56 protein-coding genes (1 of these 56 cut by a window edge) are annotated in these 56,590 nt (G+C 65.4%); 32 read left to right on the top strand and 24 right to left on the bottom strand.

Annotation, left to right across the window (positions count from 1 at the left end; genetic code table 11):
• The 8 genes from NN5_RS06455 to NN5_RS06425 all read left to right on the top strand — a co-directional run.
• Positions 1–12 carry the final stretch of a helix-turn-helix transcriptional regulator gene (locus NN5_RS06455; protein ID WP_084384774.1) on the top strand. 558 nt of this gene lie to the left of the window's left edge, so the window shows 12 of its 570 coding nt (coding positions 559–570); the start codon falls outside the window, past its left edge; the stop codon is at positions 10–12.
• Positions 13–87: 75 nt separating this feature from the next.
• Positions 88–420 carry a hypothetical protein gene (locus NN5_RS06450; RefSeq protein ID WP_067733139.1) on the top strand — a complete coding sequence of 111 codons (333 nt, stop codon included), beginning with the start codon at positions 88–90 and terminating at the stop codon, positions 418–420.
• A gap of 33 nt (positions 421–453) precedes the next feature.
• Positions 454–978: a hypothetical protein gene (locus tag NN5_RS06445; protein ID WP_245656284.1), complete on the top strand. Its 525-nt coding sequence runs from the start codon at positions 454–456 to the stop codon at positions 976–978.
• Complete coding sequence (locus NN5_RS06440; RefSeq protein WP_245656283.1) at positions 885–1,514, top strand: JAB domain-containing protein; 630 nt, start codon at positions 885–887, stop codon at positions 1,512–1,514. Before NN5_RS06445 ends, NN5_RS06440 begins: the two co-directional genes overlap by 94 nt.
• Before the next feature lie 120 nt (positions 1,515–1,634).
• Positions 1,635–3,269, top strand: coding sequence for an alpha-D-glucose phosphate-specific phosphoglucomutase (locus tag NN5_RS06435; RefSeq protein WP_067733137.1), 1,635 nt, complete (start codon positions 1,635–1,637; stop codon positions 3,267–3,269).
• A 176-nt stretch (positions 3,270–3,445) separates the two neighbouring features.
• Positions 3,446–4,762, top strand: a complete 1,317-nt coding sequence (locus NN5_RS25675) for a choice-of-anchor tandem repeat GloVer-containing protein (RefSeq protein WP_157081040.1) — start codon at positions 3,446–3,448, stop codon at positions 4,760–4,762.
• Positions 4,763–5,002: 240 nt separating this feature from the next.
• Positions 5,003–5,770, top strand: a complete 768-nt coding sequence (locus NN5_RS06430; RefSeq protein ID WP_217998612.1) for an ion channel — start codon at positions 5,003–5,005, stop codon at positions 5,768–5,770.
• Positions 5,771–6,083: 313 nt separating this feature from the next.
• On the top strand, positions 6,084–7,466 hold the full coding sequence (locus NN5_RS06425) for an MFS transporter (RefSeq protein ID WP_067733136.1): 1,383 nt from the start codon (positions 6,084–6,086) through the stop codon (positions 7,464–7,466).
• Between the two features lie 3 nt (positions 7,467–7,469).
• Here the strand turns inward: NN5_RS06425 and malQ are convergent, their stop codons facing one another.
• Positions 7,470–9,458, bottom strand: a complete 1,989-nt coding sequence (gene malQ, locus NN5_RS06420; protein ID WP_245656282.1) for a 4-alpha-glucanotransferase — start codon at positions 9,456–9,458, stop codon at positions 7,470–7,472.
• Between the two features lie 269 nt (positions 9,459–9,727).
• Here malQ and NN5_RS06415 point away from each other — a divergent pair, with 269 nt between their 5' ends.
• Both NN5_RS06415 and NN5_RS06410 read left to right on the top strand, forming a co-directional pair.
• A complete protein-coding gene (locus tag NN5_RS06415; RefSeq protein WP_067733135.1) occupies positions 9,728–10,570 on the top strand; it encodes an arylamine N-acetyltransferase family protein in 843 nt (280 codons plus the stop codon).
• Between the two features lie 174 nt (positions 10,571–10,744).
• Positions 10,745–11,173, top strand: a complete 429-nt coding sequence (locus NN5_RS06410; protein ID WP_067733134.1) for a CZB domain-containing protein — start codon at positions 10,745–10,747, stop codon at positions 11,171–11,173.
• Between the two features lie 54 nt (positions 11,174–11,227).
• On the opposite strand, the gene moaB is transcribed toward NN5_RS06410, so the two are convergent.
• The 3 genes from moaB to NN5_RS06395 form a co-directional block, all read right to left on the bottom strand.
• The gene (moaB, locus tag NN5_RS06405; protein WP_067733133.1) at positions 11,228–11,755 is read right to left on the bottom strand and encodes a molybdenum cofactor biosynthesis protein B; all 528 of its coding nucleotides are present in this window, start codon (positions 11,753–11,755) and stop codon (positions 11,228–11,230) included.
• The gene (locus NN5_RS06400) at positions 11,745–13,526 is read right to left on the bottom strand and encodes a lytic transglycosylase domain-containing protein (protein ID WP_245656280.1); all 1,782 of its coding nucleotides are present in this window, start codon (positions 13,524–13,526) and stop codon (positions 11,745–11,747) included. The genes moaB and NN5_RS06400 overlap by 11 nt, the downstream gene beginning before the upstream one ends.
• A gap of 82 nt (positions 13,527–13,608) precedes the next feature.
• Positions 13,609–14,361: a uracil-DNA glycosylase family protein gene (locus NN5_RS06395; RefSeq protein WP_067733132.1), complete on the bottom strand. Its 753-nt coding sequence runs from the start codon at positions 14,359–14,361 to the stop codon at positions 13,609–13,611.
• Positions 14,362–14,460: 99 nt separating this feature from the next.
• On the opposite strand from NN5_RS06395, the gene NN5_RS06390 reads away from it, so the two are divergent.
• The 3 genes from NN5_RS06390 to NN5_RS06380 all read left to right on the top strand — a co-directional run bounded on the left by NN5_RS06390 (position 14,461) and on the right by NN5_RS06380 (position 17,821).
• Entirely contained in the window at positions 14,461–16,110 is a 1,650-nt protein-coding gene (locus NN5_RS06390) for an electron transfer flavoprotein-ubiquinone oxidoreductase (RefSeq protein WP_067733131.1), read from the top strand.
• Between the two features lie 157 nt (positions 16,111–16,267).
• Complete coding sequence (locus NN5_RS06385) at positions 16,268–17,080, top strand: 4-(cytidine 5'-diphospho)-2-C-methyl-D-erythritol kinase (protein ID WP_174523879.1); 813 nt, start codon at positions 16,268–16,270, stop codon at positions 17,078–17,080.
• A 15-nt stretch (positions 17,081–17,095) separates the two neighbouring features.
• Positions 17,096–17,821, top strand: a complete 726-nt coding sequence (locus NN5_RS06380) for an N-formylglutamate amidohydrolase (protein ID WP_067733166.1) — start codon at positions 17,096–17,098, stop codon at positions 17,819–17,821.
• A gap of 4 nt (positions 17,822–17,825) precedes the next feature.
• Here NN5_RS06380 and NN5_RS06375 read toward each other — a convergent pair whose 3' ends face one another.
• Positions 17,826–18,257 (bottom strand): DUF3806 domain-containing protein, encoded by a 432-nt coding sequence (locus NN5_RS06375; RefSeq protein WP_067733129.1) that lies wholly within the window; start codon positions 18,255–18,257, stop codon positions 17,826–17,828.
• 319 nt (positions 18,258–18,576) lie between these two features.
• Here NN5_RS06375 and NN5_RS06370 point away from each other — a divergent pair, with 319 nt between their 5' ends.
• The 7 genes from NN5_RS06370 to NN5_RS06340 all read left to right on the top strand — a co-directional run bounded on the left by NN5_RS06370 (position 18,577) and on the right by NN5_RS06340 (position 25,860).
• On the top strand, positions 18,577–19,269 hold the full coding sequence (locus NN5_RS06370) for a calcium-binding protein (protein ID WP_169800955.1): 693 nt from the start codon (positions 18,577–18,579) through the stop codon (positions 19,267–19,269).
• A 148-nt stretch (positions 19,270–19,417) separates the two neighbouring features.
• Positions 19,418–21,274, top strand: coding sequence for a dihydroxy-acid dehydratase (gene ilvD, locus NN5_RS06365; RefSeq protein WP_067733127.1), 1,857 nt, complete (start codon positions 19,418–19,420; stop codon positions 21,272–21,274).
• Positions 21,275–21,435: 161 nt separating this feature from the next.
• Positions 21,436–21,771 (top strand): hypothetical protein, encoded by a 336-nt coding sequence (locus NN5_RS06360; RefSeq protein WP_067733126.1) that lies wholly within the window; start codon positions 21,436–21,438, stop codon positions 21,769–21,771.
• Entirely contained in the window at positions 21,758–23,170 is a 1,413-nt protein-coding gene (locus NN5_RS06355; RefSeq protein ID WP_067733125.1) for an NAD(P)H-hydrate epimerase, read from the top strand. Before NN5_RS06360 ends, NN5_RS06355 begins: the two co-directional genes overlap by 14 nt.
• 205 nt (positions 23,171–23,375) lie before the next feature.
• Complete coding sequence (locus tag NN5_RS06350) at positions 23,376–24,647, top strand: class I SAM-dependent RNA methyltransferase (protein WP_067733164.1); 1,272 nt, start codon at positions 23,376–23,378, stop codon at positions 24,645–24,647.
• Positions 24,644–25,105, top strand: a complete 462-nt coding sequence (locus NN5_RS06345) for a GreA/GreB family elongation factor (protein WP_067733124.1) — start codon at positions 24,644–24,646, stop codon at positions 25,103–25,105. The genes NN5_RS06350 and NN5_RS06345 overlap by 4 nt, the downstream gene beginning before the upstream one ends.
• 521 nt (positions 25,106–25,626) lie before the next feature.
• Positions 25,627–25,860, top strand: coding sequence for a hypothetical protein (locus NN5_RS06340; RefSeq protein ID WP_067733123.1), 234 nt, complete (start codon positions 25,627–25,629; stop codon positions 25,858–25,860).
• A gap of 96 nt (positions 25,861–25,956) precedes the next feature.
• On the opposite strand, the gene NN5_RS06335 is transcribed toward NN5_RS06340, so the two are convergent.
• Genes NN5_RS06335 through NN5_RS06315 form a run of 5 tightly spaced genes read right to left on the bottom strand, consistent with a single transcriptional unit; the run spans position 25,957 to position 29,607 of the window.
• Positions 25,957–26,214, bottom strand: coding sequence for a hypothetical protein (locus tag NN5_RS06335; protein WP_067733122.1), 258 nt, complete (start codon positions 26,212–26,214; stop codon positions 25,957–25,959).
• Between the two features lie 7 nt (positions 26,215–26,221).
• Entirely contained in the window at positions 26,222–26,650 is a 429-nt protein-coding gene (locus NN5_RS06330) for an MAPEG family protein (RefSeq protein ID WP_067733121.1), read from the bottom strand.
• A gap of 52 nt (positions 26,651–26,702) precedes the next feature.
• Complete coding sequence (locus NN5_RS06325) at positions 26,703–27,680, bottom strand: threonine ammonia-lyase (RefSeq protein ID WP_067733120.1); 978 nt, start codon at positions 27,678–27,680, stop codon at positions 26,703–26,705.
• A gap of 33 nt (positions 27,681–27,713) precedes the next feature.
• A complete protein-coding gene (locus NN5_RS06320) occupies positions 27,714–28,358 on the bottom strand; it encodes a class I SAM-dependent methyltransferase (protein WP_067733119.1) in 645 nt (214 codons plus the stop codon).
• A gap of 4 nt (positions 28,359–28,362) precedes the next feature.
• Positions 28,363–29,607 (bottom strand): BtaA family protein, encoded by a 1,245-nt coding sequence (locus NN5_RS06315; RefSeq protein WP_067733118.1) that lies wholly within the window; start codon positions 29,605–29,607, stop codon positions 28,363–28,365.
• A 172-nt stretch (positions 29,608–29,779) separates the two neighbouring features.
• Here NN5_RS06315 and NN5_RS06310 point away from each other — a divergent pair, with 172 nt between their 5' ends.
• The 4 genes from NN5_RS06310 (at position 29,780) to NN5_RS06295 (ending at position 34,317) form a co-directional block, all read left to right on the top strand.
• Positions 29,780–30,991, top strand: coding sequence for a saccharopine dehydrogenase family protein (locus tag NN5_RS06310; protein ID WP_067733117.1), 1,212 nt, complete (start codon positions 29,780–29,782; stop codon positions 30,989–30,991).
• Positions 30,992–31,077: 86 nt separating this feature from the next.
• Complete coding sequence (locus tag NN5_RS06305) at positions 31,078–31,434, top strand: endonuclease domain-containing protein (RefSeq protein WP_084384769.1); 357 nt, start codon at positions 31,078–31,080, stop codon at positions 31,432–31,434.
• A gap of 81 nt (positions 31,435–31,515) precedes the next feature.
• Positions 31,516–32,718: a carboxynorspermidine decarboxylase gene (locus tag NN5_RS06300; protein WP_067733115.1), complete on the top strand. Its 1,203-nt coding sequence runs from the start codon at positions 31,516–31,518 to the stop codon at positions 32,716–32,718.
• A 372-nt stretch (positions 32,719–33,090) separates the two neighbouring features.
• Positions 33,091–34,317, top strand: a complete 1,227-nt coding sequence (locus NN5_RS06295; RefSeq protein WP_067733162.1) for a type III PLP-dependent enzyme — start codon at positions 33,091–33,093, stop codon at positions 34,315–34,317.
• A 94-nt stretch (positions 34,318–34,411) separates the two neighbouring features.
• Here the strand turns inward: NN5_RS06295 and NN5_RS06290 are convergent, their stop codons facing one another.
• From NN5_RS06290 to murI, 5 genes are all read right to left on the bottom strand, one after another.
• Positions 34,412–36,220 (bottom strand): hypothetical protein, encoded by a 1,809-nt coding sequence (locus tag NN5_RS06290; RefSeq protein WP_067733114.1) that lies wholly within the window; start codon positions 36,218–36,220, stop codon positions 34,412–34,414.
• A gap of 118 nt (positions 36,221–36,338) precedes the next feature.
• Positions 36,339–37,439, bottom strand: coding sequence for an NADH:flavin oxidoreductase/NADH oxidase (locus NN5_RS06285; protein WP_067733113.1), 1,101 nt, complete (start codon positions 37,437–37,439; stop codon positions 36,339–36,341).
• Positions 37,440–37,592: 153 nt separating this feature from the next.
• Positions 37,593–38,807 carry a 5-aminolevulinate synthase gene (hemA, locus tag NN5_RS06280; RefSeq protein WP_067733112.1) on the bottom strand — a complete coding sequence of 405 codons (1,215 nt, stop codon included), beginning with the start codon at positions 38,805–38,807 and terminating at the stop codon, positions 37,593–37,595.
• A 109-nt stretch (positions 38,808–38,916) separates the two neighbouring features.
• Positions 38,917–39,732, bottom strand: coding sequence for a hypothetical protein (locus NN5_RS06275; protein WP_067733111.1), 816 nt, complete (start codon positions 39,730–39,732; stop codon positions 38,917–38,919).
• Positions 39,729–40,601: a glutamate racemase gene (gene murI / locus NN5_RS06270; RefSeq protein WP_084384768.1), complete on the bottom strand. Its 873-nt coding sequence runs from the start codon at positions 40,599–40,601 to the stop codon at positions 39,729–39,731. The genes NN5_RS06275 and murI overlap by 4 nt, the downstream gene beginning before the upstream one ends.
• Before the next feature lie 110 nt (positions 40,602–40,711).
• Between murI and plsY the strand changes: the two genes are divergently transcribed.
• The 6 genes from plsY (at position 40,712) to NN5_RS06240 (ending at position 46,478) form a co-directional block, all read left to right on the top strand.
• Positions 40,712–41,302, top strand: a complete 591-nt coding sequence (gene plsY / locus NN5_RS06265) for a glycerol-3-phosphate 1-O-acyltransferase PlsY (protein WP_067733110.1) — start codon at positions 40,712–40,714, stop codon at positions 41,300–41,302.
• Positions 41,299–42,426 carry a DNA-processing protein DprA gene (gene dprA / locus NN5_RS06260; RefSeq protein ID WP_067733109.1) on the top strand — a complete coding sequence of 376 codons (1,128 nt, stop codon included), beginning with the start codon at positions 41,299–41,301 and terminating at the stop codon, positions 42,424–42,426. Before plsY ends, dprA begins: the two co-directional genes overlap by 4 nt.
• Positions 42,423–42,878: a DUF4260 domain-containing protein gene (locus tag NN5_RS06255; protein WP_067733108.1), complete on the top strand. Its 456-nt coding sequence runs from the start codon at positions 42,423–42,425 to the stop codon at positions 42,876–42,878. Before dprA ends, NN5_RS06255 begins: the two co-directional genes overlap by 4 nt.
• Positions 42,879–42,970: 92 nt before the next feature.
• Positions 42,971–45,586, top strand: a complete 2,616-nt coding sequence (gene topA / locus NN5_RS06250) for a type I DNA topoisomerase (protein WP_067733107.1) — start codon at positions 42,971–42,973, stop codon at positions 45,584–45,586.
• 98 nt (positions 45,587–45,684) lie between these two features.
• Complete coding sequence (locus NN5_RS06245; RefSeq protein WP_067733106.1) at positions 45,685–46,281, top strand: hypothetical protein; 597 nt, start codon at positions 45,685–45,687, stop codon at positions 46,279–46,281.
• Positions 46,282–46,298: 17 nt separating this feature from the next.
• A complete protein-coding gene (locus NN5_RS06240; RefSeq protein ID WP_067733105.1) occupies positions 46,299–46,478 on the top strand; it encodes a hypothetical protein in 180 nt (59 codons plus the stop codon).
• A gap of 3 nt (positions 46,479–46,481) precedes the next feature.
• Here the strand turns inward: NN5_RS06240 and NN5_RS06235 are convergent, their stop codons facing one another.
• The gene (locus NN5_RS06235) at positions 46,482–48,017 is read right to left on the bottom strand and encodes a glycosyltransferase family protein (RefSeq protein ID WP_067733104.1); all 1,536 of its coding nucleotides are present in this window, start codon (positions 48,015–48,017) and stop codon (positions 46,482–46,484) included.
• A 220-nt stretch (positions 48,018–48,237) separates the two neighbouring features.
• On the opposite strand from NN5_RS06235, the gene def reads away from it, so the two are divergent.
• Together def and NN5_RS06225 are read left to right on the top strand one after the other, a co-directional pair.
• Complete coding sequence (gene def / locus NN5_RS06230) at positions 48,238–48,807, top strand: peptide deformylase (RefSeq protein ID WP_067733160.1); 570 nt, start codon at positions 48,238–48,240, stop codon at positions 48,805–48,807.
• A gap of 60 nt (positions 48,808–48,867) precedes the next feature.
• Positions 48,868–50,481 (top strand): DNA recombination protein RmuC, encoded by a 1,614-nt coding sequence (locus NN5_RS06225; protein ID WP_067733103.1) that lies wholly within the window; start codon positions 48,868–48,870, stop codon positions 50,479–50,481.
• A gap of 133 nt (positions 50,482–50,614) precedes the next feature.
• On the opposite strand, the gene NN5_RS06220 is transcribed toward NN5_RS06225, so the two are convergent.
• Genes NN5_RS06220 through NN5_RS06185 form a run of 8 tightly spaced genes read right to left on the bottom strand, consistent with a single transcriptional unit; the run spans position 50,615 to position 56,408 of the window.
• Complete coding sequence (locus NN5_RS06220; RefSeq protein WP_084384767.1) at positions 50,615–51,034, bottom strand: META domain-containing protein; 420 nt, start codon at positions 51,032–51,034, stop codon at positions 50,615–50,617.
• 53 nt (positions 51,035–51,087) lie between these two features.
• The gene (locus NN5_RS06215) at positions 51,088–51,894 is read right to left on the bottom strand and encodes a TrmH family RNA methyltransferase (RefSeq protein WP_067733102.1); all 807 of its coding nucleotides are present in this window, start codon (positions 51,892–51,894) and stop codon (positions 51,088–51,090) included.
• Positions 51,895–51,899: 5 nt separating this feature from the next.
• On the bottom strand, positions 51,900–52,178 hold the full coding sequence (locus NN5_RS06210; RefSeq protein WP_067733101.1) for an HPr family phosphocarrier protein: 279 nt from the start codon (positions 52,176–52,178) through the stop codon (positions 51,900–51,902).
• On the bottom strand, positions 52,175–52,579 hold the full coding sequence (locus NN5_RS06205; RefSeq protein WP_067733100.1) for a PTS sugar transporter subunit IIA: 405 nt from the start codon (positions 52,577–52,579) through the stop codon (positions 52,175–52,177). The genes NN5_RS06210 and NN5_RS06205 overlap by 4 nt, the downstream gene beginning before the upstream one ends.
• 48 nt (positions 52,580–52,627) lie before the next feature.
• Positions 52,628–53,572, bottom strand: coding sequence for an RNase adapter RapZ (gene rapZ / locus NN5_RS06200; RefSeq protein WP_067733099.1), 945 nt, complete (start codon positions 53,570–53,572; stop codon positions 52,628–52,630).
• Between the two features lie 46 nt (positions 53,573–53,618).
• Positions 53,619–54,047 carry an HPr kinase/phosphorylase gene (locus NN5_RS06195; RefSeq protein WP_157081039.1) on the bottom strand — a complete coding sequence of 143 codons (429 nt, stop codon included), beginning with the start codon at positions 54,045–54,047 and terminating at the stop codon, positions 53,619–53,621.
• A gap of 5 nt (positions 54,048–54,052) precedes the next feature.
• On the bottom strand, positions 54,053–55,645 hold the full coding sequence (locus tag NN5_RS06190; protein ID WP_067733158.1) for a sensor histidine kinase: 1,593 nt from the start codon (positions 55,643–55,645) through the stop codon (positions 54,053–54,055).
• Positions 55,638–56,408, bottom strand: coding sequence for a response regulator transcription factor (locus tag NN5_RS06185; RefSeq protein WP_067733097.1), 771 nt, complete (start codon positions 56,406–56,408; stop codon positions 55,638–55,640). The genes NN5_RS06190 and NN5_RS06185 overlap by 8 nt, the downstream gene beginning before the upstream one ends.
• Positions 56,409–56,590: the final 182 nt, after the last annotated feature.

Below are 56,590 nucleotides of genomic sequence, written 5' to 3'. Positions count from 1 at the left end.
AATCTGTTCTGACCGGCGCGGGCGGACCTCCTGACATGAACGTTTCAGGCGCATCGAACGGGCCGGTGCGGCAGTTGGAGAGTAGTCATGCCGATCACGATTTCCGCCGCCGCGGCCCGTATCTCGCGCCATCTTCCCGAAGCCGAACTTTCGCTCGACACCGCGCTGCTCGCCTCGACGCGGCTGATGGAATCGATGCTGCTGGCCCGCAGCGCGGAAGGGGTGCAGACTTTCACCGGCCAGAGCGCGCTGATGCGCCTCGCCCGGAGCCAGCGATCGCTGATCGACAGCCAGAACGACATGATCCGCGTGCACCGCGAACTGCTCAAGACCGGGCAGGAAGTGAAGGCCGTGGGCGATTCCGGCGATTGCCCCAATTCCGCTTCCGCCACGACCGAGCCGCTGCGTCTTCAGGCCTGATTTTCCGTCAGCCGGGCCCGGGGCCGCACCGGCATGGAACCTGCCATGCTTGAGTGGCTCTGGGCCTGGAAGAGCGAGTTGCAGCACGCTTATGTCCTTATCCTGTTTCTTGCCGCCCTGCGCTGGGGCGGCGGACCGGAACGCATTCTGGCAAGCAGTTTCGCGGTCGAGGCGGTGGTCCATCCGCTGTATCACTGGCTCGCGCAGGGATCGGTGTTCTGGCATCACGTCGATCTCGGGCATCTGGCCATCGACTGTGTTTTCTTCGCGATCTTCATCCCGGTCGCGCTGCAGGCAAACCGGGTCTACACGCTGTGGATAGGGAGCGCGCAGATCATCGCTATGTCGGCGCACGTCTACAGGTTCTCGCTTACCGAGATCAACCGGATGGCCTACGACATCATGGCGGTCAGTCCCTCCTACATCCAGCTCACGGCGCTAACACTGGGGCTGGCGTTTCACATGTGGCGGCGGAAGAAGCTGGGCAGCTATCCGTCCTGGCGGAGCTCCTTCACCCCTACGCCGGCAGCGACGCCGAGGCCATTGCCCGGCGGCTGATCCGGCATTTCGGATCGCTGCGCACGATTTGGTCGGCTTCGGTCGAGGCGCTCGACCGGGCGCTGGTGAAGGCGGATGAGAAGCACGTGGCCGTCGGCGCGGCGATCGTCGCGGCCCGCCACCTTGCCGAAGCCGCCGCACGCGAGGCGCTGGTGGGCGAGGCGGTCGATACCCGCGCGCCCGAATTCCGCCACTACCTCGTCCGCCGCCTCGGCCTGCGGCGCGAGGAATGCGTGATGATCCTCTACTTCACCGGAGAAGGGCTGTTCATCGCCGAGGATTTCTACAGCGGCGGCCAGCGCGGCGAGGCGGCGATCCCCTTGCGCCGCACGGTGCGCCGCGCCTTCGATCTCGACGCGCGGCGGCTGGTGCTGGCGCACAACCACCCGTCCGGCAGCGCGCTGCCCAGCGAGACCGACATCGCCGCGACGGCGCACTTGCGCAGCGTGGTGGAAGCGCTGGAGATCGGGCTCGACGATCATTGCATCGTCGCGGGCAATGTGGTGGCCAGTATGCGCGCCATGGGGTTCATCTGAACGCGGCGCCCCTTCGTTTTTTCGCATCCGCACAATCGAATATTTGACATCGCCGGTCCGACACGAAACTGTCCGAAACGCAATCTAGGCGCGTCGTGCGGCAGTATTGGAGATCATCGCTTGAGCCAGATCGTTTCGGTTCCCACCCAGCCCTTCGAAGGACAGGCACCCGGTACTTCGGGCCTTCGCAAGAAAGTGAAGGTGTTCGCGCAGCCGAACTATGCCGAGAACTTCATCCAGTCCGTTTTCGACGTGGTCTCGCCCGATCTCGGCGCGGTTCTGGTGATCGGCGGCGACGGCCGTTTTCACAACCGCACCGTGATCCAGCAGGCGATCCGCATGGCGGCGGCCAATGGCTATGGCAAAGTGCTGGTGGGCAAGGGCGGCATTCTCTCCACCCCGGCGGCGAGCCACGTGATCCGCAAGTACAAGGCGAGCGGCGGCCTGATCCTTTCGGCCAGCCACAACCCCGGCGGCCCGGACGAGGACTTCGGCATCAAGTACAATATCGCCAACGGCGGCCCGGCCCCGGAAAGTGTGACCGGCGCCATTCTCGCGCGCACGAAGGAAATCGATATCTGGCTCACGGTCGAGACGGCCGACATCGATCTCGACACGCTGGGCGAGGTGCAGGTGGGCGAGATGACCGTTTCGGTGATCGATCCGGTCGCCGACTATGCGGACCTGATGGAGGACCTGTTCGACTTCGCCGCCATCCGCGCGGCCGCCGCGGACGGTTTCACCATGCGCTTCGATGCGATGAGCGCCGTGACCGGCCCCTACGCCATAGAGATCCTCGAAAAGCGGCTGGGCTTTGCCAAAGGAACGGTGGTCAACGGCACGCCGCTGGAGGATTTCGGCGGCCACCATCCGGACCCGAACCTGATCCACGCGAAAGATCTCTACGACCTGATGATGGGCGAGGGCGCCCCCGACCTCGGCGCCGCGTCGGACGGGGACGGCGACCGCAACCTCATCATCGGACGCGGGCGCTTCATCACTCCGTCGGACTCGCTGGCGATGCTGGCGGCCAACATCGAATGCGCGCCGGCCTACAAGGGCCGCCTTGCCGGCATTGCCCGCTCGATGCCCACCAGCGCGGCGGCCGACCGCGTGGCCGAAGCGCTCGGCGTGCCGTGCTTCGAGACGCCCACCGGCTGGAAGTTCTTCGGCAACCTGCTCGATGCCGGCATGGCGACGATCTGCGGCGAGGAAAGCGCGGGCACCGGCTCGGACCATGTGCGCGAGAAGGACGGGCTCTGGGCGGTGCTGCTCTGGCTCAACATCCTTGCCGCGCGCAAGATCAGCGTGGACGCCCTGGCGCGCGAGCACTGGGCCAGGTTCGGCCGCAACTACTATGCGCGCCATGACTACGAAGGCATTGCGACCGAAGGCGCCCAGGCGCTGATGGCGGGTCTCAAGGACCAGCTCGGCACGCTGCCGGGCCAGAGCTTCGGCCCGCTGACGGTCGCGGTGGCGGACAGCTTTTCCTACACCGATCCGGTCGACGGTTCGGTCAGTTCCAATCAGGGCATTCGCGTCCTGTTCGAAGGCGGCAGCCGCGTGGTCTTCCGCCTGTCCGGCACCGGCACCCAAGGCGCGACGCTGCGCGTCTACCTTGAAAATTACACCGGGCCGCAGGGCGATCTCGATGCCGAAACCGGCGTCATGCTCAGCCCCCAGATCGCGGCGGCGGAAGCGATTGCCGGGATCGCGCAGCATACCGGGCGAACGGCGCCGGATGTGATTACCTGAGCTTGGCCTTCAACGCTGAATGGACGGCCGCTATCGGGAAGTGCCGATAGCGGATCGAACGGCAGGGAAGGTGGAGCGAGCGGACGTCGCGATTTACAATGCGCTGTCACTGTAATGCGGAATTATTTACAAGATAATTTTGTATATTTTCTATCGATTTAGGATTCGCTCTCAGTATGAAAGCTATTCGAGTTTCGCTAATCGCGCTAAGTCTTGCTTCATGCGGTGGTGGCAGTTCATCAGGAACTTCAGGGAGTATAGCGCCCACTCCGACGCCAACTCCCACACAATCCTCGACGCCGTCTCCTACGCCAACACCCACATCTGAACTCAGCATTCTTCATGTTTTCAGTTTGTTTGCAGGCGACAGTGCTCAACCCAACGGCCCGATGATGCAAGCGAACGATGGAAATTTGTACGGTGTCACCAAGGCTGGTGGGGCAAACATTTGCCGCACACTTGCGGACCCCCTGCCGTGTGGAACAATATTTAAGCTAAATTTAGCCGGTAAAGCCAGCATTCTCTATAATTTTGGAGAGAATTCCTCTGATGGATACTTTCCCGTTCGCCCTCCAATTCAGGGTGATGACGGCGCCCTTTATGGGCTTACGTCAAGCGGGGGGACTGTTGGGGGAGGGGGTACTGCATATCGAATTACTCTCGATGGAGCCTATACACAACTCTACTCTTTCGGAATTGGTGTGAACGATGGATATAATCCAAGAGGCTCCCTACTTCTTGCTAGCGACGGAAACTACTACGGCGCAACAGACGAAGGCGGCACAGCAGGACGTGGCACAATCTTCAGGATGACGCCTGGTGGAGTTGTGACTTTTCTTTATTCTTTCACTGATACCGCTGTTGATGGATGGCAACCCAATGGCTCATTGGTCCAAGGGGCGGACGGTGCGCTCTACGGCTTGACTGTCAATGGGGGGCAATACAACGCAGGTACGATTTTTAAGATTACCTTAGATGGCCAGTTTACTAACTTGCACCATTTTGGAGCCACGTCAGACGATGCCATTGCGCCCCTAGGTGGGCTTCTACTCGCGAGCGATGGTAATTTTTACGGTACCACGGTGAATGGCGGCGGTCAGTCGCAGGGAACAATCTTTAAAATGACTTCTGCTGGAGTCGTTACTATAATCTACAAATTCGGTAATCAAGGTTCGAACAGACTTGTTGACGGCGATGGTCCGAATGCTCAGCTTTTTGAGGGAAATGACGGCTTATTATACGGCACTACAAACAGCGGTGGTGCGAATGCATGCTCAAATTGCGGCATCCTATTTCGCATTACAAAGGCGGGTAATAAGGAAACACTTTTTTCCTTTGGTCCGCTATTAGAAAACCCGGCTGATCCTGACGGTGGTGTGATCCAAGCATCGGATGGTGCCTTTTACGGAATACTTGAGGATAATGCCGGCGTAGGGGCTGTTGGCGCATATTCTGGATCTGGCGCTGTGTTTCGATATGGCCCGCCTCAATAACTTTACAAATGCAATGTCTCCAATTGAGTCGCTTCCTGCCGTTCCTGGCAATGTCCGCGTCTCCGGAAAGTCCGCTTTTAGCGGAAAATGATGCATAGCAGGCGCCGAGGGCCACGATCGAATGTGTCCACGCGGCCTGGAGGCTGATCGAAAATGCCCGCAAAGGCATCCCGTATGCAAAATCTTGGACATTTCCACTGATCTGGGGGAACACAGGCGCGCAGCAGGGAGGGGGCCCGGGTGAGCATTAGCAGCAGTCTGTCACGGCTCTATGAAGACGGCGGCGCCACGTCCCGTGGCTATGGCTACTTCCTGCTGGTGTTCGACGGCGCGATGGTTCTCTACGTGATCATCTCGTCGTTCTTCGTCGGCTCGGCGGTGGTCGAGATCGTCGATTTCTTGCTGGGCATCTTCGTGGTGTTCGATTTCGCCGCGCGGATCATCGTCAGCCGGAACCGGCTGCGGACGGCCTTCGGCTTCTGGGGGCTGGCGGACATGATCGTGATCCTGTCGCTGCTCGCACCGATTGCCGGGGAGGGGTTTGCCTTCCTGCGCGTGGTGCGCACCTTCCGTCTGCTGCGCTCTTACCACTTGCTGCGGCAGTTGCGGACGGACTTCGTCTTTTTCCGCCGTCACGAGGCGACGGTCTTTGCCGGCATCAATCTGGCGCTTTTCATCTTCGTGACCACGGCGCTGGTGTTCGAGACCCAGCATGGCTCGAACCCCGACATCAAGGACTATGCCGACGCGCTCTATTTCACGGTCACGACGCTGACCACGACCGGGTTTGGCGACGTCACCCTGTCGGGGCCGAGCGGCCGGTTTCTTTCGGTGGTGATCATGATCTTCGGCGTCTCGCTGTTCGTCCGGCTGATCCAGGTGCTGTTCCGGCCGCCGAAGCTGGAATACGAGTGCCCGGAATGCGGGCTGTTCCTGCACGAGACGGATGCCATCCACTGCAAGCATTGCGGGCATGTGCTGCATATCCGCACTGAAGGGGCGAGCTAGGGTCTGGGCGGGCGCAATCTTTTTCCCCTCCTCTTCAGAGGAGGGGCGCGAGACTTGGGTCTGCGCAGCAGGCCTTAGTCGCAGCGGGCCTTAGTCGCAGCAGGGTCGTGCTGCGGCTCAGCGCGGCGCTTGCGCGCAAGCACCACCCCCAACCCCCTCCTCTGAAGAGGAGGGGGCTTTTCGTCGCATTTTTGTCATAGATGATCTGCGGACGCCGGGGCTGGAAAAAGAGGTCGCGGGCGCGGGGAAATGCGGTTAGGCAGGCGCGGCACAGGGGCTCCGCCACATCGTGGCAAACGGAGAGTCGCACCTGATGTCCCAAGCCATCAATGATAATTCACGCCGGGAATCCGTCGCGGATACGCTCAATTCCGCCCGGTTCAGTGCCTTCCACCTGAAGGCGATCTTTGCCTCCTCGATGGGGTTTTTTACCTCCGCCTACGATCTCTTCGTGATCGGCTCCGCGCTGGTGCTGATCCGGGCCGAATGGGGGCTGAGCGCGCACGAGGTGGGGCTGATCGCCTCGATCTCGCTGATCGCCACGTTCCTGGGCGCTTATGTCTTCGGGGTGCTGGCGGACAGGCTGGGCCGCAAGACCGTCTATGGGCTGGAAGCGGTGCTGATGACCGTGGGGGCGTTGCTCTCGGCCTTTGCTCCCAACGTGGCGGTGCTCCTGGTGGCGCGGGTGATCCTGGGTTTCGGGATCGGCGGCGACTATCCGATGTCCGCCGTGCTGATGAGCGAATATGCCAATGTCCGCACGCGCGGGCGGCTGACTTCGCTGGTGTTCTCCGCGCAGGCGGCCGGGCTGGTGGCCGGGCCGACCGTGGCGCTGACGCTGATGGCGGCAGGCATCCCGCATGATCTCGCCTGGCGGCTGATGCTGGGGCTGGGCGCGATTCCCGCGCTGGCGGTGATCGTGATCCGCCGCTCGCTGCCCGAATCCCCGCGCTGGCTGGCCCGTGTGAAAGGCGACGGGGTGAGCGCGGCGCTGGAACTGGCGCGGCTGAGCGGCGGCCATGCAGTGGCGCAGCAGCCCGAAGCCGCGATCGTCAGGCAGCCGCTGTCGAAATACTGGCGCACGCTGCTCGGCACCGCGGGCACCTGGTTCGTGTTCGACTATGCCTATTACGGTAACACGATCTCCACGCCGATGATCATGCACCAGCTCGCGCCGCACGCCGATCCGATGCAGAGCACCGCGCTCAGCCTGATCGTCTTTGCCGTGGCGGCGGTGCCCGGCTATCTGCTGGCCGCGCTCAAGATCGACGAGATCGGGCACAAGCGGCTGCAGATGATCGGCTTCCTGATGATGGGGCTGATGTTCCTGCTGCTCGGCGCCTTTCCGATCCTGTCGCAGTCGCTGCTGATTTTCCTGACGCTTTACGGGTTGTCCTACTTCTTCGCCGAGTTCGGCCCCAACACCACGACCTTCGTGATCGCGGGCGAGGTTTTCCCGGTGAACTTGCGCACCACCGGCCATGGCATTTCGGCGGGCACGGCCAAGCTGGGCGCATGGCTGGGGGCGTTCTTCTTCCCGGTGCTGATCGAGCGCGTGGGCCTGCACGATACGCTGATGACCACGTTCGTGTTCTCGATGATCGGGCTGGTGCTGACGGCGGTGTGCCTGGAGGAACCGTCGGGCCGCTCACTCGAAGAGATCTCGGGCGAGGACGCGCTGCTGGCGGCGGCCTGAGGCCTATTCCTTCCGCGCCTCGTCCAGCGCCTCGATCCGGGCAGCGTTGCCCGGTTCCTCCAGCAACTGCTCCAGCGGCGCGGCGAGGCGGCGGCGCCAGTTGGGGTGTTCGGTGACGGTGCCGGGCAGGTTGGGCTGCTCGCGCGCGGCGAGGATATCCTCCAGCGGCGCGATGGCGAGCTGCGAGGCGGAATGGCCGATGTGGCGCAGCGCGGCCATGGCCACCGGCTCCGGATGGTCCGGCTCGGGCCGGGGAATCGTGTTGTGGGTGAGCGTGGCCCAGAGCAGGCCCCGGTCCCACTCGCGCCGCTCCGCTTCCTGTTCGGGGCTGGAACCTTCGGGCAGGCGGCCGAGCTTTTCGGCCCATTCGAGATCGCGCCCGGTCCACCAGCCCGCGACTGTCGCGGTGTCGTGAGTGCCGGTCATCGCCACGCTGGCGGGCGCATAGTCCTGCCCGCCGATGAAGCCTTCGTCGGCGGCGCGCTCGAACCACAGCACGCGCATCCCCAGCATCTTCTTTGCGGCGATCGGTTCGGCAAAGCCGTGGGGCATGGTGCCGAGATCCTCGGCGACGATCAGCGCCCGGGCCCGGTGCGCTTCGAGCGCGACGAGGCGGATCAGGTCCATGAAGGGGTAGGAGAGGTAAGCGCCCGCGCTCGATTCCTCGCCCGCGGGCACGACCCATAGGCGGGAGAGGCCGAAGGCATGGTCGATCCGCAGCCCGCCCGCGAGGCTCAGCGCGGCGCGGATCGTCTGGATCCACGGGGCATAGCCGCTGCGCTTCAGCCCCTGCGGCGAAAAGCTGGTGAGCATCCAGTTCTGCCCGAGCGGCCCCAGCGGATCGGGTGGAGCACCGATGGTGAGGCCCTGCAGCATGACGTCGCGCATCTGCCAGCTATCGGCCCCGCCGGTATGGACGCCCACGGCAAGGTCCGCGAGCAGGCCGATCGCCATGCCGTCCGCGCGGGCATCGGCCTGCACTTTGGCCAGGCTTTCGCGGGCGAGCCATTGGATGAAGAGGTGGAATTCCACCTCCTGTGCGTTTTCGGCGGCAAAGGCCAAGGCGGCCGGGCCATCCGGATCGTGGTAGGCCTCGGGCCATTCTTGCCAGCCGTCGGCCCCTTGCGCGCGGAAATGGACGTCGAGGGCATCGAACAGCGCCTGATGGCGCAGGCCATCGCCGTGCGGAGCATTGTCCTTGGCGACGCGGGCCAGGGTGGTGTCGTCCAGACTCTCGAACAGCGCGCGCAAGTCGGCGAGGCGGCGGGGCAGGGCGCGTTCCCAGTCGATCAGATCGCTGCCCTTGCGGGCTGGCAGCGGCGGCAGGCCGAGCAGTTCGGGCGCGCCCATGGCGCTGTTGAGGTAGAGGCGGCTGGAGGGCGAATAGGGCGAAAAGCCATGCCCGTTGCCGGGAAACAGCGCGTGGACCGGATTGATCGCGACGACATCCGCCCCGCGCGCGGAGAACAGCCGCACCGCTTCGTCCAGTTCGCCGAAATTGCCGAAGGGATGGGCATTCGTGCCGCGCAGCGCGGGGATCTGGACGGCCGGGCCCCAGAGCTTGCCGGGCGCGAAGTCCGGCACGGTGGGGCAGCTTTTCGGGGCGACCGCCAGCGTCAGGTCATGGCCTGCCAGCGAGAGGCGATAGTATCCGGGCTCGGCGACCGGCGGCAGGGTCCAGCCTTCGACCGGCAAGGCCATGGTGCTGCCGTCCTCTCCGGTCAGTTCGGCGCGGGCGAGGCTGGCGGGCAGCGGCGTGGGCTGGCCCGCCTCGGTGACGATCATCGCCGGCGGCTGGCGGCGCTCCGCATCCACTTGCGCGAGGCTCTGCGCGATCTGTGCGGCGCTGCCGGCCGGATAGCCCAGCGCGGCGGCGATCGCGGCCAGCGAGGCGTTGGACACCGTCTGCTCTGCGCCGTCGGCATTCCACCATGTGCGGGCCAGGCCGATCGCTTCGGCAAGTTCATGCAACTGCTCTATTTTCGCGGTCATGCCTGCCTCCCCGGTTCGCGCAGACGCGAAGCGAATGCTAGGTCTAGCGCGCGGGCCGCATGGCGGCAATCGCCCGCATGGGGCCGGTTTCGCCGTTCCGGGACAGGCCGCCGGAGAAAAGCCACAGACCTTTCACAGCTTGTCCCCGGGTTATGCACAGGCTTACCCACGCATTGCTCAACAGCCCGCGTCCCGGAGTTCCGCTCGTGCCGAGGGGCAGCACGAACGGGGGAGTTTTGTTTTGCCGCAGGCCGCTTTAGGTGGGGGCCATGGATCTTGACCGTTATCTCGCCCGCATCGGCCTCGATGCCCGTCCCGCGCCCGATGCCGAAGGGCTTGCCGCACTGCAGTCCGCGCACCGCATGGCGATCGGGTTCGAGAACCTCGACATCCCGCTCGGGCGCGGCATTCGCATCGACAGCGAGAGCGTGTTCGACAAGCTCGTGACGCGCGGGCGGGGCGGCTACTGCTTCGAGCAGAACCGGCTCTATGCCGATGCGCTGACGGCGCTTGGCGTGGCTTGCCGGCCGCTGCTGGCGCGGGTGCGGCTGGGGCTGGCCGAAGGCGTGACGCCGCCGCGTACCCACGTCTGCCTGCTGGCCGAAGTGGGCGGCGCGGCGATGCTGGCGGATGCCGGCTTCGGGGGCAGCAATGTTCCGCCGCTGCCGATCGTGGACGGGGCCGAGGCGCAGACCGCCGACGGGGCCGGGCACCGCCTGCGCCGCATCGGCGAAGCGGGGACGGCAGGCGGGCAATGGCTGCTCGAACGTGCCGGATCGCCCGCGGCCACCGATGGCCGCGCGGCGCCGCACGCGGACTGGCAGGCGCAATACACGTTCGACTTGTCCGAAGTGGCGCCCGACGATCTCGAACAGGCCAATCACTGGACCGCGACGCGGCCCGGAACCCGCTTCACGGCGCTCCATGTCGCGAGCATCCCGCAGGCGGAAGGGTTCGCCTCGATGGTGGACCGCGATCTGACCGTGAGCCACGCGGGCGGCACCGACCGGCGCGTCATTGCGGACCCGGCCGACTATGCCCGGACGCTGCGCGAGGTGTTCCGGATCGCGCTTTCGGCGGATGAGGCCGCAGGGCTCCCCCTGTTCGCATGATCACCGTGCCGTGCGTTGTCATATTTCCAGGGAGCTCTTTGAAAACAGGTGGAATTCAAGGTTCCGGGCATATTGACGGGGCATGCGTAATACTACGCAGTCATGCCAAATAAGACTCCTTGTGACATCTCCTGATAGGCCCGCGCCGAATGATGTGACAGGAAAGAAACAGGCGTGTCCCAGAAGGAATTGGTTCGGCATATCAACGACGCGATCGGCTCTCACGGTGCCTGGAAGCTGCGCCTGAGAACGGCGATTTCGACAGGCCGCGGCGAGATCAGCTCGTCCATCGCCGGGTGCGACGATCAGTGTGCTTTCGGCAAATGGCTGTACGGTTCAGACATCGATTACACCACGAGGGCCGGTGTGCCCTATCATGTGGTCAAGCGCCTTCATGCCGAGTTCCACCGCGCGGCCGGTAGCGTTCTGGCCTATGTCGAACGCGGCAATGCCGGTGCCGCGCAGACGGCCATGGCGGGCGAGTTCACGGAGCGCTCGGAAAAGCTGGTCCGTGCGCTGGCCAAGTGGAAACGCGAAGCCGAGAACGGCGTTGCGCCGATGCCAGCCGCTTCCGCGCCTTTCCTGCGCAAGCGCGCGGCCTAGTCTGGGGCGAAGAGGACTCTGGGGCGAAGAGGACGGCTGCCGGTTGTGCGGCCGTCAAACCTCCCGCAGCCGCGGCATCAGTTCCACGAAATTGCAGGGCCGGTTGCGGCTGTCGAGCTGTTCGGCAAGGATGCCGTCCCAGCCGTCCTTTACCGCGCCGTTGGAGCCAGGCAGGGCGAAGATATAGGTCCCGCGCGAGACGACGGCCATGGCGCGGCTCTGCACGGTCGACGTGCCGATGGTCTTGTAGGAGAGCCAGCGGAACAGTTCGCCGAAGCCGGGGATTTCCTTTTCCTTCACCCGGTCGAGCGCTTCGGGCGTGACGTCGCGGCCGGTCAGGCCCGTGCCGCCGGTCGAGACAATGGCGTCTATGCCCTTGTCGTCGATCCAGTTGTTGAAACGGTTGGCGATGCGCGCGGCATCGTCCTTCTCGATCGCGCGGGCGACCAGCTTGTGGCCGGCATCCCGGATGCGCTGGGCAAGGATATCGCCCGAGGTGTCATCCTCGGGGCCTCGGGTGTCGGAAACGGTCAGGAGCGCGATGTTGATGGGCTTGAAGGTCCGGTCCGTATCAATGGCCACGCAATATCGCTCCGTTCGCTGCCATGCGAACGCCTTGCGAGCCGGAAAGACCCGGGAAGGTCGGCCACATGTCCTGTACCAGTTCCATCCGGCTTTCCGAGGGGCCACCGGCCTGCCGCTCGTACATCCAGTAATTGCGCAGGACAATATTCACGTAGCCGCGGGTTTCCCAGTAGGGCAGCGATTCCATCCAGAGCAGCGGATCGCCCTGGTCCTTCACTTCGGTATTCCAGCGGGCGACGGGAACCGGCCCGGCATTGTAGGCGGCCATCACTTTCAGCAGCAGTCCCTGCGTGCCGGACGCGTTGTTGAGGGCGAGCAGGTGCTGCTGGCCGAAGGCAAGATTGACCGCGGGGTTGTTGAGATCGCGCGCCGATCCCGAAACACCGAGATCGGCGGCATGGTCCTTTGCCGCGGCGGGCATGATCTGCATCAGGCCGCGCGCGCCGGCGGGGCTTACCACGCTGGTCTGGAACAGCGATTCCTGCAGCGTATGGGCATAGACCAGCGCCGGATCGACTTTCCAGCCGCCCACCGGAGTCCATTTCGGCGTCGGGAACCGCGTTGCCGGTTCGGGCTTGCCGCCCTGCGGCGCGTTGTAGGCCATCCACAGCTGGGTGGAGGGCAGTCCGAGATCGCGGGCAAGCCGGGTCAGCGGCTCGTACTGCGAGGCATCGCCGATGCGGGCCTGATGGCGCAGTACCTCGTCGGCGAGGCCATCCTCGCCGATCTCGGCCAGTTCCACGGCGGTACGGACATTGGAATTGGTGCGCAGGCGCTGCCAGTCGGTCTGGGTGAAGTCGGCTTCGGAATGCTGCTCGGGCAGCTTCATGCCGAGCTGTTCGGCAGCGAGCATACCGTAGAGCGTCTCGTCGCGGCGGGCGGCGGAGCGCAGGACGTCTTCGGCCTTGTCGGGGCGGCGGGCGCGGATGAAGGCGCGGCTCTGCCAGTATTGCGCCGCGCTCGTCAGCTCGCTGTTGGAGGAAGCCCGCACGCACTTGCCGAAGGCCTCGGCGGCCCCGTCGTAATCGCCCAGGCGCCAGGCGGCGAGCCCGGCGGTCCACCACGCTTCGCCCACCCAGGCGCCGCTGCCCAGGGTGGCGAGCTGCGCCATCTCGTAGGCCGGGCCATCCTGGTTCTCGATGTAGAAGCTCCAGGCCACGCGCTGGCGCCATTCGGCGCGGGCCGCGTCGCTGAGCCCGGCATCGATCCCGTCGAGCAGGACGCGCGCGCCCATCGGATCGTCGTTCTTGATGCGGTCGATAATGCCGGCCGAGATCGCGTCGGGCATCGTGCCGTCATTGGTCGAGGCCGGGCGCACGCGCTTCGACATCGAGGGCAGGCGGGCAAAGCTCTGCTCGGTGGGCAGGCTGGGGACGGTTTCGGCCCCGCGCTTGAGCGCAAGGCGGCTGATCTGGTCGGCGCCGGGCAGTTCCGTGCCCTGATCAAGCCAGGCCTGCAGTTCGGGCAGGGCGATCTTCGGCGAACCGGAGGCCAGGTAGTATTCGGCGCGGGCCTGCTGGTGCAGCGGGCCGTCGGGCCGGTCCGCCAGCATTTTCTGCACGGCCGGCCAGTCCTTGGCATCGATCGCGTCGAAAATCTGCTTGTAATAGGTGCGGTCGTCCTGGCTCAGCAGCGAGGGCACCGCGGTGCGGTCTGCCCGGCTGCGGAAATAGTCCACCGCTGCGCTGTTGGCGAAGGCCGGCGCCGCCATCACGGTGGCAGCGGCCGCCACGCCAAGCCCCGCGAACAATCCTGCCCTGCGTTTCATGTCAACGCGTTTCATCTTCAAGTACGTCCCCGCATCGTGCGATAAATCTGCCCGTTTCCCCACTGCCGTGTCCGCCGGTTCTTCAGGCGGCGGTCCACTCCAGCCAGGCTCTCCACAGGACCGGTTTGGCGCGCGGTTGTCGCATCAGCGCGGGCAGGCCCCATGCAGCAAGCATCGGTATCGTTCGTTCTTGTTGGTTAAATTGCCGTAAAACGGCAGGGCGTTGCGGCAATTCGTGGCCGATTAGCGGCAGGATGTTGCCGCCGAAGACAAGCAGCCGTTCCGGAGCCGCCAGCGTGACATGGTGCGCGAGCGCCTGGCCGATTCCGAGCTGATTCAGGGCGTTCCAATCCGGGGCCGGCGTGTGGCGCGGAAGCGCGCTGGCGAGGTACACATCCTCCCGCCGGGTGCCGAAGGCGGAAAGCATGGCATCGAGCAGCTTGCCCTGCGGTCCGGTCAGCAGCGTTTCGCGATCTTCCGCCTCCGGCTCCTCGACGACGACCATCAGTCTGGCGCCCGCCGCGCCTTGCGGTGCGATGCGGCCCGCGGTGGCGCCGCCGTCGAGCAGCGGCTCGCTCAGCCACCATGGCGCAAAAGCGGCCAGGTCCGCCGGCAGCGTGGCCGGATCGAGCCGGGCAGGCGCTTCGACGACGGGTTCCACGGGCGCGCGGGCAGGGCGCCGGGCAGCCGCGCCGGGCCGCTCGCCATCCGCTTCGGGCTCGGCCAGCCACTCGCGCGGCTCGTCGAGGAAGTCGCAATCGACGCCGGCATCGCGCCACCAGTCGAGAGCGCCTGTAATATCGGCCAGAAAATCGGGATTTGCCGGATGATCCATCAGAGCGGGTCTTGACCTGCCGCGTGCAAGCAATCAAGGCACAGGGGGAAATTAATCGGCCAGCTAAACGGCCTGAGGGACAGGTTTCGGGGGATACCCATGATTGAACGCGAAGAGATGCCTTTTGACGTCGTCATCGTCGGCGGTGGCCCTGCGGGGCTGTCGACGGCGATCCGGCTGAAGCAAATCGATCCGGAACTTTCGATCGTTGTACTGGAAAAAGGCTCGGAAGTGGGCGCTCACATCCTGTCGGGCGCGACGATCGATCCCAAGGCGCTCGACGAGCTGCTGCCCAGCTGGCGCGAAGACGGCTGCCCGCTGGCGGAAACCCCGGTGACCGACAACTGGCACTGGCACCTCACCAAGAAGGGCAAGTTTTCGCTGCCCCACCTGATCCAGCCGCCGTTCATGTCGAATCACGGCAACTACACCGGCTCGCTCGGCAATCTGTGCCGCTGGCTGGCCGAACAGGCCGAGGCGCTGGAAGTCGAGATCTTCCCCGGCTTCCCGGCGGCCGAGATCCTCTATGACGAGAACGGCGCCGTCATCGGCGTGCAGACCGGCGACATGGGCGTCGACCGCGAAGGCAATCCCAAGGACGATTTCCAGCCGGGCATGAACTTGCTGGGCAAGTACACCGTGTTCTGCGAAGGCGCACGCGGCCACCTGACCAAGCGGCTCAAGGCGAAGTACGACCTTGAGGCCGGTTGCCAGCCGCAGATCTACGGCATCGGCATCAAGGAACTGTGGGACATCGATCCCGCCAAGCACGTGCCGGGCCGCGTGATCCACACCCAGGGCTGGCCGCTGAGCGAGAACGATGCCTGGGGCGGCGGGTTCCTCTATCATCAGGCGAACAACCAGGTCGCGCTCGGTTTCGTGACCGCGCTCGATTACAAGAATCCCTACATCTATCCCTTCGAGGAATTCCAGCGCTGGAAGCAGCACCCGGAAATCAAGGCGATCCTCGAAGGCGGCAAGCGCGTGGCCTATGGCGCGCGGGCGATCAACGAAGGCGGCTGGCAGTCGGTGCCGCAGCTGGCTTTCCCCGGCGGCGTGCTGGCGGGCTGCTCGGCCGGTTTCGTCAACGTGCCGCGCATCAAGGGCACGCACACGGCGATGAAGAGCGGTATGCTCGCCGCCGAGGCGATTGCCGCCGCGATCAAGGCGGGCCGCGAGCAGGACGCGCTCAGCGAATACGATGCGGCGGTGCGCGAAAGCTGGATCGCCAAGGAACTCAAGCTCGTGCAGAATGCCGAGCCGATGGTCGCCAAGTGGGGCGGCGAGCTGGGCACGATCCTGGCCGGCGCCGACATGTGGCTGCGCACGCTGTTCGGCTTTGGCCTTGCCAAGCCGATGAAGCATCACACCGATGCCTCGTGCCTGCAGCGCGCCGATCTCTACAAGCCGATCGAGTACCCCAAGCCCGACGGCGTGATCAGCTTCGACCGTCTGACCAGCGTCTCCTACTCGTTTACCAACCACGAGGAAGAGCAGCCCTGCCACTTGCGGCTGAAGGACCCCGCGGTTCCGACCGAAATCAACCTGCCGGTCTATGCCGGGCCGGAAGCGCGTTACTGCCCGGCGGGCGTCTATGAATTCGTCGATCCGGATGGCAGCGGTATGCGTCTGCAGATCAACGCGCAGAACTGCGTCCACTGCAAGACCTGCGACATCAAGGATCCGACCCAGAACATCGAATGGGTCACGCCCGAAGGCGGCGGCGGCCCGAACTATCCGAATATGTGATGCGAAACAGGTGGCAATCCTCCCCCGCCGGGGGAGGGGAACCGCCCGCGCAGCGGGTGGTGGAGGGGGCTTTGACCGCGCGGACGTTGCGTGATGCCGCACCCCCTCCGTCAGCCCTTGCGGGCTGCCACCTCCCCCGGCGGGGGAGGATTGGGTGATGCTGTCAGAAACCGCCTACGCCAAGATCAACCTTGCGCTGCATGTCCGCAAGCGGCGGGAGGATGGCTACCACGAACTGGAAACGCTGTTCGCCTTCGTGGACCACGGCGACCGGCTTTCCGCTGCCCCAGCCAATGCGGACAGTCTGACCACGCAGGGCGAGTTCGCCGGAAAGATCGACGATCCCCTGGACAACATCGTCGGCAAGGCGCTCGCTGCCTTGCCGCACGGTGCGGGATGGGCGGTCACGCTGGAGAAGTGCCTGCCGGTGGCGGCCGGGCTGGGCGGCGGTTCGGCGGATGCCGGGGCGGTGTTCCGTATGGTCGAGGCCGTGCATGGCTTGCCCGATGACTGGCACGTGCGCGCGGCGAAGCTCGGGGCCGACGTGCCCGCCTGCGTGCTGTCGCGGCCCTGCGTCGGCACCGGCACGGGCACCGAGCTGGCGGAAGTGGTGGAGAACGACCTTGCCGGATGCCCCGTCCTGCTGGTGAACCCGCGCGCGCCTGTGCCGACGGGGCCGGTGTTCAAGGCCTGGGATCAGATCGATCGGGGGCCAATGCCTGCGGGCAGCTTGCGAGAGATCGCGTTGCAGGGGCGCAACGACCTTGAAATCCCGGCGGTCGCCATCTGCCCGGTGATTGCCGATGTTCTGGCGGCCCTGCGCGAGACCGGGCCGTTCCTGGCGCGTATGTCCGGCTCGGGCGCGACCTGCTTCGCGCTCTACGACAGCATGGCCGAATTGCAGGCGGCGGCGGATAAAATCACGAATGCGCATCCCGGCTGGTGGCAAATGGCCGGAAAATTGCGCTAGTCTGCCAGCGTGAATCTGGAATCCGAAGCCTATCGCATTATCGGCACCCCGCGTTTCGGCGGTATCCTTGTCGTGGCCGACCATGCCTCCAACCGCGTGCCCGAAGACATCGATCTCGGCATTGCGCCCGAGCTGATGGACCAGCACATCGCCATCGACATCGGCGTGGCCGGGATTGCCGAACGCATGGCCGCACGGCCGGGGGCGGCGGCGCTGCTGGGCCATGTCAGCCGGCTCGTCTGCGATACCAACCGCACCGAACAGGACCCGGCGGCGATCCCCGAGGCGAGCGACGGCCATGCCATCCCCGGCAACCTGGGCATCGACCGCGAGGCGCGGCTGGCGCGCTTCCACCGCCCGTTCCACGACAGGCTGACCGATCTGCTCGAAAGCACGCCGCCCGCGCTGACGCTGATCCTGCACAGCTTCACCCCGTGCCTCGCCTGCAAGCCGGACGAAAAGCGTCCCTGGCACTGCGGGCTGCTTTACGACGAGGATGACCGCGGCGCCCGCGCGGCGCAGCCGCTGCTGGAAGCCGAAGGGCTGATCGTCGGCGATCAGCTTCCCTATTCGGGCAAGATCTACAACGCCGCGATCGAGCGTCACGTGGAGAGCGAAGGGCGGCCCTACCTCTACATCGAGGTGCGGCAGGACCTGATTGCCGATGCCGCCGGGCAGGCCGAATGGGCGGAGCGGCTGACGCGCATCTGCAATGAAGTGGCGGTGCTGCTGGAAGGCTGAGACTTTATTCCACGTCGCCCGAAAAGGCGATCTTGCTGAGTTTCTCGCGGGTCATTTCGTACATCGTATCGATGTCGATCCCTTCGCCTTCCTCGATGCGCTGCGCGATCATTGTTACGGGAAAGCACAGGATGCTGGTGCCCGGCCAGTGCAGGGCGGGCTGGCGGCCATATTCATCATCGACCGTGACCCAGTCCAGCATCAGGTCCTGCGCCAGCGCATCGCCCATGGCAATGCCGAGCGCCTGCAGTTTCCAGGTGTCTTCGGGGCCGACCCAGTGGTGCGCCAGATTGGCGCGGATAACGGCCAGCTTGCCCTCGATGGAGGCATAGGCTTCGTCCGGATTGCTGGCGAAATGACCCTTGATCCAGGTTCTCGCCTGTTCCAGCCATTCCTGCTCCTCGGGTTCGAGGGTGAGGGAATCGGGACTTGTCATGCAGCAAGTCTAACAGATTGCGAAGCACAGGCAAAAACGGGGCAAGGGGACCATGTGCACAAGCTGGAAGGCGCATGGGGTTCGTGCCGTCGTCTCCATTTCGGCCCATTGCCGTGTGACGGTCAGATCCTGCCAGACGCATTTGCAGATCACGTTTCTTTTGCAGAAAAAGTGCCCGTATTCAGATTGAATTTATTTGCATAACTGGTCGTGTATTTTTCAAATGGCCCGTATTGAAGGTAATAGGGACTTGTGTCTGCTCCTGCCGGTCAACATCCTTGGAGAAATTCGTCGTTCGATTTTCTAAAGGAGATGGGTGGTGGGGAAATTTGCAGCCAATTTCTGGCGGTCCAGTGATTATGGCTGGGGATGGCATGGTTCGGATACACACGGTTCGGATACACACGGTTCGGATCGGCACGGGTCGGATTGGGATCGCTCGGATTGGCACAGTGGGGGCGGGGACAGCGCAGATGGCGATTGCGGCTGCGCTGGGGACACTGCGGAGCCCGGCCAGACGCTTACCGGAGACGATGCGGCGAATGTGCTCACTGGCGGCAGCGGGGATGACTTCATCGTGGCCAATGGCGGCGATGACATCGTCTATGCCGGCAACGGGGACGATTTCGTCCTGGCCAATGGCGGCAATGACCAGATCCACGGCGGCTGCGGGAACGACACGCTGCTGGGCGGCGAGGATGACGACACTATCTGGGGCGATGCCGGCAACGATCTGATCGATGGCGACCGTGGCAATGATGTCCTGACCGGAGGGGCAGGCGCCGATACCTTCCAGTTCAACGTTGGTCCGGACTATCTCGGGATAGGTTCCGACATCATCACCGATTTCACACTGGGTGAGGATCATCTTGTAATCAAGAATGGCGATCAGAGCCTCGTCAGCTTCACCGATACCGGCTCGGATCTGGCGGTCTATTACGATGGAACGCTGATCGCGCAGTTGCAGGGCGTGGCGGACATTCCGCAGGACACCGGGCTTTTCTTCGCCTGACGGCGCGCGCGGGGTCATGCGCCGCGCATCATTTGGAAAGGCATTCGGCTTTCCGGGACATTTTGTGCTTCGGATAAGCGCGTGTTTGGCGTAGGGGCGCGATCTAGCATTCCCGCGCTGCCTTGCGCGTTTTACCGGAGTTCCCCTGATGCCCGCCTATCGTTCCCGCACTTCCACCCACGGCCGCAACATGGCCGGTGCCCGTGGCCTGTGGCGCGCGACCGGCATGAAGGACAGCGACTTCGGCAAGCCGATCATTGCCGTGGTGAACTCGTTCACGCAGTTCGTGCCGGGCCATGTCCACCTCAAGGACCTCGGCCAGCTCGTTGCGGAAGAGATCGCGGCGGCGGGCGGTGTCGCCAAGGAATTCAACACCATCGCGGTCGATGACGGCATCGCCATGGGCCACGACGGTATGCTCTATTCGCTGCCCAGCCGCGACCTGATCGCCGACAGCGTCGAATACATGGTCAATGCGCACTGCGCCGATGCCATGGTCTGCATTTCCAACTGCGACAAGATCACGCCCGGAATGCTGATGGCCGCGCTGCGCATCAATATCCCGGTGGTGTTCGTTTCGGGCGGGCCGATGGAAGCGGGCAAGGTCGTGCTCAAGGGCAAGGAGCACGCGCTCGACCTCATCGACGCGATGATCGCCGCGGCGGACGACAGCTATACCGACGAGGAAGTGAAGGCCATCGAGCGGTCCGCTTGCCCGACCTGCGGCTCGTGCTCGGGCATGTTCACGGCCAACTCGATGAACTGCCTCACCGAAGCACTGGGCCTCTCGCTGCCGGGCAATGGCTCGATGCTCGCCACCCATGGCGACCGTGAGCGCCTGTTCCGCGAAGCCGGCCGTCTCGCCGTCGACCTGTGCCAGCGTTATTACGAGCAGGACGACGAATCCGTCCTGCCGCGCGCCATTGCCGGTTTCGAAGCGTTCGAGAACGCCATGAGCCTGGACATCGCGATGGGCGGCTCGACGAACACCGTGCTGCACCTGCTTGCCGCGGCGAACGAAGCGGGTGTTGATTTCACCATGGCCGATATCGATCGCCTCAGCCGCAAGGTGCCGTGCCTCTCCAAGGTCGCCCCCGCCAAGGCCGACGTCCACATGGAAGACGTCCACCGCGCCGGCGGCATCATGGCGATCCTGGGCGAGCTGGACCGTGCCGGTCTGCTGCATACGGATCTGCCGACTGTCCACAGCAAGACCATGGCCGATGCGCTCAACCGCTGGGACATTGCCCGCACCAATGACGCTTCGGTGCAGGAATTCTTCAAGGCCGCGCCGGGCGGTGTGCCGACGCAGACCGCCTTCAGCCAGTCGCGCCGCTGGGACGAACTCGATCTCGATCGTGAGAACGGCGTGATCCGCAGCAAGGAGCACGCCTTCAGCCAGGACGGCGGGCTTGCCGTGCTCTTCGGCAACATCGCGCGCGATGGCTGCATCGTGAAGACGGCGGGCGTGGATGACAGCATCCTCAAGTTCACCGGCAAGGCGCGGGTCTATGAAAGCCAGGATGCGGCCGTCGCGGGTATCCTTGGCGGACAGGTCGAAGCGGGCGACGTTGTCGTCATCCGCTACGAAGGGCCGCGCGGCGGGCCGGGTATGCAGGAAATGCTCTATCCCACCAGCTACCTCAAGTCGAAGGGGCTGGGCAAAGCCTGCGCGCTGCTGACCGACGGGCGTTTCTCGGGCGGCACGTCGGGCCTTTCGATCGGCCATGCTTCGCCCGAAGCGGCCGAGGGCGGCGAGATCGGCCTGGTCGAGAACGGCGACACCATCGCCATCGACATCCCGAACCGCACGATCAACCTCCTGGTTTCCGACGAGGAAATGGCCGCGCGCCGGGCCGCACAGGAGGCGCGCGGGCCCGAGGCCTGGTCTCCGGTCCACCCGCGCCAGCGCAAGGTCTCGGCCGCACTGCAGGCCTATGCCGCCATGACCACCAGTGCCGCCAAGGGCGCCGTGCGCGACGTGAGCCAGCTCAAGCGCGGGTGAGGGCATTGCCCGCGCGGCGTTTGGAACTGCCTTTCCCCTCCTCTTCAGAGGAGGGGCGCAGGGGTGGTGGCGATGCGCAGCATCGCTCGCGCAGCGAAACCGTCGCACAGCGTCAGCACCACTCCCAACCCCCTCCTCTGAAGAGGAGGGGGCTTTACCTGATGACTTTCTTGCTCGCCGCCTGTTCCTCCAGCAGCCAGCCGCCGCCGGTCGCTGCGGGGGACGAGCACATCGCCTGTGCGGTGGCCGGTTCGGCCAGGCTCGCGGAGGTCTGCTCCGTCGAACGGTCGGAGCAAGGCGGCAAGCTCACGCTGATCGTCCATCACCCGGACGGCGCGTTCCGGCGTTTCGATGTCATGACCGACGGCTCCGGCCTTGCCGTGACCGACGGCGCCGAGCCGGCGCAGACAAAGCTGGTGGACGGCAAGCTCGACGTTACGGTAGGAGCCGATCGCTACGTGTTCCCCGTCACGACGAAAGCCCATGCTGCACACTGAACTTCCCCGCCTCGCCCAGATCCTCACTGTCGCGCAGATGCGCGAGGCCGAGCAGGCGCTGATCGATGCCGGTTCCTCCGTCGACGCGCTGATGCAGATTGCCGGGCGCGGCGTGGCGGACTGGGTCTGGCGCATGTCCGCGCACCGCAAGGTCACGGTGCTCTGCGGCCCCGGCAACAATGGCGGCGACGGCTATGTCGTGGCCGAAGCGATCCGCGAGCGGGGCGGCCATGTCGAGGTCGTGGCGGCGACCGGGCCGAAGACCGAGGCGGCGAAGAACGCGCGCGCCTTGTACGGCGGCGAAGTGCTCGGCCCCGATGCCGATGCCCACGGCGACGTGCTGGTCGATTGCCTGTTCGGCAGCGGGCTCACCCGGCCGCTTTCGGACGAGCATTTCGCCCTGCTAACCCGCCTTGCCGCGCATCACCGCCACCGCGTGGCCGTGGACCTGCCGAGCGGGGTGCAGTCGGACAGCGGGATGCTGCTCAATCCGGGACTGCCGCAATACGATCTCACCGTGGCGCTCGGCGCCTGGAAATTCGCGCATTTCCTGATGCCCGCCGCTGCGAAGATCGGGGCGCTGCAACTGGTGCCGATTGGGGTGACGCCGGTGGAAGGCGCGGCGCAGGTCCTTGGCGCGCCGCAAGTGGCTGCGCCTGCGGCGGATGCGCACAAGTACCGGCGCGGGCTGCTTGCCGTCGTGGGTGGGCGGATGCCGGGGGCCTCTCTGCTGGCCGCCATGGCCGCGCAAGGGGCCGGCGCGGGCTATGTGAAGCTCTTCGCCGAGAGCAAGCGCAATGTGCCGACCGACATTGTCGTCGAGACCGGCGAACTTTCCGAAGTGCTGACCGATGACCGCAACAGCGCGGTGCTGGCCGGCCCCGGTCTTGGCCGTGATGGCGAGGCGCGCGAGCGGCTGGCAGTGGCGCTGGCCGATCCGGTGGCGGCGGTGGTGGATGCCGATGCGCTGGTGCTGCTTTCCCCCCGCGCGCTGGCAGGGCGGACGGCCCCCACGATCGCGACGCCGCACGAAGGCGAACTGGTGGCGCTGGAGCGCAGCTTCGAACTCGATGGCGCGGGCACGCGTCCTGATCGCGCGCTGGCTCTGGCCCGGGCCAGCGGCATGGTGGTCGTGGCCAAGGGCCCGGATACCGTGATCGCCGCGCCCGACGGCCGTCTGTCCTGTGCGCCGCGCGCGACTTCGTGGCTGTCCACGGCCGGGACGGGCGACGTGCTCGCGGGCGTGATTGCCAGCCGGGTCGCGGCAGGTGTTCCGGCATTCGAGGCGGCTTGCGAAGGCGTCTGGCTCCACGGCGAGGCTGCGCGGCTGTGCGGCCCGGCCTTCACCGCAGGGCAACTGGCGGCGAAAGTGCCCGAGGCCTTGGCAGCGCACCTGTGAGCGGCAAAACTTGCAGGCCCGCCGCGTCCTGCTAGTCACCTGAGACCAAAGTTCACGTCGCTATTTTTCGTCATCCCCGCGCAGGCGGGGATCCCGCTTCTTGCGACGTAACCTAAGGAAAAGACAGCGGGGCCCCCGCCTGCGCGGGGGCGACGAATATGAGATGTACTGCAGATCGCATCAAACGAGTTGCATCGGGACCATGATAGACGAATCCGAAGAAATTCTGCGCATCGCTTCCAAGGGCGACGGCGTCACTGCCTCCGGCCGCTTCGCCTGGGGGGCGGCGCCGGGCGACATTCTGCATGGCGACGGCACGCTCGAATGGGGGCCGCACCATGTCGAGCCGGCCTGCCGCCATTTCGGCCGCTGCGGCGGCTGCCAGTTGCAGCAGCTCGACGAGGAGAGCCTGGAGGCTTTCGTCGAAGCGCGGGTGAGCAATGCTTCGGCCTCGCAGGAACTGGGCGCTGAACATATCGCCCCGCCGCACCTCTCGCCGCCGGGCACGCGCCGCCGCGCCAGCTTGCGCGCGGAAAGTTCCGGCGGGCGGGTGGTGATCGGCTTTCGCGAGGCGAAGTCGCACCGGCTGGTCGAGCTGGAGGAATGTCCGGTCCTTGCCCCCGAACTCACCGCACTGCTGGGGCCGCTGCGCAAGCTGCTCATCACCATGGGCAAGGCGGCGCCGGAGAAGAAGGGCGGCCAGAGTCGAAAGGGCGGCAAGTCCGGCAAGCACGCCACGCCGCGCATGGCCGCCGATATCGAAATGACCTTGGTCGAGCAGGGCGTCGATCTCGGCGTCAAAGGCCTGACCGCCGAAGGGCTCGCGGCCACCGAGGCGATGCTGGCTTTCGCGCAGGAGCATGGCCTTGCGCGTCTCACCATGGATGGTGGCTATGGCTTCGAGACGGTGTGGGAGCCGGTTCCGGTCACTGTGAAGCTGGGCGATGTCTCGGTGCCGTTCCCGCCGGGCTCGTTCCTGCAGGCGACGCGCGATGGCGAGGATGCACTGGTGGGCGCCGCCTGCGAGTGGCTGAAAGGCGTGCCCACCGTGGCGGACCTGTTTTCCGGGCTGGGCACTTTTGCTTTCGCGCTGGCCGGGCCGGAGACGAAGGTCCTTGCGGCCGAAGCTGCGCGCGATGTGCATCTGGCCTGCAAGGCGGCTGCCGACCGCGCGCAATTGCCGGTCTTCGCGCAGCACCGCGACTTGTTCCGCAACCCGCTGCAGGCAGACGAGCTCGGCAAGTTCGCCGCCGTCGTGCTCGACCCGCCGCGTGCCGGCGCGCGTGAGCAGGTTGAGTGCATCGCGCAATCGGATGTGGAGCGCGTGGTCTATATCTCGTGCAATCCCTCAAGCTGGTCGCGCGATGCGGCGCGGTTGGTGGAAGAGGGCTTCCGGCTCGTCGAACTGCGCCCGGTCGGCCAGTTCCGCTGGTCGACGCATGTCGAACTCGCCAGCCTGTTCGTGAGGGACCGGTGAGCGTCGCCTTCCGCCGCGAGGGCGATGACGAGCATCTGGAACCCAAGTTCGAGATTCCGATCCCGCCCGGCCCGAACCTTGTGACCGCACGCGGCAAGGCCCTGATCGATGCAAAAGTCGCCGAACTGGAGGCCTTGCTGAAAGGCGAGCTGGAAGAAACGGCGCTCACGGCGGCCAAGCGCGACTTGCGCTATTGGCAGACCAGGCAAGTGACAGCCGAAGTCCAGCCCGAACCGGACGGCAGCGTGGTAGCCTTCGGCACCCGCGTCACCTTCCTGCTGAACGGCAAGGAGCGCGTGCTCGGGCTGGTGGGCGACGACGAGGCCGATCCGGCGGCAGGACTGGTCGCGTTCTCGGCTCCGCTCGCCCGTGCGCTGATGGGGGCGGAGGAGGGCGAATTGCTTGCCTTCAACGGCCGCGAGGATGCGATCGAGGTGCTGGCGATCGAATCGCTCTAGGCCTGTCTGCGCGGACCGCCGCGAGCACAAAACCATGCTCTCGCAGAGGCGTTTTTCGACGAAAATGGACTTTTCGCGCCTGCCCAACAGGGCTTTCGTCGCTGAAAATGACCGGTTTTGCGCTTTTTTCGAGTTATTCACGGCCGATCCGCGAGGCTGCGGAACGCGCGGCAATGGTTGTGATGCGCGGATGTGGCCGATGATGGGTGGCATGGCCGTTAGGTAACGCCGCGAGGTTCCGGACTGTCTTGCCTCGCTCTCGATTGTCCCGCCGCTGCGCCATGTTTGGGGGGAGGAATCGAGGATTGGTTATGGTTGTTATATAACAACTATAAATATGTTTCCTGAATGGTGTTTGTAAATCGATCTTAATTTTTTGCTTCGCAACAAGAATTCTATCGAAAACTTCGCTCTTGCAGCAATTCTGATTAGAAAAACGAATTAGAAGTGCTTCCTTCGTGCAAGATATGTTTCTTTTGCCTTCTGTCCCATCTCGGGGAGGGCAAAAGGAGGGTCGATCCATGAAATCACTTCCCTATGCTGCAATAGCTTTCTCACTGGTATTCGCGGGCAATGCCTATGCCGCGCCGACCAAGGCCCTGGAGAAATCGCCTCCGGGGCAGACCTACCGGCCGTACGACCCGGACAAGGGCGACGACCACGCCTCGCCGACGGCCAAGCTCAAATTGAAGTGGAAAGTGACGCCTGCCAGGTGGCGCTCGGCCATTGGCGAGCATCATCCGGCTAGCTGCTAGTCCGGTTTCAGTCTTGAAAGGCCGCCGGTCGAAAGGCCGGCGGCCGTCTTATGTGCCGGCTGACGGCCAGCCCCGGGCTTGTGAAGGCTGGGCGGATCAGCCGCCCGCCTTGTCCATCATGTCCATGAAATCGCGCGCGGCGTTGCGGTCGTCCTCGTTGTCGAACGCGACATCGAGATCGGGCGCGCCGCCGAACAGGTACATCAGGCTCCACAGCGCGAAACGGCGGCCCTTGTCCTTTTCCATGCCGAAATCGACGCGCATCTTCTCCACCCCCGCTTCCAGCGCGGCGGGGGCGATCATGGCAGGATCGTCGGTGCCGAAATAGCGGCGAAGCTGGTCGTCGAAGTCCATGGACGCCTCAGAACAGCGCCATCGCCGCGCGGGCGACGAGGAACATCAGGCAGAAGCTGGACAGGGCGAAGAGGCCGAAGCGCAGCGGCAACTTGTTGATGGTCGCCTGAACCAGAGAATGGAGCACGCGAAAGCCGACATAGGCCCAGCCGATCTGCGCGTTCAGCCCATCGCCCTGGCCGATGATGGCAAGCACGATCGCGACTGCATAGAACACCGTAGGGGCTTCATGCAGGTGATTGTAATTGTGGGCTTTCCACTGGACCTGCGGGGGCAGGAGATTGTCGAGCGTGATCGTGGGGTCTTCGGCGAGTTCTTCCGGATCGATCTTGGCGGCGCTCATGGCCGGGATGCGGGTGCCGTAGAGCCAGAACCACATGACCATGGTCCAGGCCGCCAGGGCGACCACGGGTTGCAGGATTGCCATTCCGGTCATTGTCATTCCCCTCAAGATCAGGTCGTTAGCGTCGGCCCGGTGGGCTGCCTTGTCAATTGCTGCCGGTCAAAACCCGCGCGAAAGCCGCTGCATCGGTGTTGCCGCCGGTCAGGATCACGGCGGTGCGCGGCGCCAGATCCACTTTTCCGGCCAGAACCGCAGCCAGCGCCGCCGCGCCGCCCGGTTCGAGCACGAGGCGCAGCTTCTCGAAAGCGAGGCGCTGGGCCGCATGGACTTCGGCGGGTGTGACGAAAAGGCCGAAGGGGCAGCGTTCGCGCAGGATCTCGAAGTTGATCGTGCGGGTCTCGGGCGTCTGCAGGGCATCGCACGGCGTGGGCGGGGCATCGGCGGCGACGCGGCGGATTTCGCCATCGGCCAGACTGCGGCGAATATCGTCCCAGCCTTCGGGTTCCACCGGCACGACGGCGGCATCGGGGGCGGACAGGGCAAGGCCGGCCGTCAGACCGCCGCCGCCGCAAGGGGTGACGATCAGATCCGGCTGGCCAAGGCCTCTTGCCGCCATCTGCTGGGCGATCTCGATGCCGATGCTGCCCTGGCCCTCGATCACCCAGGGATCGGCGAAAGCGTGGACCAGCGTCGCGCCGCGTTCGTCGCGGACCCGCTCGGCCACTTCGTCGCGGTCCTCGCCGCCGGGCCGGTCGTAGAGCACGACTTCGGCGCCGAGCGCGCGGGTGTTGGCCAGTTTCACTTCCGGCGCGTCGTTGGGCATGACGATGGTGGCGGCAATGCCCAGCCGCCGCGCGGCCCAGGCGACGCCTTGGGCATGATTGCCGCTCGATACGCCGACGACGCCGCGCGGGCGTTCCTCGTCGGAAAGCGCGGTCAGGCGGTGCCAGGCGCCCCGGATCTTGAAGGCGCCGATCGGCTGCAGGCACTCGGCCTTGCACCAGACCGTCTGTCCATCGACGTCCAGAGGCAGTAGCGGCGTAGGCGGCAGGATTTCCGCGATCTTGCGCGCAGCCAGCGCCACGCCTTCGGCAGAGGGTTTGCGAATCAGGGGCTTAGTCATGAGGCCATGGCATAAGCTGAACCTGCCGGGGCCTCAACGCGTCAGGCGGACCATCTGATAATAGCCAAGCGGGCCGCGCATGACTTCGAGCCGCAGTCCATGGGCATGGGCCAGCCGCTCGGCCACTTCGGGCAGGTCCTGCCGGGGCGAGACGTGGAAGCGGGCGAGCCAGCCATAGAGCAAGCCGCGCAGGACGCCGGGCATCCCCGAGCAATCGCCGAAGTCCACCACATGCAGCGATCCGCCCGGCGCCAGCGCCGCCGCGCCGCGGGTGAGGGCGCCCTGCCAGTCGGGGATCATCGAGAGCGCATAGGACAGCACCACCCGGTCGAACCCCTCGCGGCCGAACAGGGCCGGGGCATCGAAACTGGTGGCATCGCCCAGCGCCAGCCGCCCCTCGCTGCCGAGGCGCTTGCGCGCGTTCTTGAGCATTTCGGAGGAGATATCGAGCCCGTGGCACTGCACGCCCGGCCAGGCCTTGCGGATCAGCTCCAGATTGCGCCCGGTGCCGCAGCCCAGCTCCAGCACGGCCATGCCCGGCTGGCAATCGAGTTCGCGGATCAGCCGGTCGCGGCCGAACAGGTAGTACTTGCGGGTGAGGTCGTAGATATGGCGCTGGCCGCGATAGACCTTGTCCATCAGCGCGGCGTGATCGGGCGTATGCGGCCGCGTTGCCATGCCGTCAGTCCTTCAGCACGTAGAGATGCACGCCGCCGTAGATCGACGAGCGGTCAGCCAGGGTCGCGGCGTGCGATTCCGCCGGGCGGTAGTCCCAGTGGTCGAGGATCGCGTCGGGCACGCGGCCCGGCAGCAACGACGGCTCGGCGGCGGTGCGGAACAGCACGCGGGCGCCGGGGCGGGCCGTGCGGGTGATTTCGCTCCACAGCTCGGTGAGTTGGGCGTCGGTCATCCAGTCCTGCGCGTCGAGCAGGATATAGCGGTCGTACGTTCCCGCATCGCTGTCTCGCAGGACGTGGGTGAAGTTGGCGTGGCGCAAGTCCAGCCGGTCGAGCCGCTCGCGCACTTGCGGCAGGTTGGCGGCCTGCAGGTAGGGCGGCAGCGGGGCCTGCTCGCTCTTGCCGTAGCCGCGCCCAAAGGCCTGCCAGGCGAAGTAATTGTCGTTCACCGGGAAATGGCAGGCGAGCTTTTCGAGGCGCGCGCGCAGCACATCGGCCATGCGCTGCTGCCCGGCCAGCGCGTCGTATTGCGCGGGCGGAATGCCGAGGCCGAACAGCGAGGCGGGGTGATTGGTCAGCCAGCGCACCAGCTTGCGCTCGAAGATCGGGGCGAAGCGCTCGTCGAACACGCGGCGCTGGTCTTCCAGCGTGCCGGCACCGAGGATTTCGGCCGGGTCGATCTTGTAGAGGCGGGCCAGCTTATGCGCCACGCCGATGAAATTGCCCAGCAAGCCGTGGCGGTAGATGCCCTTGGTGAAGGCCTTGATGCGGCGGCGGCCGACGAGATCGCGGCCTTCCCAGTAGCGGCGCGTTTCCTCGTCGAGGTGCGGGGCAAGCCGCTCGCGGTAGGTCGCGAGGTTTTCGGGGTGGTCGGCCTCGGCGATGAAGCGGCGCAGGTCGGCATAGTCGGTGAGGTGCCGGATCGCGGTGTGCTTCAGGTTGTTGAGCGCGATATGCGCGGTGTTGAGGTCGACCACGGTGATCCCGGCGGGATCGGCAGTGAGATAGGAGAGGGCATTGCAGCCGCCGCTGGCAATAGTGATGATGCGGCTGTCCGGGCCGATCTGCAGCGCTTCCATGTCGGCGACCGGATCTTCCCAGATCTGCGCATAGACGAGGCCCTTGAACGCGAGCGCAAAGGCCTTGTCGAGCAGGCGCGCGCTGCGCGGGCTTTCGTGGCGGACGACGGCGCCCTCGATGAGCTTGGTGCCGGTGGTATCGCCGGTGGTCTTGGATGCAGTCTTGGCCATGGGTTGCCCCCGTCATGGATCGGTTTCCCGCCCTTGCTGCCGCAGCATGACCGCGTGATGACGCGGCGATGGCAGAATATGACAATCGGGCAGGCGATCGCGGCCAGTTGAGTTGTCACACAGGGCCCTTATATGCGCGTCTTTGTCTTTGGCTCCTGAAGGAGATGGTTTGGTGAGCAAGGTTCTGGTGATCGGCGCAGGCGGCGTCGGCTCGGTCGCGGTCCACAAGATGGCCATGAATCCGGAGATCTTCACGGATATCCATCTCGCCAGCCGCACGGTTTCCAAGTGCGAGGCGATTGCCGAATCGGTGAAGGAACGCACAGGCGTTGCGATCAGCACGTATGCGATCGATGCCGACGATGTGGCGGCCACCTCCGAACTGATCCGTAAGATCGCCCCGAAGCTCGTCGTCAATCTGGCGCTGCCCTATCAGGATCTTGCGATCATGGATGCGTGCCTGGCGACCGGCACGCACTACATGGATACCGCGAACTACGAGCCCAAGGACGTGGCCAAGTTCGAATACCACTGGCAGTGGGCCTATCAGGACAAGTTCAAGCAGGCGGGCCTGATGGCGCTGCTCGGTTCGGGTTTCGATCCGGGCGTGACCAGCGTTTTTGCGATGTGGCTGAAGAAGCACAAGCTCAAGACCATCCGCAAGCTCGACATCCTCGACTGCAATGGCGGCGATCACGGCCAGCCCTTCGCGACGAACTTCAACCCGGAAATCAACATCCGCGAAGTGACCGCGCCTGCCCGCCACTGGGAGAACGGCGCGTTCGTCGAGACTCCGGCGATGAGCAACAAGGTCTCGTTCGACTTCGAGGGCGTCGGCCCCAAGAACATGTACATGATGTACCACGAGGAACTGGAAAGCCTCGCCAAGTTCCTGCCCGAACTGGAGCGCGGCCGCTTCTGGATGACTTTCGGCGATGCCTATATCCAGCACCTCACCGTGCTGCAGAACGTGGGCATGACCCGCATCGATCCGGTGATCTACAACGGCGTGGAGATCATCCCGCTGCAGTTCCTGAAAGCCGTGCTGCCCGAGCCGGCCTCGCTCGGCGCAACCACCAAGGGCAAGACCAACATCGGCGATATCGCCACCGGCGAGGCGCTCGACGGTTCGGGCGAGAAGACGTTCTACATCAAGAACATCTGCGACCATGAGGAAGCCTATGCCGAAACCGGCAACCAGGCGGTGAGCTACACCACCGGCGTTCCGGCGATGATCGGCGCGGCCATGGTGCTCACCGGCAAGTGGACAGGCGAGGGCGTGTTCAACATGGAGCAGATGGACCCCGATCCGTTCATGGACATGCTCAACACGCAGGGGCTGCCGTGGACGGTCGAGGAACTGAGCGAGCCGCTGCCGTTCTGATTTGGGTTGTGCCTCGATCCTCCCCGTTTTCGCCGAAGGCGCAAATGGGGAGGTGGCACGCCCGGAGGGCGTGACGGAGGGGGGAATTGCCGCGCAGCAGGACACCGCGCAATGTGTCAAGAGCCCGGCAACTGCGCCAGCAGATGTCGCTGCCCGAAGTTTTGCTGTGGAATTGCCTGCGCAACTCTCCCGGTGGCGTGAAATTCCGGCGGCAGCACTCCCTTGTGGAGACTGTAACGGTCGACTTCTACTGCGCGAAGGCCAAGCTCTGCATTGAGATTGACGGCATCGCGCATGACATGGGCGTCAATCCCGATCGTGACGCGCGGCGGGATGCTCTGCTGAGAGAATTGGGGTTGGAAGTGTTGCGCATTCCGGCATCCGACGTTCTGAAATCGCCGGAAGCCGTCGCCGATGCCTTGGTGCGATATTGCCGGCGTTGAATACTCCTCCGTCAGCGCTTCGCGCTGCCACCTCCCCAAATGTGCTTCGCAAATTTGGAGAGGACCGCTAGGCGAGTCTGCATGGAAACCAGAGCCGGCGATCCGGGCGCCTTTGCCCACTTAGACCTGTCGCGTGTCGACAGCCCCGCTTTCGTGGTCGATGCCGCGAAGCTGCGCAGCAATCTGCAGATTCTGCAAGACGTGGGCGAGCGTTCCGGTGCCAAGGTGCTGGCCGCGCTCAAGGCGTTTTCGATGTGGTCGACCGCGCCGATCATCGGGGAATATCTCGATGGCGTGTGCACGTCCGGCCTGTGGGAAGCGCGGCTGGCGAGCGAGTTCTACGACGGCGAGATCGCGACCTATTGCGCGGCCTACAAGCCCGATGAACTCGACGAGATCCTGCGCCTGTCGGACCATGTGATCTTCAACTCGCCGCAGCAAATCGAGCGCTGCTGGGCGATTATCGAGGCGGCCCGCGCGCGCGGCGAGGATTTCGACATCGGGCTGCGCATCAATCCGATGCACCCCGAAGGCGAAGTGCCCAAGTACGATCCCTCGGCGCCGCATTCGCGTCTGGGTTTCCCGATCGACCAGCTCACCGACGAGCATGTCGCGATGGTCGACGGCATTCACTTCCACAACTTGTGCGAGCAGGATTTCGAGCCGCTCCAGCGCACCTGGGACAAGGTGTTCGATTACCTCGAACCGTACTTCGGCCAGTTCAAGTGGCTCAACATCGGCGGCGGGCACCACGTGACCCGCGCCGATTACCAGCGCGACGAACTGGTCGAGTTTCTGGCCGACATGGCCGAGGATACCGGCGCGCAGATCTACATCGAGCCTGGCGAGGCGGTGGCGCTCGATGCCGGTATTCTCACCGGCACGGTGCTCGATGTGGGCTGGAACGGGATGCCGGTGGCCGTGGTGGACATTTCCGCCACCTGCCACATGCCCGACGTGATCGAGGCGCCCTACCGCCCGGCCATGCTGGGCGAACTGCCGATCGAGGATCAAGGCGAGATCGATGAGGGGCAGGGCGGGGCCGTGCGTCTTGGCGGGCCTTCGTGCCTCGCGGGCGACGTGATCGGCGATTACCGCTTTCCGGTGCCGGTCGAGCCGGGCACGCGCTTCGCGTTCCTCGATCAGGCGCATTATTCGATGGTGAAGACCACCACGTTCAACGGCGTGCCGCTGCCGTCGATCTGGCTGTGGGATTCGGAAACCGATTCGCTCGAATGCATTCGCAAGTTCAGCTACGAGGACTTTCGCGACCGTCTGAGCTGATGGAACGGGCGTCAGGCTTCGGTCCGTCGCGCATCTTGCCCGTTCAGTCCCTCTTGGCGCGAACCGTTCGCAAAAGACTGTTAGCCTGCGTCGTGAACCCGCCGATTTCACCGTGCCCCATGCGGATGGGAGCTCCTCGGTGTCGCAATGGCAAAGCCTTGTAAACAAAGGGCTAAGCCACTCAGAGAGGGGCGGATTGGGATGCAAATGGTCACATCTGTGACATTTTTGTGAAACGTTCAGTTTTTCACTTGCGATTCATGATCGCTATCCTATATCCGCCCCCTCGCTGCCCCATGGGGACTTCCAAACCGCAAGGCAGCTTCGTCTCTGTGTTGTCTTGGCCGTATGGCCTATTGGGGGTCCCTTGAGTTGCACCAGTATCCTGACGCACCGGCTGTAGCGCGCGCCCTGGCGCCCGACGAACCCGTTATCCTCAATCGCCCGCACGCTGCCGCGCGCGCTGCCCAGTTCTTCGCCACGAAGTTCCCGGGCAAGTCGCTCTATGCCGTGAAGGCGAATCCGTCGCCCGATCTGATCCAGATCCTGTGGGACAACGGCATCACCCACTATGACGTCGCCTCGATCGCCGAGGTGCGTCTGGTACGCGCGACGCTGCCGCAGGCGACCTTGTGCTTCATGCACCCGGTCAAGACCGCGAGCGCGATCCGCGAGGCCTATTTCCAGCACGGCGTGCGCACTTTCAGCCTGGATACCCAGGAAGAGGTCGACAAGATCGTGGCCGCCACCACCGATGCCGAGGGCAACCCGGCAAAGGATCTGCGGCTGTGCGTGCGCCTGCGCGTTTCGTCTGAATATTCCGAGCTGAGCCTTGCTTCGAAGTTCGGCATCGATCTGGCCGATGCAGGCCAGCTCCTCCAGTCGACCCGTCAGGTCGCCGACTGGCTGGGCGTCTGCTTCCACGTCGGTTCGCAGGCGATGACGCCGTTCGCTTATGTGCAGGCGCTGGAGCGTGCGCGTGCGGCGATTGCCGATGCGGGCGTCGTCATCGACATGATCGACGTCGGCGGGGGCTTCCCGTCCTGCTATCCGGGCATGGAACCGCCGCCGCTCGAAGACTACTTCGCGATCATCCATCGCCACTTCGAGGCGCTGCCGGTCGCCTACAACGCAGAGCTGTGGTGCGAGCCCGGCCGTGCGCTGTCGGCCGAGTACAACTCGCTGATCGTCAAGGTCGAGAAGCGCCGTGGTGACGAGCTCTACATCAACGATGGCGCTTATGGCGCGCTCTACGATGCGGCGCACGTGGCATGGCGTTTCCCGGTGCGGCACATCGCGCGCGAGGAAACCAACGACAACGCGGCGATCGACGTGGCCGATCTGGAGGCCTTCTCGTTCTACGGCCCGACCTGCGACGATGCGGACTTCATGGAGGGCCCCTTCATGCTGCCGGCGGAGATCAAGGCGGGTGACTGGATCGAGATCGGTATGCTCGGCGCTTATGGCGCGGCGATGAAGACCGCGTTCAACGGCTTCGGCGGGGGCGATGTCGTCATCGTGACCGACGAGCCGATGGCGAGCCTCTACACCGGCCGGCCTGACCCGCGCGTTTCGGACAACGTCGTCTCGCTGCGCTGATCGTTCGAGAAACGGAAATTGAAAAAACCCTCCGGGACAGTGGTTCCGGAGGGTTTTTTGGTGCCCGGAAGCGCGGTCAGGCCCGGAAGCGCGGTCAGGACTGGCGGCGCCGGGTGGCGAGAAGGACGGCACCGGCGATTGCAAGGCCCAGCAGGCCCAATACTGCGGCGAGGAGGCTCACTCCGGCGGCGAGGTACTGGCGCGCGGGCCATGCGTAATCGAACGGGCGGTAGTGCCGGAACGCGTCGGCCTGCGATCGCTGCGCCGCGGTGAACTCGTCTCCGGGCCGGCAGGCATTCTCGGCCGGGAAGACGTAGCAGGCCGGGTTCTTGAGATTGAGCAGACCATTCCGCGCCTGGAGCACGGGGCCGTCCGAAAGGCGGCCCTGCCGGAACACTTCCATGCGGTATCCGAACATGGGCTCGTAGCAGGGGAAAGGGCTGGTGCCCTTGGCGAAAGCGGCATTGCGTCCGGCATCGTCAGGCTGGATCGTGCCGCCCGCCAGCCACGGATCGGCGATGCGCTCGACGGGAGGCACCGTTCCGGTCGCGGCCACGCGCTGGCGCGCGGCAAGCATCGGGGCGGGATCGTAGGTCTGGTCGGCGTAATAGTGCATGTCGGTGGCCGCGTTCTGGCCGAGTGTCAGCACCATGGCTGCGGCGGCCCACCATCCGCGCCGGCGGGCATCGGGCACGAGGTAGTCGAACAGCAGCGCGGTGAGCACGCAGAGCAGCGGAATATAGACGAACCAGAAACGCACCATCACCGACATCATCTTGACGATGGGAAGGTGCAGGATCAGCCAGCGCAGGCCGAACGCGTCCCAGTTTACGAGGATGGGCAGGGTGAGCAGCAGGCCCAGGGCAAGGACCAGCGGCCAGCGTCCGTGCGCCAGCGGACGCAGCAGGTCCCGGCGGCGGGCTGCCGTCCACAGCGCGGCGCCAAGGACGATCAGCGGTACGAGGCCGACGCCATATTCGAACTCCACCCGGTCGAGCACGAGCTTGTCCGCAGGCAGCCATGCCAGGACTTGCGGGGTGAACAGCGAGACCGCGGCGGCGCCGAGCAGGGTGACGAGGTTTCCGGTCATGCGCAGGCTGATCGGGCGTGTCACATTGCCGGCAAAGGCCAGTGCGGGCAGCAGCTTGTAGGCGCACATGGCGATCCAGAGCGCCGCCGCGATCGCGCAGACAAGATAGATCCCCCGGTGCCAGCGCCCGGCATGGGCGGCCAGCAGGGCCAGCATCAGCAGGGCCAGCATCATCGGCAGGATCGTGTTGGTCCCGCCGCTGTAGAAAAGATAGGCGAGTAGCAGCCCGGTGAGCAGGCTGCGTACGGCGATGCCCGCCCGGCGCCGGGCGGGCGTCTGCGCGGTGTCAGGGCGCACGAACAGCAGCCAGGCGATCAGCGGGAGCAGCATCACGCCGTGAAAGGTGACATGCCCGATAATCATGCGGGTGGTGTAGAAGCCGTTGAGCAGGAAGATCGTCGCGGCCAGCAGTGCGGCTGGCTGCGACGTCCGGAACACGCGCCGCATCAGCCCGTACATGCCCAGCGCCCCGGCTATCCCGAAGAACACCCACGAGACGGCAAGGCTGGCCAGCGGCGGCATGACCAGCATCAGCGCCTGCGGCAGCGACCATACGACCGACTGGGGATTGAACAGGAACGGCACGCCCCCGCAGAACGAAGGCAGGAATTCGGGCGGCGAAAGCGGTCCGTTCACCGATTGCCAGAAATAGCCGCCCACGAACCATGGCAGGAACAGACCGTAATCGTATCCGAGCCGGCCGAGGTGGTTGGGAAAGAAGCGCGTCAGGGTCCAGATGAAGTAGACGGCGGCGCCCGCCGCGGCGATCCACGGTGCCCGCACCGCGATCGGTCCGTTTCGCACAGTCGCCATGCTGCCTTACCCTATCCTGCCTGCCGTGGATGACGGAAGCGCAAGCTAGCGGCAAATCATGAAAAAAGCCCTCCGCCGGGCAGCAGAGGGCTTTGAGGGACGGGGGGCTGCGCTATTGTCAGCCGTTCGAGAACAGGTCCTTGAACCGGCGCGGCTGGCAGCGCAGGAATTGCGGGGCCACGGACACTTGTGCGCCGAGCGCGGCGGCGGCGTGCCAGGGCCAGCGCGGATCGTAAAGCACCGTGCGAGCCAGCGCGACCATGTCGGCCTCACCGGTGCCGACGATGGCTTCGGCCTGTTCCGGCTCGGTAATCAGACCCACCGCGATGACCGGGACCGAGACGGCTTCCTTGACCTTGCGCGCGAGGGGGACCTGATAGTTCGGGCCGACCGGGATCGCCTGCGCGGGATGCAGGCCGCCGCTGGAGATGTGCATGGCGGACACGCCGCGCTGTTCGAGGGCGCGGGAGAAGGCGATGGTCTGTTCGATGTCCCAGCCGCCGTCGACCCAGTCGGTGCCCGAAACGCGCACGGTCACGGGCTTGCCGGCGGGAAACGCGGCGCGCACGGCATCGAAGACTTCGAGCGGGAAGCGCATACGGTTTTCCAGACTGCCGCCGTATTCGTCCGTGCGGTGGTTGGACAAGGGCGAGAGGAACTGGTGCAGCAGATAGCCGTGCGCGGCGTGGATCTGGATGGCATCGATGCCTAGCCGGGCGGTGCGGCGGGCCGCTTCGGCAAAGGCATCGCGGATGCGGGCGAGGCCGGCCGCGTCCAGCGCTTCGGGGGCGTTCTCGTGGGACTGGAAGGGAAGGCCGGAGGCCGACACCGTCTGCCATCCGTTGGGCTCTCCGGGCGCGATCTGGGCGCCGCCGTCCCAGGGCTTGGCGGTGCTGGCCTTGCGCCCGGCATGGGCCAGCTGGATCGCGATCGGCATGGAGGACCAGCGCCGGACGCTTTCCAGCACTTTGCCCATGGCCGCTTCGGTCTCATCGTCCCACAGGCCGACATCGGCATAGCTGATGCGCCCTTCCGGCGAGACGGCGGCGGCCTCGATCGTGAGAATGCCCGCGCCGGACAGGGCGAGCTGCCCGAGGTGGATCGTGTGCCAGTCGGTCATCCGGCCGTCTTCGGCGGAGTACTGGCACATCGGGGCAATGACGATGCGGTTGGACAGGGTGAGACTACCGATGGTGATCGGCTCGAACAGCTTGGGCATAATAGTCCTCGTCTCTTTTCGGGCACGCTCGGGGGGAGGGGGCGTTGCGTCAAGCGCCACGTGGTGCTCGCGGCGCCAAATGAAAAGGGCCTCCCGCCCGAAACGGGAAGCCCCTTTGCATAGAATATCTTGGCGCAGTGAAAGCGGGGCCGTTCAGGCCGCCAGCTTCATCTCCATGCGTTCCCAGATCTCGACGAGAGCGCTGGTCAGTTCGTCCATCATCTCTTCGGTGTGCGCCGGTCCCGGCGTGAAGCGCAGGCGCTCGGTGCCGCGCGGCACGGTCGGGAAATTGATCGGCTGCACATAGACGCCGTATTCGGCCAGCAGGATGTCGCTGATCTTCTTGGCCATGACCGGATTGCCGACCATGAGCGGGACGATGTGCGTGGTCGAATTCATCACCGGCAGGCCCGCATCGCGGAACTTCTGCTTGAGCATGGCGGCGGCGCGCTGCTGGCCGTCACGCTCTTCGCTGGAGCTCTTGAGGTGCTTGACCGAAGCCAGCACGCCCGCGACCAGCACCGGCGAGAGCGAGGTCGTGAAGATGAAGCCCGGCGCATAGGAGCGGATGCAGTCGATGATCTTCTGGTCGGCCGCGATATAGCCGCCCATCACGCCGAAAGCCTTGCCCAGCGTGCCTTCGATGATGTCGATGCGGTGGGCCGCCTCGTCACGGTCGGTAATGCCGCCGCCGCGCGGGCCGTACATGCCGACGGCATGGACTTCGTCGATGTAGGTGAGGGCGTTGTACTTGTCCGCCAGATCGCAGATCGCGTGGATCGGGGCGATGTCACCGTCCATCGAATAGACCGACTCGAAAGCGATCAACTTGGGCAGCGCGGGGTCGGTTTCGGCCAGAAGCTGTTCGAGGTGTTCCAGATCGTTGTGGCGGAACACTTTCTTTTCGCAGCCCGAATTGCGGATGCCCGCGATCATCGAGGCGTGGTTCAGCTCGTCCGAGAAGATCACGCAGCCCGGCAGCAGCTTGGCGAGCGTCGAGAGCGTGGCGTCGTTCGAGACATAGCCCGAAGTGAAGATCAGCGCGCCTTCCTTGCCGTGCAGGTCGGCCAGCTCGCTTTCCAGCTCGATGTGATAGTGCGTGTTGCCGCCGATGTTGCGGGTGCCGCCGGAACCGGCGCCGACATCGTGCAGCGCCTCTTCCATCGCCTCGATCACCTTGGGATGCTGGCCCATGGCGAGATAGTCGTTCGAACACCATACGGTGATCGGCTTGGGGCCATTGTGGCCGGCAAAGCAGCGCGCGTTGGGGTAGGCGCCCTTGTTGCGCAGGATATCGATGAAGACGCGGTAGCGGCCTTCGGAGTGAAGGCGCTCGATCGCCTGGTCGAAGATGTGTTCGTAGTTCACGAATTCCAGTCCTGCATTGCGCTGTCCGGCCGGTCCATTCTGGTTTGCCGGTTTATCTTCTAGGCGGCCATTACATGATCGTTTGGCCCATTGCCAGCGGCTAGTCCCGCTAAGAGTGATCAGAAAACCTTTTCGAAACATGGGGCGTATCAACCGAGTCATGGGCTGTGACGACGGTCATATCGGGTGCGGCCCGGTGCAAGGCATTGATCGTCATCAACCACGCCTTGGTTTCCGTGCCGGAATTGGGAACGTCGTCGCGTTCGGCCAGCCTGGCGGGAGGGTGAAGGTTCGCGAGGCTTTCGGGGACTCTGGCGGCCGCACCTGCAAAGAGGAATTCGCGGCCGTTCTCAAGGCGGACATAGACCAGCTTGGCGTCCGGGGCGATGCCGGGAGCGGGAATGAGCACGACGCCGGGCGCCAGCGGATAGGGCGCGGCGTTGGCCGATGCCGGGGCGGTGTTGCGGGCGGGCGTTTGCAGGTTGCCTGTCTGCAGCGGACCGTCGTCCAGGATCACGGTGTGGCTGGCATGGGCCCGCACCCCGTCCACCCGGCCCTGCGCCGCCGGGTTGTAGTCGGCCATGTCGAAGTCTTCAGCCGTGGCGGGGCTCACGCCGGCGTTGATGACGATAGGCTCGGTGCCGGGAACGGTCAGTTCATAGGCCCACACGGCAACCGGAATGGGCCGCAGTCCCCACCCGGCGATGAGCCGGTTGCGCATGATCCGGCAGTGTCCGAGCAATTCGCTGCGTACCTGGTCCGGACGAGGGCCGGGCAGGGCTTCGGCGAGCTTGCGCAGCCCGGTCATCGTTACAGGCTTTGCCGCCACGCTGCCCGATGCCGGATCGTCGATCAGGTACCAGTAGTAGGGAACGCTGAAGATGAGGAGCCCGGCCAGAAGCCAGTAGTTCAGTCGCCGCGTCAAAACCTTTCGACCTTTTCCAATCCGTAGCGCTTCAGCATGTCGCCATAGGCGTCCGGGATGTCTGTCCGGCCGGTGAGTAGCGCCCTGTCGGGGGCTTGGCGAGCCCATTGCTGTCCCTCGGTGAGACGGGCGATCTGCCGGGCGATGCCCTGTGCGCCATGGACGAAGCGCACGCCGGGGCCGAAGGCTTGCGAGAGTTCTTCCTCCAGCAGCGGGAAGTGCGTGCAGGCCAGCACGACGGTGTCGATCCGCTCGCCGCCCGGCATCGCCCGCAGCGCTTCGGCAGCGCCGGTGATGGCGGCGCTATCCACCGGTTCACCGCGCAGCTTGGCTTCGGCCGCGTCGACAAGGCCGGGCGCCGCGTAGCGCAGGAGCACCTTGCCCTGCGCGAATTCGTGTTCGAGGCGGTCCACGTAAGCCTGGCGGATCGTTGCCTCGGTGCCCAGCAGGCCGATCACGCCGGTCCTGGTCATCGCGGCGGCCGGCTTTATCGCCGGGACGGTGCCCACGATCGGGACTTCCAGAACCTCGCGCACCATGCCCAGCGCGATGGTCGAAGCCGTGTTGCAGGCGATGCAGACAAGGCGCGGGTGAAAGCGCTCGGTCATGCGGCCGAGCAGGCCGGCGACGCGCGCGGCGATCTGCGCTTCCGTCTTCGATCCATAGGGAAGACCGGCGGTATCGGCGGCATAGATCACCGGCGCATCGGGCAGTTGCTTGCGCACTTCTTCCAGCACGGTCAGCCCGCCCACGCCGGAATCGAACAGGAGGATGGGCGCAGCAGGGTCGATGTGGGCGGGATCGAGGGGGGCGGGATCGGCGGAAGGTGCCGATGCCTGATGCGCTGCGCTGATCGTTTCGGTTGTCATTGTCATTCCCTGAGCCTTGCGACTTGTTAACCGCCGCAATGTGCAAAGAGCAACGTACAATCCTGCAAGCCGGGTTCTGCTCGGCGCGACAAGCGGCTAAGGCGGCGCGCATGAATTGGATTCTCCCTTTGGCGCTTGGCTATGCGCTTGGATCGGTGCCCTTCGGGCTCATCCTCACCCGGTTTGCAGGCGCGGGCGATTTGCGCAGCATCGGCTCGGGCAACATCGGCGCGACGAACGTGCTGCGCACCGGGCGCAAGGGGCTGGCGGCCGCCACGCTGTTGCTGGACCTGCTCAAGGGGTTGGCGGCAGTGCTGATCGCGGCGCACTTCTGGCCTGATTGGGGCGCGGAACTGGGGGCGCTCGGGGCCTTTCTGGGGCACTGCTTTCCGGTCTGGCTGAAGTTCCGGGGCGGCAAGGGCGTTGCGACGATGGCCGGAGTCGCCTTCGGTCTCGCCTGGCCGGTGGGGCTGGCCTATGCCGTCACCTGGCTCGGGCTGCTGGCGACAATCCGCATTTCCTCGGTCGCCGGGATGAGCGCTGCCGTTGCCGCTCCGCTTGTCGCGGCGACGCTGGGCCGGCTCGATGTGGCGCTGGTGCTGGCGGTGATTGCCGCTGTGGTTCTGTTCCAGCACCGCGAGAATATCGCGCGCCTGCGGGCCGGCACCGAGCCGAAAGTCGGAGGCAGCAAAAAGGCATGAGCATGGGGGCGGCGCTGTCTCAGGACGAAGCTTTCGCCCGCATCCGCCTGCTGCGCTCGCCCAATATCGGGCCGGTCACTTACGCCCAGCTTCTGGCCCGCTTCGGTGAGGCACGGGCTGCGATCGAGGCGCTGCCCGATCTGGCGGGACGTGCAGGCAAGCCTTACGCCGCGGCGGCGCCGGAGCGCATCCACGATGAGATCGCCGCCGTGCGCAAGGCCGGTGCGCGCTATCTCTTCCACGATTCCCCGGACTATCCGCCGCTGCTGGCCGCCATTGAGGGGGCGCCGCCGGTCCTGACCGTGCGAGGCCATTCGGCATGGGCGCAGCGTCCCTGCGTGGCCGTGGTGGGCGCGCGCAATGCTTCGGCAGGGGCGGTCAAGCTGGCGCGGGATTTTGCCCATGGCCTTGCCGAAGCCGGTTTCACGGTCGTTTCCGGTCTGGCGCGCGGGATCGACGGCGCCGCGCACGAGGGTGCCCTGGGGGCGGGCGAAGGCGGTTCGACGATCGGCGTGATCGCGAGCGGGATCGACCTGGCCTATCCACCCGAACATGCGCGGCTGCAGGAGCGGATCGCGCAGGAAGGCCTGCTGATCGCCGAACAGCCGCCCGGCACCGAGCCGCTGGCGCGCCATTTCCCCACGCGCAACCGCATCATTGCCGGACTTGCAGCGGGCACGCTGGTGGTGGAAGCGGCGCCCAAGTCGGGTTCGCTCATCACCGCGCGGCTGGCCGGGGAGATGGGGCGCGAGGTCATGGCCATTCCCGGCTCCCCGCTCGATGCCCGCTCGCACGGCTGCAACCAGCTGATCCGCGACGGGGCCGTGCTGGTGCAATCTCCGCAGGACGTGATCGAATTACTCACCGGGTTCGACGGGGCGCTCCGGTCCGTTTTTCCCGCGCCCGTTCCGGATACGCCGCCCGAACTTGCCGCTATGCCTGAGCACGAGGCCGGGCAGGAGGCGGCCGGCATCGCTGATCTGCTCACGAGCGCACCGGTTGCGGTCGATGAGTTGATCCGCCAGTCGGGGACAAGCGCGGCATCGGTGCAGCTCGCCTTGCTGGAATTGGAAATCGCGGGCCGGTTGGTGCGCCATGCCGGAGGAAAAGTGAGTTCTCTATGAGTGATACCGTGAATGGTCAGACCGGGTTCGGTGATGGTGCGGTCCAGCCGCCGCTGCGGGGCGTGCTGCGGCTGGAAGGCGCTGCTCTCCTGGCCTTGGCCGTGCTGTTTTACCATCAGCTCGATGCCGGCTGGTGGCAATTCGCGTTGCTGTTCTTCGTGCCGGACTTGTCGTTCCTCGGCTACCTTTCCGGTCCGCGCATCGGCGCTCTCGCTTACAACTGCGCGCACAGCCTGATTGGACCGCTTTCGCTGGCAGGACTGGCGCAGCTTACCGGGCATGGGGACTGGACGCCGCTTGCAACGATATGGGCGGCGCACGTCGGCTTCGATCGTATGCTCGGTTACGGCCTCAAGTACGGACGCGGATTCGGCTATACGCACTTGGGCCGGATCGGTCTGGCCGGGCGAACCGGTCAGAGTGCTATACCTCTGTCATCCGACAATGCTTGACGGGGCCCCCCTTCGATTCCCACCCTATGCGTACACACATACGCGTACGCGCACACGTGAGAGCGCGTGCAGGGGAATAACGAAAGTCTGAAATGCAGCTCGTCATCGTCGAATCTCCCGCCAAGGCCAAGACCATCGAGAAGTATCTGGGCAAGGACTACAAGGTCCTCGCCTCCTACGGCCACGTCCGCGATCTGCCGCCCAAGGACGGCTCCGTCCGTCCCGACGAGGGCTTCGAGATGGACTGGGAGCTCTACGGCGACAAGCAGAAGCAGGTCCGCGCGATCACCGATCTGGCCAAGGACGCCGACCGCCTGATCCTCGCGACTGACCCTGATCGCGAGGGCGAGGCGATTTCCTGGCACGTGCTCGAACTGCTCAAGAAGCGCCGGGCGCTGCCCAAGGACGTGCAGCGCGTGACCTTCAACGCCATCACCAAGGATACGGTGACCAAGGCGATGCAGGCCCCGCGCGAGCTCGATCAGGACCTGATCGATGCCTACCTCGCCCGCCGCGCGCTCGATTACCTGTTCGGTTTCACGCTCTCGCCGGTGCTCTGGCGCAAGCTGCCGGGGGCGAAGTCGGCGGGCCGCGTGCAGTCAGTGGCGCTGCGCCTGATCGTTGACCGCGAGCGCGAGATCGAGGCGTTCAAGCCGCAGGAATACTGGTCCGTCGCCGCGCAGATGGCACATGACGGCACCGACTTTACCGCCAAGCTGGTGACGTTCGAAGGCCAGAAGCTCGACCGGCTGAGCCTGGGCGAGGAAGGCATTGCGATGCGCGCCAAGGCGGCAGTGGAGCAGGGCGCCTTCAAGGTGGAAGGCGTCGAGACCAAGCCGCACCGCCGCAACCCGCAGCCGCCGTTCACCACTTCGACGCTGCAGCAGGAGGCCGCGCGCAAGCTCGGCTTCTCGGCCAGCCAGACAATGCGGGTGGCGCAGCACCTCTATGAGGCGGGTGCGATCACTTACATGCGTACCGACGGCGTGCAGATGGACCCGAGCGCGATCTCGGCCTGCCGCGTGGCGATTTCGGATCGCTTTTCGGGCCATTACCTGCCTGAAAAGCCGCGCCACTACGAAACCAAGGCCAAGAATGCGCAGGAAGCGCACGAGGCCATCCGCCCGACCGATTTCACCAAGGACCGCTATGGTTCGGGTGACGAGGCGAAGCTCTACGACCTGATCTTCAAGCGCGCGATGGCGAGCCAGATGGCCTCCGCCGCGCTCGAACGCACCACCGTGACCTTGCGCGACGGCACCGGGCGCAACGAGCTGCGCGCTACCGGGCAGGTGGTGAAGTTCCCCGGCTTCCTTGCGGTTTATGAGGAAGGGCAGGACAACAAGTCCGACGACGAGGATGGCGGCCTGCTGCCGTTCATGAAGTCGGGCGACATGCCGGCCAAGAAGGGCGTGACCGCCGAGCAGCACTTCACCCAGCCGCCGCCGCGCTTTTCCGAGGCCAGCCTCGTCAAGCGGCTGGAGGAACTGGGCATTGGCCGCCCGTCCACTTACGCCGCGACGATCCAGGTCCTGAAGGACCGCAACTACGTGCGGACCGAGAAAAACCGTTTCTTTGCAGAGGAATCGGGGCGTCTTCTCACAGCCTTTCTCGAACGCTTCTTCGAACGCTACGTGGCCTATGACTTCACCGCCGGCATGGAGGACGAGCTCGACGACGTTTCCGGCGGGCGGCAGGAATGGAAGGAGCTGCTCGAAAGCTTCTGGCGCGATTTCAAGCCCAAGTCCGATGAGGTGATGGAGAAGAAGCCCTCGGAAGTGACCGAGGCGCTGGACGAGTTCCTTTCCGACTATCTCTTCCCGCCCAAGGACGATGGCTCCGATCCGCGCGTGTGCCCCAAGTGCGGGGCGGGGCGTCTCAGCCTGAGGGGCGGCCGCTACGGCGCCTTCGTCGCCTGCTCGAACTATCCGGAGTGCAAGTTCACCCGCAAGTTTGCGCAGCCGGGCGGCAATGGCGAGGAGGCCGACGATCAGGAACTGGGCAAGGACCCCGAGACTGGTCTGGAGATCACTCGCCGCGTCGGCCGTTTCGGGCCTTACATCCAGCTCGGCGAGGGCAAGGAGGCCAAGCGGTCCTCGATCCCCAAGGATATCGACGAGCTGACGCTGGACTGGGCGCTCAAGCTGCTCAGCCTGCCGCGCACGATCGGCACGCATCCGGAGACGGGCCAGGAGATCACTGCCAGCATCGGCCGCTATGGTCCCTACCTTGCGCATGACGGCAAGTATGCGAAGCTGCGCTCGACCGCCGAAGTCTTCGATACCGGCATGAACGCGGCGGTCTCGCTGCTGGCCGATGCGGCCAATCGCGGCGGCGGTGCCCGCGCCAAGGCCGAGCCCATCAAGGTGCTGGGCAACCACCCCACCAGCGAAGGCGAGATGAAGGTCATGGCGGGCCGCTATGGCCCTTACGTGACTGACGGCACCACCAACGCCACGCTCCCGCGCGACCAGAAGCCCGAGGATCTGACGGCCGAGCAGGCCATCGCCCTGATCGACGCCAAGGCCGCCAAGGGGCCGGCCAAAGGCAAGAAGAAGGCGGCGCCGAAGAAAAAGGCTCCGGCCAAGAAGGCGCCTGCAAAGGCCGCGGCTAAGACTGGCGCGAAAAAGGCACCTGCGAAGAAAGCGGCACCCAAGAAAGCCGCCGCCGAGGCGTCGCCCGATCAGGGGGATGATGTGCCGTGGTGACGGTTCGGCTCGGAAAAGATCACCGCGACAAAAGGGACATGATCTGCGAAAAGGCCTCTGCCAGAACAACCGCTAAAGCTGAAACGGAGTAACGGACGATGGCTCTTCCTTTGTTGGCGATGGCAGCGGCACTGGTCGCTCCCGGATTTGCAGGTGCGGATGCCGATGCTCTGAACCGCGCCTTTGCGGAAGGCCGCGTCTATGCACCTGTTGCGGCCGTGGTGACGCTGGATGTCGCGCCCGATGGCACGATCATCGCCTGCCAGATGGGGCAGGCTGAAGGGGACAAGAGCAGCCTGCGGCGGATTTGCCCGGTGCTGGAAAAGCAGCGCCTGTCCCGCACCGCGTCCGCCGATGGGCAGGCGCAGTTCGGTCGTGTCGTGGCTGTGGTTTCGATCAAGGAAACCGGCGACGATGCCCATCCGTTGATGCAGGTTGGCGAAAACCCCGAGATGCAGTTGAAGGTCAATCAATTGCCGAAGGATGCTGGCAGTACGCTCAAGGTCAATCTCACGCTGCAGGTATCGGCGGAAGGCAATGCCGTGGCCTGCGAAAGCGAGGATCACGTGCCGCAGCCTTTCGTGAACGCCGCGTGCCGTTCGCTCGCGTCGCAGCCGGGCGTTGCGAATGCCGATGGTAATCCGGTGCCTTACGTGACATCGGCAGCCGTCCGCTTCGTCACGCAGGGCGGATAAGGGCAGAGGCCGTTTTCATGAGCGAGAAGATTGCCAAGCACAAGCAGCCCTGGAAGCCGGCCGAACTGCAGAAGCTGCAGGCTCTGGCCGGGAAGGGCAAGGGTCTCAAGGAAATCGCCAAGGCCCTCAACCGGACCGAGGAATCGACCAAGGACGCTGCGCGTCAGCATGGCTTTGCCATTGCCAAGGCGCGCTGAGGGTCAGTCCGTGCGTGAGCCGGTCAGGCGGTAGAGTTCGAACCGGCGCGTGCCCAGCGTGACTTCGGCGTAATGGTCGTAATCCCGCGCGAGGATGCGATGCATCAGCGCGCGGGTCTGGAGGTTGGGAAGGTTCGAGGTGCCGCGCCGGGCCATGACCACGACACCCGGCCGTGAGGCCATCAGGCGGCGCACTTCCGTAACCGGATCGACACCCAGCGCCCGGCCTTCCTTCATCGCATCGAGATGGCTCGGATAGGCAAAGCGGGTGGGGATGCAGGCATCGGTCGTGCGGTAAAGCGCGCTGTCGCCTTCATAAACGTAGAGGCAGCGCCGGTGCAATTCACGGGCGATCAGAGCGGTGGCGTGGCCGAATTCCGCGGCGTTTCCCCGCTCGTGGGCCTGAAACGCCGGAGCCACTGCGGCGCCGAGCGCTCCGAAGCCCAGGAGCAGGCGGCCGTACCAGCGCCCGCCGGGCGCAGTCCAACCCAGCGCCGGGGCGGCCAGGATCGACAGCGGCACCAGCACCGGGCCGAGGTAGTGGTCGAACCATGGCGGTACGGCGAGGAAGCCGCCGATAGCAAACAAGGCCCAGATCTGGAGCGGCTTCAACGCGGCGGGCTGCGTGCCGTTCTCCAATTCGAGGCGGCGCGGGGCAAGCAGGATGGCGAGCGCGAAAGGCGTCATCGCCAGCGCTTCCTTGGAAAGCTGCGCCAGCGCATCGGCCCAGTCGGTCTTGCGGCCGAAGATCGAGAGGAAATTGGCCTGCACGAAAGCCTCGCCGTGGCCGGCCAGCGCATAGCCTGCGAGAGCCGCCGCCGTTGGCGCGAGTGCCAGCGCGATCCACAGCATTCCGGTCCCGGCGATGCGGGCCGGACGCCAGCCGTCGCGGTAGCCGCGTACCAGCAGCATGAGGCCGAGGCCGACGCCTTCGAACACCGCAGTGTACTTGATCTGCAGCGCCAGTCCGATCAGCAGCATCGCGCCGCAGCCTTGCAGTGCGAGACCGGCGTCCCGCGGCCGCAGGCTGGCGCGCACCACGATCAGGGCGGCGAGCGCGACCGGCAGGTTGTAGAACACCGGCGACTGGCCGAGCGCCACGTTGAAGGTCGGCTGGTAGAGCAGATAGGCGAGCCCGGCGAGCCCGGCGCCGCGTTCGGGCGCGATCATCCGGGCGGTGCGGGCAATTACCAGCGCGGTCGCGACCGAACAGACGATCCCCAGCACCGGATAGGTCAGCACGGGATCGAAAGGCAGCAGGAAGACGCTGCGAAAGATCAGGAACAGGCCGTAGGGCTTGCGGTCCCACAGATCGACATAGGGGAGGGCGCCTTGCGCCATGCGCTGCCCGACCAGCAGGTAGAACTGCTCGTCGGACTGGAACGCCGGCCTTCCAAGCATGATCAGGCGCACCAGCAGGGCGGCGCAGGCATAGGCGCAAGTGAGGGTGACTGCGCGGCTTCTGCCCAGCCGGCCCAGGTTTTGCCACGCCGGATGCCGGGGAATGCGGGCGACCAGACGTCCTGTTGCAGCAATCATCAATTCGTCACTTCCCGGTTCGCCCGAGGGTGTCCCCGGAGAGGTGTCGCAGCCGCAATGCGCGATATGGCATGGATGTTACAAAGTCCTGACGCATTTCATATTCCTGACGCCGCAAAGTCACATTTGCCGCAGCGCAAGAGGGGCAATTTGCGAAAAGCGGCGGGCCCTATCGCGCGATCCGCTTGCGCGCACGGCGCGCGATGCTTATCTGGGCGCCATGGCTATCCGTGAAATCATCGAAGTTCCCGACCCGCTCCTCAAGCAGATCTCCACGCCCGTCGAGGTGTTCGACGACGAGTTGAAGGCGCTTGTCGAGGACATGTTCGAGACGATGTACGATGCACCCGGGATCGGCCTGGCGGCAATTCAGATCGGCGTGCCGCTGCGCGTGCTGGTGATCGATCTCCAGCCCGAGGATCCGGACGCGGAGCCCGAAGTCTGCACGGCGCACGGCGGGCATCACCACACCCACCAGCCGACGCTGAAGGAACCACGGGTCTTCATCAATCCGGAGATCCTCGATCCGTCGGAAGACCTTTCGGTCTATCAGGAAGGCTGCCTCTCGGTTCCCGAGATCTATGCCGACGTCGAACGCCCGGCCCGCATCCGCGCCCGCTGGCAGGATGTCGAGGGCAAGGTCTATGAAGAGGACATGGAAGGCCTGCTGGCCACGTGCCTCCAGCATGAGATGGATCACCTCGAAGGCATCCTGTTCATCGATCATCTCTCGCGGCTGAAGCGCCAGATGGCGCTCAAGAAGCTGGAAAAGCTGCGCAAGGCGGCGTGAGCCGGGGATAACCGTCCCAAAGGTCTGGCGTTCCTGAAACGTTCCGGTTAGGTTACCGGGATGGAAATCGCTGTCTCTGTCCTTGTCGCGCTTGTCATCGGCCTGGTTCTGGGCTGGTTTTTCGGTTCCCGCCCGGCGGCCCAGTGGCGCCAGCAGGCCGAGACGCGTGAGCGTGAGGCGCGCGAGCAGGCAGAAGTGCGGGATCGCGAGGTTCGCGAGCTCGATGCAAAATACTTGCGCATATTCGCCGATCTGGAAGCGGCGAAGGAACGCGCCAGCCGCGCGGATGCGCTGGCCGAGGCGCTGGATCAGGCGCGGCGCGATCATGCCGCCGAGCTGGAACGCCTGCGTGCTGGTTCCACCCAGGCACTGGAAACGCTGCGGGCGGAGCAGGGCGCGATGCTCGATCGCACGCGCGGCGAATTGACGCAGGTATTGGAACGCACGCGCGCGGACCATGCCCAGCTTGTCGATACCCTGCGGCGCGAACAGCGCGAACTGGCTTCTGAACTCGCGACCCTGCGCGAGAAATCGGCCAATTTCGACGAGCAGAAGCGCCTGTTGATCGAAGCGCAGGAGGCGCTGCGCAAGGAATTCGAGAATGCCGGGGCCAAAGTGCTCGAAGGCGCGCAGGAAGCGTTCCTGCGCCGCGCGGGCGCGCGGTTCGAGGAAAGCGAGAAGGCCAATGCCGAACGCATTGCCCGCCTGCTCGCGCCCGTGGGCGAACGGCTCAAGAGCTACGAGGAGCAGGTGACGTCGCTGGAAGCGAAGCGGGTCGACTCTTTCGGTCAGCTCACCGGCCTGATCCAGTCGATGCGCGAAGGGCAGGAAAAGGTGCGCGAGGAAGCCGCGCGGCTCGGCAATTCGCTGCGCAATGCGCCCAAGGCCCGCGGCCGCTGGGGCGAGCAGCAGCTGCGCAATGTGCTGGAGCAGTGCGGGCTCACCGAGCACACCGATTTCGTGACCGAGCATTCGATCGACACCGAAGACGGCCGCTTGCGGCCCGATGCGATCGTCAACATTCCTGGCCAGAAGAAGCTGGTGATCGACGCCAAAGTCTCGCTCAATGCCTATCAGGAAGCTTTCGAGGCGCAGGACGAGGCCTCGCGCGAAGCGGCGCTGCGCCAGCATGTCGCCTCGATGCGCAATCACGTGCAGACGCTCGGGGCCAAGAGCTACCAGAGCCAGTTCGAGGATGCGCCCGACTATGTGGTGATGTTCGTGCCGGGCGAGCACTTCGTGGCCGCCGCGCTCGAACAGGACCCCGAGCTGTGGGACTTTGCCTTCCGCAACCGCGTGCTGTTGGCCACGCCGACCAATCTGGTCGCGATCGCGCGCACGGTGGCGCAAGTCTGGCGGCAGGACGGGCTCGCCCGCGAGGCACGCGAGATCGGGCGGATGGGCGGCGAACTCTATGACCGCCTTGCCGTTGCCGCCGAGCACATGAAGCGCGTCGGCGCGGGGCTGGAAACGGCGGTCAACAACTACAACAAGTTCGTCGGCAGCTTCGAGCGCAATGTGCTCAGCTCCGGACGCCGCCTGAAGGACAAGCACATCGAGATCGGCAAGCGCGAGATCGAGGATGTGCCCAGCATCGAATCCACGCCGCGCTATGGGGCCGAGGCCCTCGCCGGTCCGGAAGGCGGGGCGGAGCAGGCGGAAGCTGCGGAATAAAAGCTGTCAGTGGGACGAATAACCCCGCTCGTCCTGAGCTTGTCGAAGGACGCTTGCGCAGCGCTTCGTTCAACACCCTTCGACAAGCTCAGGGTGAGCGGGGCTCTTCACTGCAGGTGTTGGGCGCTGGGCTTCAGCCGCCCTTTGCCGGGGCTTTGGCGTTTTCGACCCGGACGAGTTCGGCGGTATGGCCGCTCGATTGCAGGGTCATGCGATCGCCCTCCACGGCAAAGCGCGGGGTAGCGACGAGGAGGGCGCCGACCGCGCGTTCCTGTTGCCAGGCGGATTCGGTGCAGGCCATCTCGGTCTGGTTGAGCGGACCGGCGACGAGACGGCCCTGATCGGTCCGCCAGGGGCCGCCCAGATGGTTGCAGCCCACCTGAACCCCGATCTTGCCGTTCCGGAAGGTCATCTGCGCGTCAGTGGCCACGGGCTGCTGCCCGTCGATCCGCTCGAAGCGCCAGCTTGTCTGGGCGAGGTGCGAGCGGTCTCCCCGGTCGGAACATCCGGCTGCAAGGGCGGGCAAGGCCAGGAGGAAAACGAGTCGCCGCATCACCCCCTGACAATGCCATGGGATATATTAGAGTCCGGTGAATAACCCCGTCATCATTTGCGCAGATGCGCCAGCGCTTCGTAGGCAAGCACGGCGCCTGCCACGGCGGCATTGAGGCTGTCCGCGCGGCCCAGCATCGGGATCGTGACGCGCAAGTCGCAGGCCTCTTCGTAGGCGGCCGGAAGCCCCTGCGATTCGTTGCCGACCATGAGGAAGCACGGGGCCGCGTACGGCGCCTGCCGGTAATCGGTGGGATCGCGCAGCGAGGCGGCGACGAGCTGCCCCGCACCGGAACGCAGCCAGGGCAGGAACTCGTCCCAGCGGGCCATGGCGAGCTGCTGGGTGAAGATCGCGCCCATGCTGGCACGCACCGCCTCGACCGAGAAGGGGTCGGCGCAATCGTCGAGCAGGATCAGCCCGCCCGCGCCGACCGCATCGCCCGTGCGCAGCATGGTGCCCAGATTGCCCGGATCGCGCAGGGCCTGCGCCACCAGCCAGATCGGCGAAGCGTTGCGGTCCAGCGAGGACAGCCGGGTGTCGAATTCCGCGAAAACCCCGGCGACGGCCTGCGGATTGTCCTTGCCAGTGACTTTGGCGAGGATCTCCACGTCCATCTCGACGATCTCGCCGCCCGCCTTGCCCACCGCCTCTTCCAGCGCGTCGAGCAGCGGGTGCGGTTCACGGCCCGTGGCCATGACGAGGATTTCGGGCACCTTGCCGCATTCGCGGGCATCGGTCAGCAGCCGCAGCCCCTCGGCGAGGAATCGCCTTTCACGCTTGCGGTGCTTCTTCTCGCGCAATGAGCGCAGGAACTTCACCAGCGGATTGGAAAAGCCGGTTATGGTACGGCGTTCTGCCAAAGGACTTACTCTTCGCCGAAACCGTCCCTGACGAGCGCCGCCAGCGCGGCCAGCGCGCCTTCCGCGCCGTCGCCGCTGCAGGCGATCTCGATCGTATCGCCCTTGGCCGCGCCCAGCATCATCAGCCCGAGGATCGAGCTTCCCGCTGCGGCAGTGCCGTCCTTGGAAACGGTCACCAGAACGCCGGCCGGCAGTTCGGCGACATGGTTCACGAACTTGGCGCTGGCCCGCGCGTGCAGACCGCGCTTGTTGACGATCAGCACCGCTTCACGGCAATCGATCATGCATCCTGTCCCAGGTATTCGCTTGCTATCGTTATGTAATTGCGCCCGGCATCGCGTGCGGCATTGGCCGCATCGCGCACCGACATGCACTCGCGCGCCTTGGCCAGCCGGATCAGCATGGGCAGATTGATGCCCGCGATCACTTCGACTTTGCCCGCCTGCATCAGCGAGATCGCCAGGTTGGAGGGCGTGCCGCCGAACAGGTCGGTCAGGATGATGACGCCCGCGCCGCTATCCACCTTGGTGATCGCCTCGGCGATTTCGCTGCGGCGGCGTTCCATATCGTCGTTGGGGCCAATGCACACGGTCTCGACGTCGGCTTGATCGCCGACCACATGCTCCATGGCATGGACAAATTCCTCGGCGAGATTGCCGTGGGTAACCAGGATCATACCGATCATGCTGGAAGTGCGCTCCGAATTTCCTGCAAACGCACCCGGGATTTGGTTTCATCTTTCACGCCGCGGACCCCCTTCCAGAAGATCGGCTGCTCGCGAGCCCAGGTTGCGGTGCAGCAATGTGGGCGAAAATCCTGCCTGACGCAAGGCTGCTGCGATCTGTTCAGCCGTGAACACGGAACGGTGTCTCCCGCCGGTACAGCCAAAGGCAATATGGACATAGGCCTTGCCCTGCGCCTGGTAGCGCGGAAGCAGCAGCAGCAGGAGATCGCGGATGCGCGCAAATGCCTCGTCGAAGGCCGGATCCTTGCGGATGTAATCGCCGACGGCCGGGTCCTGCCCGGTCTGTGGGCGCAATTCCGGATCCCAGTGCGGATTGTCGAGAAAGCGCATGTCGAACACCAGATCGGCCACCGGCGGCATCCCGCGCGAGAACCCGAAGCTGGAGACCGTGACTGTCATTTCCTCGCTTGCGCTCGAAGCGAATCGCTCGCGAATCACGCGTTGCAGATCGTTGGACGTGTAGCCGCTGGTATCGATCAGCATTTCCGCCCAGCGCCGCAGCGGTGCCAGCACTTCGCGCTCGGCCCGGATGCCGGTGGAGACCGGCGCGTCCGAGGCCAGTGCGTGACGGCGGCGGGTTTCATTGTAACGGCGTTCCAGCTCGGCGCTGGAGCAATCGAGGAACAGCGTACTGAGCTCGATGTCGCCGCGCCCTTCGAGCGCTTTCACCTGGGCGATGATGCGGTCCGGATTGAAGCCGCGGGTGCGGGAATCGAAACCGATCGCCAGCGGCGGGCGGGCTCCCTCATCCGTTTCGGGCGCGCTTTCGATCAGGCCGTCGAGCAGGCGGATGGGAAAGTTGTCGACAATTTCCCAGCCGAGATCTTCGAGCACGCGCAGCGCCGTCGTCTTGCCCGCGCCCAGCATACCCGTGACCAGCAGCACGCGCTGCTTGCCGGATTTTCCGTCGATCTCCGCTGAATCGTCACTCATGCCCGCCTGTTTGCGCCGGGCTGCGGTGAAAGAAAAGAGGGCGATTTCAGATATGCAACCCGTAGTGCTGCAAGGCGAGTTCCACTTTGAGTGCGGGCGGATGGGGCTCCGGCCAGATGCGCACCAGCGGCACGGGCAGTCCTGCGATTTCGAGGCTCTCGGGCCCTTCGATGTAGCGCGGGGCCTGGGGATCGAGCGCGATGGCCAGCGCCACGGGCACCTCGTCGCGGCAGGGGAACGGCAGGAGGCCGAGATTGCGCACTTCCATCAATCCGCGCGTGCGCGGGTGCGGCCGGGCGACAAGCAGGCCGGCCTCGGCTGCCAGCAGCACGCCGTCATCGCCCACCAGCTCGGCGCCGCGGTCGATAAGAGCGAGCGCCAGGCTCGATTTCCCGGTTCCCGGCGCCCCTTCGATCAGGACACCTCGTCCGGCGATGGCAATGCAGCCCGCCTGACGCACAAGGGGGGACGCCATTGCCGTCATTCGTCGTCCTGCCAGGCGGGCAGGGATAGGACGAACCGCGCGCCGGGTGCGCCGTCGAGCCTGTCGGTCGCCACCAGTTTGCCGAAGTGCGCCTCAACGATCGTGCGCGCGATGGCGAGGCCCAGCCCGGAGTGCTTGCCGAATTCCTCGCTGTCCGGCCGCAGCGAGTGGAAGCGTTCGAAGATGCGCTCGCGCGAGGCTTCGGGAATGCCGGGGCCGTGGTCGGATACGGCGATCTTCACGCGATGATCGGCACGGGCAAGGGAGATGTCGATCGCGCTGCCTTCGGGGGAGAACGAGACCGCATTGTCGAGCAGGTTCTGCAGCACGCGTTCAAGCCGGGCGGCGTCTCCGGGCACGACCAGATCGCATTCCCCTTCGCGCACGATCGATACCGCGCAAGTGCCGTTGACGCCGCGCTGGCCGCGCTCGCTGACGAGGGCCTGGACCAGCCGCAGCATGTCGACCGGCTCGAACGTGGTGCGGCTGAGCTGGGCGTCGATCCGGCTGGCGTCGGCGATTTCGGTGACGAGAAAGTCGATCCGCCGCACATCGTCCTTGGCGACGCCGATCAATTGCCGGCGCAAGTCGGGGGCTTCGACCCGGTCCAGGCTTTCCAGCGCGCTGCGCAGCGAGGTGAGCGGGTTCTTGAGTTCGTGCGCGACGTCGGCCGCGAAGCTTTCCACCGCGTCGATGCGATGGCGCAAGGCGCCGCTCATGTCGGAGACCGCGCGGGCGAGCAGGCCGATCTCGTCGCGCCGGTCGGGCAGGCGCGGGATCACGACGCTGCGGTCGCGGCCCAGACGCACCCGCACCGTGGCGCGCACCAGCTTGCGCAGCGGCTCGACGATGGTGCGCGCGAGAAACAGCGACAGCAGGATCGAGACGCCGAGCGCGCCGCCGACGATGAACGCCAGCGTCTGGCGGGCCATGCGCACGTTCTCGGTAATGTCGCGCGCGTTGCGGGTCACGAGCAGCGCGGCACCGGTGGTGCCGACGGGGGTGGCGGCGATGATGACCGGCGTCTGGTCGGGCGCGGCCTTGTGGCTGACGCCGGTCTGCCTGCGGGCGAGGGCCGCCGCGATTTCCGGCCAGGCCTTGGCGCTGGCGTCGGCAGGGTCGTGGTAGGCGGGTATGGCCGGGGCGCCGAGCAGGAAGTCCATGCCGCGGTCGAGCATACGCGCGGCGTCCTGATACCATGGCTCGGATGCGGGATCGATCAGCTGGTAGGAAGGGGGCGCCAGCTTGAAACTGTCCGCGATCAGTTCGCCGCCGGGGGCGAACAGGCGCAGACGCAGGTCCTGTTCCGATCCGATCCGCGTGATCAATTGCCGCTGACGTTGGGGCGTTTCATTTTCCAGCGCGGCGGCCGTGATGTCCGCTTCGGACTTGGCGAGGCGATAGCGTTCGGCAAGCAGTTCGCGCCGGTAGCTGTCGATATAGAACAGGCTGCCGGCGAGCAGGGCGAGTGCAATGATGTTGACCGCGAGAATGCGCGCGGTCAGCGACACGCGCCAGGGCAGCCCGAGCCTTGCCGCGAGACCGGAGGTGCGGGTGCCTGGTGCGGCGGGTCTGGCCGTCCTAGCCATCGGCGAAGGCGTAACCGGCGCCATAGAGCGTGTCGATCGCGCCGAATTCCGGATCGACGGCGCGGAATTTGCGGCGCAGGCGCTTGATGTGGCTGTCGATCGTGCGATCGTCGACGTAAACGTCCTCGCTATAGGCCGCGTCCATCAGCTGGTTGCGGCTCTTCACCACGCCCGGGCGCAGTGCCATGGCTTCGAGGATCAGGAATTCGGTGACGGTCAGCGACACCGGTTTGCCGTCCCACGTCACCTGATGGCGCGCCGGGTCGAGCCGCAGGCGGCCTCGCACCACCGGTTCGGGCAAATCGCCATGGCCGGTTTCCTCGGGAGTGGTGCGGGCCAGATCGCTGCGGCGCAGGATCGCCCGGATGCGGGCGACCAGCAGCCGCTGGCTGAAGGGCTTGGTGATGTAATCGTCCGCGCCCATGGCAAGGCCCAGGGCTTCGTCCGGCTCTTCGTCCTTGGACGTCAGGAAGATCACCGGCAGGCTCGATTTCTCGCGCAGGGCCTTGAGCAGGTGCAGCCCGTCCATGCGGGGCATCTTGATGTCGAAGATGGCGAGGTCGGGCGGGTTTTCGAGCAGCGCCTTCAGCGCCGTCTCGCCATCGGTATAGACCCGCGTGGCGAAACCTTCCGCCTGCAGCCCGATCGAAACCGTGGTCAGGATGTTGCGGTCGTCATCGACCAGGGCAATGGTCTGCTGGCGCGGCGCGGACGGAGCGCTGGCTTCGGCCGGCGAGGCGGGGGGCGTGTGGGTGTCGGCCATGATGCTGGCGGCTTTTCCCTTCGCGAAACAAAGGCCTGTGCCTAGGGTCAGAACCCATTAATTGCACCATCGAGGCGTCCGAATGGCGAACATATCGGGCCAAAGTGCCCGCCGGGAAGGCTGGTTGCCTTCCCAAGGGCGGTTTGGTTCGAGATGGAAGCCATTCGGACGTCCCGCAGGGA

The organism is Novosphingobium naphthalenivorans NBRC 102051 (assembly GCF_001590985.1).
Classification (GTDB): Bacteria; Pseudomonadota; Alphaproteobacteria; order Sphingomonadales; family Sphingomonadaceae; genus Novosphingobium; species Novosphingobium naphthalenivorans.
The sequence above is the reverse complement of the archived record's forward strand: the minus strand, read 5'-3'. Positions and strand labels throughout refer to the sequence as shown.

Bases quoted from the DNA above. Each gene is read 5' to 3' on its own strand.
- NN5_RS06450 (WP_067733139.1), top strand. From the start codon at position 88: ATGCCGATCACGATTTCCGCCGCCGCGGCCCGTATCTCGCGCCATCTT.
- NN5_RS06445 (WP_245656284.1), top strand. From the start codon at position 454: ATGGAACCTGCCATGCTTGAGTGGCTCTGGGCCTGGAAGAGCGAGTTG.
- NN5_RS25675 (WP_157081040.1), top strand. From the start codon at position 3,446: ATGAAAGCTATTCGAGTTTCGCTAATCGCGCTAAGTCTTGCTTCATGC.
- NN5_RS06425 (WP_067733136.1), top strand. From the start codon at position 6,084: ATGTCCCAAGCCATCAATGATAATTCACGCCGGGAATCCGTCGCGGAT.
- malQ (WP_245656282.1), bottom strand. From the start codon at position 9,458: ATGACCGCGAAAATAGAGCAGTTGCATGAACTTGCCGAAGCGATCGGC.
- NN5_RS06415 (WP_067733135.1), top strand. From the start codon at position 9,728: ATGGATCTTGACCGTTATCTCGCCCGCATCGGCCTCGATGCCCGTCCC.
- NN5_RS06400 (WP_245656280.1), bottom strand. From the start codon at position 13,526: ATGAAACGCAGGGCAGGATTGTTCGCGGGGCTTGGCGTGGCGGCCGCT.
- NN5_RS06395 (WP_067733132.1), bottom strand. From the start codon at position 14,361: ATGGATCATCCGGCAAATCCCGATTTTCTGGCCGATATTACAGGCGCT.
- NN5_RS06390 (WP_067733131.1), top strand. From the start codon at position 14,461: ATGATTGAACGCGAAGAGATGCCTTTTGACGTCGTCATCGTCGGCGGT.
- NN5_RS06385 (WP_174523879.1), top strand. From the start codon at position 16,268: ATGCTGTCAGAAACCGCCTACGCCAAGATCAACCTTGCGCTGCATGTC.
- NN5_RS06375 (WP_067733129.1), bottom strand. From the start codon at position 18,257: ATGACAAGTCCCGATTCCCTCACCCTCGAACCCGAGGAGCAGGAATGG.
- ilvD (WP_067733127.1), top strand. From the start codon at position 19,418: ATGCCCGCCTATCGTTCCCGCACTTCCACCCACGGCCGCAACATGGCC.
- NN5_RS06360 (WP_067733126.1), top strand. From the start codon at position 21,436: ATGACTTTCTTGCTCGCCGCCTGTTCCTCCAGCAGCCAGCCGCCGCCG.
- NN5_RS06355 (WP_067733125.1), top strand. From the start codon at position 21,758: ATGCTGCACACTGAACTTCCCCGCCTCGCCCAGATCCTCACTGTCGCG.
- NN5_RS06340 (WP_067733123.1), top strand. From the start codon at position 25,627: ATGAAATCACTTCCCTATGCTGCAATAGCTTTCTCACTGGTATTCGCG.
- NN5_RS06335 (WP_067733122.1), bottom strand. From the start codon at position 26,214: ATGGACTTCGACGACCAGCTTCGCCGCTATTTCGGCACCGACGATCCT.
- NN5_RS06330 (WP_067733121.1), bottom strand. From the start codon at position 26,650: ATGACCGGAATGGCAATCCTGCAACCCGTGGTCGCCCTGGCGGCCTGG.
- NN5_RS06325 (WP_067733120.1), bottom strand. From the start codon at position 27,680: ATGACTAAGCCCCTGATTCGCAAACCCTCTGCCGAAGGCGTGGCGCTG.
- NN5_RS06320 (WP_067733119.1), bottom strand. From the start codon at position 28,358: ATGGCAACGCGGCCGCATACGCCCGATCACGCCGCGCTGATGGACAAG.
- NN5_RS06315 (WP_067733118.1), bottom strand. From the start codon at position 29,607: ATGGCCAAGACTGCATCCAAGACCACCGGCGATACCACCGGCACCAAG.
- NN5_RS06300 (WP_067733115.1), top strand. From the start codon at position 31,516: ATGGAAACCAGAGCCGGCGATCCGGGCGCCTTTGCCCACTTAGACCTG.
- NN5_RS06290 (WP_067733114.1), bottom strand. From the start codon at position 36,220: ATGGCGACTGTGCGAAACGGACCGATCGCGGTGCGGGCACCGTGGATC.
- NN5_RS06285 (WP_067733113.1), bottom strand. From the start codon at position 37,439: ATGCCCAAGCTGTTCGAGCCGATCACCATCGGTAGTCTCACCCTGTCC.
- murI (WP_084384768.1), bottom strand. From the start codon at position 40,601: ATGACAACCGAAACGATCAGCGCAGCGCATCAGGCATCGGCACCTTCC.
- plsY (WP_067733110.1), top strand. From the start codon at position 40,712: ATGAATTGGATTCTCCCTTTGGCGCTTGGCTATGCGCTTGGATCGGTG.
- dprA (WP_067733109.1), top strand. From the start codon at position 41,299: ATGAGCATGGGGGCGGCGCTGTCTCAGGACGAAGCTTTCGCCCGCATC.
- NN5_RS06255 (WP_067733108.1), top strand. From the start codon at position 42,423: ATGAGTGATACCGTGAATGGTCAGACCGGGTTCGGTGATGGTGCGGTC.
- topA (WP_067733107.1), top strand. From the start codon at position 42,971: ATGCAGCTCGTCATCGTCGAATCTCCCGCCAAGGCCAAGACCATCGAG.
- NN5_RS06245 (WP_067733106.1), top strand. From the start codon at position 45,685: ATGGCTCTTCCTTTGTTGGCGATGGCAGCGGCACTGGTCGCTCCCGGA.
- NN5_RS06240 (WP_067733105.1), top strand. From the start codon at position 46,299: ATGAGCGAGAAGATTGCCAAGCACAAGCAGCCCTGGAAGCCGGCCGAA.
- NN5_RS06235 (WP_067733104.1), bottom strand. From the start codon at position 48,017: ATGATTGCTGCAACAGGACGTCTGGTCGCCCGCATTCCCCGGCATCCG.
- def (WP_067733160.1), top strand. From the start codon at position 48,238: ATGGCTATCCGTGAAATCATCGAAGTTCCCGACCCGCTCCTCAAGCAG.
- NN5_RS06225 (WP_067733103.1), top strand. From the start codon at position 48,868: ATGGAAATCGCTGTCTCTGTCCTTGTCGCGCTTGTCATCGGCCTGGTT.
- NN5_RS06220 (WP_084384767.1), bottom strand. From the start codon at position 51,034: ATGCGGCGACTCGTTTTCCTCCTGGCCTTGCCCGCCCTTGCAGCCGGA.
- NN5_RS06210 (WP_067733101.1), bottom strand. From the start codon at position 52,178: ATGATCGATTGCCGTGAAGCGGTGCTGATCGTCAACAAGCGCGGTCTG.
- NN5_RS06205 (WP_067733100.1), bottom strand. From the start codon at position 52,579: ATGATCGGTATGATCCTGGTTACCCACGGCAATCTCGCCGAGGAATTT.
- rapZ (WP_067733099.1), bottom strand. From the start codon at position 53,572: ATGAGTGACGATTCAGCGGAGATCGACGGAAAATCCGGCAAGCAGCGC.
- NN5_RS06195 (WP_157081039.1), bottom strand. From the start codon at position 54,047: ATGGCGTCCCCCCTTGTGCGTCAGGCGGGCTGCATTGCCATCGCCGGA.
- NN5_RS06190 (WP_067733158.1), bottom strand. From the start codon at position 55,645: ATGGCTAGGACGGCCAGACCCGCCGCACCAGGCACCCGCACCTCCGGT.
- NN5_RS06185 (WP_067733097.1), bottom strand. From the start codon at position 56,408: ATGGCCGACACCCACACGCCCCCCGCCTCGCCGGCCGAAGCCAGCGCT.